Raw genomic sequence first — 57,671 nt, 5'->3', positions numbered from 1 at the left:
GCCAGTTCGAGAACATCATCGTCAAGACTGGCACCAGCGGCGACGTCACGCGGGTGCGCGACGTCGGCTGGGTCGAGCTCGGCGCGCAGACCTACAGCCAGATCTTCTCGCTCAACAAGCAGCCGGCCGTGGGCATCGGCGTATTCCAGTCGCCCGGCGCCAACGCGCTCCAGGTCGAGCAGGCCGTCGAGAAGAAGATGGCGGAGCTCGCCAAGCGATTCCCGGAAGGCATCAAGTACGATACCCCGTTCGACACCACCAAGTTCGTGGAGGCCTCGGTGCACGAGGTCTACATGACGCTGATCGAGGCCGGCCTGCTGGTGCTGGTCGTGATCCTCGTTTTCCTGCAGGACTGGCGCGCGATGCTGGTGCCGGCAACGACGGTGCCGGTGACGATCATCGGTGCGTTTGCCGCGATGGCGGCGCTCGGCTTCACCATCAACATGTCGACCCTGTTCGCGATCGTGCTCGCGATCGGCATCGTGGTCGACGACGCCATCGTCGTGGTGGAGGGCGCGGCACACAACATCGAGCAGGGCATGAGTGGCCACGACGCCGCCATCAAGGCGATGGACCAGCTGTTCGCGCCGATCGTCGGCATCACGCTGGTGCTGATCTCGGTGTTCCTGCCGGCCTCGTTCCTCGCCGGCCTCACCGGGCGCATCTATTCGCAATTTGCACTGGTGATCGCGGCGACCGCGCTTCTCTCCGCCATCAACGCGGCGACGTTGAAGCCGACGCAATGCGCGCTCTGGCTGCGGCCGACGGTGCCGCCAGAGCAGCGCAATTTCTTCTATAGAGGCTTCAACGCCGTCTACAACCGCGTCGAGCGCGGCTACACGCGGCTGATCACCTTCCTGGTGAAGCACGCCACGATCTCCGTCGCTTTCGCGCTGCTGGTCATTGCGGGCAGCGGCTATGGCCTGTCGCGGGTGCCGACCGGCTTCCTGCCGATCGAGGACCAGGGCTATCTGATCGCCGCCGTGCAACTGCCCGACGGCGCGGCGCTGGAGCGGACGCAAGCCGTGCTCGACAGAGCGAGCGGGATCATCAAGGACACGCCCGGCGTGGCACAGGTCATCACCATCGCCGGCATCTCCGCGCTCGACAACAGCGCCAGCCTCGCCAATGCCGGCGTCGCCTATATCATCCTGAAAGACTGGGACGCACGCAAAGGACCCGGCGAGGATCTGCGCTCGCTGGTCTTCGGCCTGAACGACAAGCTCGCGACCATCATGGAGGCACGCACGCTGGTGCTGCCGCCGCCGCCGATCCAGGGCATCGGCAACGCCGCCGGGTTCTCGATGCAGGTCGAGCTGCGCGACGGCAACAGCGATTTCGCCAAGCTGCAGGCGATCACCGGCGCGATGGTCAGCAACGCCCAGAGCCAGAGCGCGCTGCAGCGCGTGCAGTCCTCGTTCCGCTCGTCGGTGCCGCAATTCAACATCGAGATCGACCGCGTCAAGACCCAGACGCTGCACGTGACCACCGATCAGGTGTTCTCGGCGCTGTCGACCTATCTCGGCTCGTCCTATGTCAACCAGTTCAACAAGTTCGGCCGCGTATTCCAGGTCTACACCCAGGCCGATCCGGCCTTCCGCGTCACGGAACGCGACATCGCCAACATGCAGGTGCGCAACTCGAACGGCGACATGATCCCGATCGGCACCATCGCCAAGATCACGCCGGCCACCGGCCCGTCGCTGATCAGCCTCTACAACCTCTATCCGTCCTCGACCGTCATCGGCCTGCCGGCGCAGGGCTACTCCTCCGGTCAGTCGCTGAAGCTGATGGAGGAGATCGCGGACAAGACGCTGCCGCCGGGCACCGGCTATGAATGGACCGCGATGTCGTACCAGGAGAAGGCGGTCAGCAACCAGATCTACTGGGTGTTCGGCCTTGCCATGCTGTTGGTCTATCTCGTGCTCGCCGGCCAGTACGAGAGCTGGTACGCGCCGATCTCGGTGATCCTTGCGGTGCCGCTGTCGCTGCTCGGGCCGATGCTGATCCTCAGCGCGCTCAAGATCGACAACAACCTCTACTGCCAGATCGGCCTGATTCTGCTGATCGCGCTGTCGGCCAAGAACGCGATCCTGATCGTCGAGGTCGGGCTCGAGCTGCATGGCCGCGACGGCAAGCCGGTGCTGGAGGCCGCGATCGAAGCTGCCCGCGCCCGCTTCCGCCCGATCCTGATGACCTCGTTCGCTTTCATCCTCGGCGTGGTGCCCCTGGTGCTCGCCACCGGCGCCGGCGCCAGCGCGCGCAAGTCGATCGGCATCACCGTGTTCTCGGGCATGCTGGCCTCGACCTGCCTCGCGGTGCTGTTCGTGCCGGCGTTTTTCGTAGTGGTGCAGAGGTTCGAGAACTGGCGGGCGAGCAAGAAGGCGGTCAAGGTGGCGGAGGTGAAGCCCTAAGCCTGCTCCCCCGCGACCTGACGCGCCTCGCCGCTCGACACCAGCAGCACCGACACCTTCGACTGCCACAGCACGGCGTCGGCGACGCCGCCGAAGGAGAGATGGTCGGCCTGGATGCGGTCGACGCCCATGACGATGAGGTCGACGTCGGTGGTTTCGATCTCACGCAGGATCGCGGCCTCCGGCGCACGGTTCACGCGCAGCGTCGTGGTGATGTCGACGTCGTAGCGGGCAGCGAGATCGCTGGTGTCCTTGAGGATGCCCGTCTCCTGGCTCAGTCTGCGCGAGGTGCCGCGCTGCGCGCCCTTGTCGCGCGTCGTCGCCACATAGATCACCCGGAGCGTGCCTGATCCGGCCTGCGCCAGCGCCACCGCGACCTCGGCGCCCCGCTTGGAGATGGCGCTGCCGGAGACCGGAACGAGGATGTTGAGTCCTTCGGGCATCGGCTGCTTCAGGTGCTTGCCCTTGGCCGCGACGATCGCGAGCGGTCCTTCGAACGTCGCTGCGATATCCTCGATCTTGCGGCTGAAGCGATCCTTGCTCGCAGCAACCTTGTCGACGCCGACGACGAGCAGGTCAAAACCCTTGCGTGCCTCCTCGGTGATCGTCTCGCCGAGCTCCGCGCGCCGTGCGCGGGTGATGACATCGACGCTGCCGGCGTCGCCCTCGCTGCTGGCGGACGCCGCCTCGGCCGCCTTCTTCACCACGGCTTCGTGGCTTTCTTCCCCGTCGCGGCCCTTCTCCTGCTCCTCAGGCCGCTTGCCGATGTGCAGCACGGTGATCGGCCGGCCGCGCATGCCTGCGATCAGACCGGCGATGTGGGCGGCAAAGGTGGCGTTGACGCTCTCGTCCACCGCCAGCAACGGACGCTCGAGATTGGCCAGGAAGCCGCGCTTCTCGAATTCCTCGCGCTCCAGGCGCTCCCTCTCCTCTTCGTTGATCGGCAGCCTTGCCAGCGCCGCGCGCAGCATCGGCGGCATCGCCATCGTGGTCACGATCGCCATCGTCACGATCATCGTGAACAGGTTCTGGCTGAGCACGCCGATGGAGAGGCCGATGGTCGCGATGATGACCTCGGTCGAGCCGCGGGCATTCATGCCGCTGGCGAGCGCCAGCGACTCCCGATTGTTCAGGCCACCCAATGCGCCCCCGACGAAGGCGCCTCCGAACTTCCCGACGCTGGCGATCACGACGAGGAGGCCGGTCAGCATCAGAAGATGCGGATCGCGCAGCACCGAAAGATCGGCGGCAAGGCCTGCAAGGCCGAAGAACACCGGCATGAAGAAGCTGGAGATCAACGCGCGCAGGCGCTCGTCGATCTGCCGCGTCAGGATCGGCGATTCGCCGACGAGGATGCCGGCGACAAAGGCACCGAGCACGGTGTGGACGCCGATCAGATGCGTGATCATCGCCATTACGCTCATCAACAGCAAAATCACCGTGATGACCGCTGCGGCGCTGCGGAGATTGTCGTTGGCCCAGCGGATCAGCTGGAACACCAGGCGGCGGCCGATCGTGAAACTCACGGCGAGGAAGACGAGCGTGCCCAGCACCGACTTCGCCACCGAGGCGATGTCCAGCGTGCCGTGCGAAGCCAGGCTGAAGATGACGGCGATGATGATCCAGCCGATGGTGTCGTCGATGACGGCGGTCGCGACGATGATCTGCCCGACATTGCGCCGCATGAAGTTCATCTCGCGCACCACCACCGCGACGATCTTCACCGAAGAGATCGACAGCGCCGTGCCCATGAACAGCGAGGCCACCAGGCGCTGTTGCGGATTGGGCAGCAACGCGTCGGGCAGGAACGCGCCGAGCGCGAAGCCGCAGGCAAAGGGCACGACGATGCCGGCGATCGAAATCGCAATCGCGGCCCTGCCGACCTTCCGGACCAGCTTGAGATCGGTCTCCATGCCGGTGAGCAGCAGCAGCAGCAGGATGCCCACTTGCGCGATGCCGTCGATCATCGCCTTCTGCTCGGGCGTCCTGGGGAAGATCGCGGCCTGCGCCTCCGGCCAGATCCAGCCGAACAATGACGGCCCCAGGATGATGCCGGCGAGCAATTCGCCGATGACCGAGGGCTGGCCGATCCGCATCATGATCTCGCCGAGGCCGCGGCCGACCGCGATCAGCAGCACGATCTGCGCCACCAGGAGGAATTCGGACGGGCCGGCGGCTTTACCCGCTTCAGCACTGACCGCAATGGTGGTGAGGACAAGCGCCCCGGGGACAAGGCCGACCGGTCGGAGCAGGCTCCATCGCATGCAGGTGTCTTTTCCCCTTCACCCCGGCGTCGGGGCCATGGAGATAGAACCCGCGGGAGGTGGAGCGGGTTCCAGACATGTGAGATTGGCCGCGACGATAAAAGTGCGAAAACAACCCCATGCACAGTAGGGATGGAGTTGAAAAGGCTCAAGAAATTTCGGCGTTACCGAAGCGATTTGCTTCGTCGGGCAAAACAGGGGTAGAGCGGGATGATGGACGTACGTTGGGCGACCGCGGCCGCTGCTCCATCGACCGTCATTGCGAGCGCAGCGAAGCAATCCAAATTCCCTCCGCAGAGGCGAGCCTGGATTGCTTCGTCGCAAGGGCTCCTCGCAATGACGGGCGCCTGCGCCCTTTCCGTCATTCCGGGGCGGCGCGCGGCGACGAGGCCGGAATCCATTGATCCGCAAATTCTGCCGCCAGATGGATTCCGGGCTCGCGCTTTCGCTCGCCCCGGAATGACGATGTGGATGCGGTTGCCTGCCTCACGGCAATCCTACACCGCCTGCGGCGTCCTGATCTCGCGGGGCAGGATGATTGCGGCGGCGATCGCGAGCAGGCAGAGCGCGGCGAAGGCGTGCAGCATGGTGACGAAGCCGCCCTGCTCGTAGAGCCAGGCGACCAGGCCGACCGAGGCGCCGGCCGCGGTGAAGCCGATGAAATAGCGCACGGCATAGGCGCGCGAGCGCCATTCCTCGCTGGTGTATTTGCCGACCATGGCGTCGTTCACCGTGACCTGCCCGAACGCGCCCATGACGATGCCGATCGAGACCAGGATCAGCGGCAGATTGTTCAGGGTCGCGGCCAGATACAGGAACGGCGCCAGCATGAAGGACAGCGGCAGCGCCACCGCCTTCAGTGAGTAGCGGTCGAGTAGCCGGCCGATCGTGTACTGGGTCATGGCGCCGAACACGTAGACGCAGGCCGCGATGACGCCCAGCAGCGCCGGACTTTTGGTGAGATCGGCCAGCCGCTCCGCGAACAGCTTTGGCAGTGCCACCGTGACGGCATTGAACGTGGTCGAGATCGCGATCACCACGATCAGCAGCGACAGCACCACGCGCCACATGTCTTGTTTTGCCACCCGCGCCTGCGCCGCCGCCTGTTTCGAGCCTTTGCGGTCCTCGTGCACGACCATCAGCGTAAAGGCGATGCCGATCAGGATGGTGACCACGCCGGGAACGATGAAGGCAAACCGCCAGCCGAGATATTGGCCGATCACGCCGGTGACCAGCGCCGAGGAGGCAACCCCGAGATTGCCCCAGACGCCGTTGATCCCCATTTCGCGGCCGAGCCGGTCGGCATAGGACACGATCATCGCGGTGCCGACGGGGTGATAGATCGAAGCGAAGATGCCGATCGCCAGCAGCGCGGCACCGAGCTGCGCCGGGGTCTGCACGAAGCCGACCGAGACCATCGACAGACCGATGCCGACGAAGAAGATCAGCATCATGTGGCGGCGGCTCCAGCGGTCGCCCAGCCAGCCGGTGAGCAGCGAGCCCGCGCCGAAGGCAACGAAGCCCGGTGTCGCGTAAGGCAGAAGTTCCGAATAGGCCATGCCGAGCGCCGGCCCCATGATGATGACGGCGGCGGCGAAGATCAGCATCGAATAATGGTCGATGAAATGGCCTGCGTTGACGAAACCGATCACCCGGCTAGGGCTGTTCATTTCCAGAATCCTCTCCTGCTTCGAAATGAGTTATATGTCCTCCCCATGACGGGATGCTGCCAATGACTGTCTTGGAAAGGCCAAACTTGGAAACGCCTCTCCTCCGGGAGGTCCGGAGCAACCACCGCTCGCCCGCCGGCGTGCACCTGGTCGCGCGCGATTATCCCAAGGGTTTGCGGATCGATCCGCATTTGCACCGTGAGGCGCAGCTGATCTACGCGGCCAAGGGCACGATGCAGGTGACGACGCCCGCGGGGCGCTGGCTGGTGCCGCCGGACCGGGCCGTGTGGGTCCCGGCCGGGCTCGAGCACGCCATCGACCTGCTCGCCGACATCGAGATGCGGACGCTGTATTTCGACCTGTCCTGGCTGAAACGCGAACAGCGCCATGAGGGACTGACCAGGGAATTCGTGGTGCGAGTCTCGCCGTTGCTCAACCAGGCGATCCTTGCGCTGTTCGACGCGCGCAACACGGAGGAGCGCACCGAGCTGCTGGTTCGCCTCGTGATGCTGGAACTGCACCAGGCCGAGGATTCCGCCACCTTCGTGCCGCTGCCGCGCGAGGTGCGCTGCCGCCGAGCCGCGATGATCGTGCTCGACGACCCCACCGGCCTGCACGACATCGACACGCTGGCGCGCGAGGTCGGAACCTCCGCGCGGACGCTGTCGCGGCTGTTCTCGACGGAGACGCAATTGAGCTTCAAGAGCTGGTGCCAGCGCGCGCGGATCGCAGCGGCGATCCAGCGGCTGTCGACGGATGCCAGCGTATCGGTGAAACAGCTCGCGACATCGCTCGGCTATGCCAGCGTGCCCGCGTTCTCGGCAGCATTCCGCCAGGTGACGGGGCGGACGCCGACGGAATTCGCAACACACACCGTGTCGTCGCCCGGCTTGACCGGGCGACCCAGTACGCCGAGGCGGCGCGGCTAGCAACGAGACGCCGCGGCGTACTGAATGCCCCAGTCAGGCCGGGGCATGACAGCGCGTTGTGTCCCCGGCAGACCTGCATTCTCCAAACGCACGGCCCGACTAAAGTTGCCGCATTCCTCCGCTTGATTGTGATCGGCTTCCACCCAAATCCCGTGTAAGCTCCCGCAACGCACAAACCTGATACGAAAGCCCAGATGGCCAACGCCTTCTTCTCCGACCTGCTCGCCACCATCTCCGAGCGCGGCCGCACGCTGCTTCGTCGTGGCGATTCCGCTGACACCAGACGGGATGCCGATGGGCTGATCGAACTGTGCGATGCACTGCTGTCGGGCCGCGGCGAAGCTTCCGGCACTGCGATGGCGCGTGAGGTGCTCGACATCTACCGGGAGCTGGATGCGGCGGGGCGCCGGGCCTTCTTCGACGGACTGGTGCGCGATTTCGGTCCCAATCGGGAGCGGCTGTCCAAGGCGATCGAAAAATGGCGCGCCGCGCCGAGCGACGAGGACGCAAGCTCCCTGCACTTCGCCTCGGAGCCGCGGCGGCAGGAGCTGATCCGCCGGCTCAACCGCGCACCCGGCGGCACCGGCGATCTCGTCAACATGCGCGCCGACCTGCTCGGCATGATGAACGGACACACCGATCTCGCCGCGCTCGATCGCGACGTCTCGCACCTTCTCTCTTCGTGGTTCAACAGGGGGTTTCTCGTGCTGCGCAGGATCGACTGGTCGACCCCGGCCAACATCCTCGAAAAGATCATTCGTTACGAGGCCGTGCACGAAATCAGCGATTGGGACGATCTGCGCCGCCGCATCGATCCGGTCGACCGCCGCTGCTACGCCTTCTTCCATCCTGCCATGGTCGACGAGCCCCTGATCTTCGTCGAGGTGGCGCTGACCGAGACCATCCCCGACGCGATCGCGCCGCTGCTCGCGGTCGACCGCCAGCACCTGCCGATCGAGCGCGCGCGCACCGCCGTGTTCTATTCGATCTCCAACACCCAGCGCGGCCTTGGCGGCATCTCCTTCGGCAGCTTCCTGATCAAGCAAGTGGTCGAGGAGCTGCGCCGCGAGACGCCCAAGCTCGACACCTTCGTGACGCTGTCGCCGGTGCCGGGCTTCATGGCCTGGGTGAAGCAGGACAAGGATTTGCCGCTGTCGGACGAGGACCGCGAGACGCTGAAGCGCCTCGACGATCCCAAATGGTTCGAGAGCCCCGAGACGACGGCACAGCTCCGCGCCGTGATCGAGCCGCTCGCGGCTCACTACTTCCTGAAGGCGCGCACGCCCAAGGGCAAGCTGATCGATTCCGTCGCCCGCTTCCATCTCGGCAACGGCGCGCGGCTGGAGCGCATCAACTGGCTCGGGGACCTCTCGCCGAAGGGATTGCGGGAATCCGCAAGCGTCATGGTCAACTACCTCTACCGCCTCGACGACATCGAGAAGAACCACGAAGCGTATGCGAATGACGGCGAGGTCGTGGCGTCCAGCGCGGTGAAGAAGCTGCTGAAGGGCGAAGGGCGGCGGCTCTTGGATATGCGGTTGTCGTAGGGGGCCGGTCGGCTCGCACCACATTCGTCATTGCGAGGAGCGTAGCGACGAAGCAATCCAGACTGCTTCCGCGGAACGATTCTGGATTGCTTCGCTGCGCTCGCAATTACGGAGTGTGTGGCGGAAGGCCGGGGTCAGAATCAGATCAGAGTCTCGTACAGATCCGTCCAGGCCGGATTCAGACTCTCGATTAACGCGATCTTCTTGGCACGGCTGCCTGCCTTGATCTGCTTCTCGCGCGTGATCGCGTCGGTCATGGACGGATGCAGTTCGTACCAGACAAGAAGCTTGCAGCCGTATTTTGAAGAGAAGCCCTTCACCAGGCCCTCGCGATGCTCGAACGCGCGGCGTGGCGGATTTGAAGTAACGCCGGTATAGATCGTCCCGTTGCGACGATTGGCGAACATGTAGACGCACGGCTGCTTCATGATCGCGCTCGGCTGAGGAGAGCCTCTACAATACAACAACAAGCGAATGATTGCGAGCACTCTACGCTGACATTGCGAGGAGCGTAGCGGCGAAGCAATCCAGGCTGCCGCCGCGGAAAGATTCTGGATTGCTTCGCTGCGCTCGCAATGACGGAGTGTGTGGCGACAGCCGGTCTACTCCGCCAGCGCTTTCATTTCCTTGTAGAGATCGGACTTGCCTTCGAAGCCGATGCCCGGCAGATCCGGCATGGTGATGTGGCCGTTCTCGACGCGCACACCGTCCGGGAAGCCGCCATAGGGCTGGAACAGGTCGGGATAGCTTTCGTTGCCGCCGAGTCCCAAGCCCGCTGCGATGTTGAGCGACATCTGGTGGCCGCCGTGCGGGATGCAGCGGCTGGGGGACCAGCCGTGGGTTTTCAGCACCTCCAGCGTGCGCTGGTATTCGCACAGGCCATAGGACAGCGCGCAGTCGAATTGCAGCCAGTCGCGATCGGGGCGCATGCCGCCGTAACGGATCAGATTGCGGGCATCCTGGTGGCTGAAGAGGTTTTCACCTGTTGCCATCGGCCCCGGATAGAACTCGGCGAGCGCGGCCTGCAGCGCGTAGTCGAGGGGATCGCCGACTTCCTCGTACCAGAACAAGGGATAATCGCGCAGCATCTTGGCGTAGGCGATGCCGGTCTCGAGATTGAAGCGGCCGTTGGCATCGACCGCGAGCTGCGCGTCCTTGCCGATCTCCTTCAGCACCGCCTCGATGCGAGTGCGGTCCTCCTCGATATCAGCGCCGCCGATCTTCATCTTCACGACGTTGTAGCCGCGGTCGAGATAGCCGCGCATCTCGCCGCGCAGCATCGAGAGATCCTTGCCGGGATAATAATAGCCGCCGGCGGCATAGACGAAGACGCGCGGATTGGCGGTGACGCCGTGACGCTCGGCGAGCAGGCGAAACAGCGGCTTGCCCGCGATCTTTGCGACAGCATCCCACACCGCCATGTCGATGGTGCCGACCGCGACCGAACGCTCGCCGTGGCCGCCCGGCTTCTCGTTGGTCATCATCGCGGCCCAGACTTTGTCGGGGTCGAGATTGTCGCCGGCGGCATTGAGCAGCGACTTCGGATCGGCTTCCGTGATGCGCGAGGCGAAGCGTTCGCGGATCAGGCCGCCCTGCCCGTAGCGGCCGTTGGAATTGAAGCCGTAGCCGACGACGCGCTTGCCGTCGCGCACGACGTCGGTGACGACGGCAACGAGGCTCGTCGTCATCTTCGTGAAGTCGATGTAGGCGTTGCGGATCGGCGATGAGATCGGCTTGGTGATCTCGCGGACGTCGACGATGCGGACGGACATGGGAGGGCCTTTCACTTTCGTCATTGCGAGGAGCGAAGCGACGAAGCAATCCAGACTGCCTCAACCGTGAGATTCTGGATTGCTTCGCTACGCTCGCAATGACATGGAGAGAGCGCGGCGCGGGCTCAGAAACTATTTCTTATCCCTGAAATACGGCTCGACCGGGCCGTGCACCTTGATGGTCAGCGGGTTGCCGCGGCGGTCTTTGGCGTTGCCGGCGGTGACGCGGACCCAGCCTTCGCTGATGCAGTATTCCTCGACATTGGTTTTCTCGACGCCCTTGAAGCGGATGCCGACGTCGCGCGACAGGATGTCCGCGTTGTAATACGGGCTGTTCGGATCGACCGACAGGCGGTCCGGAAATTCGTCGCTCATGATTGTCTCGCTTACAACAGTGTTTCGATTTGATTGCGCAATCCCTCGGGCCGGGCGGTCGGTGCGTAGCGCGCGATCACCTTGCCGGCGCGGTCCACCAGGAATTTGGTGAAATTCCATTTGATGGAGGCGCCGAGCAGGCCCGATTGCTGGTGTTTCAGGTACTCGTACAGAGGATGCGCATTGGCGCCGTTGACATCGATCTTCTCGAACAGGGGAAAGGTGACGTCGTAATGGGTCGAGCAGAATTCCTGGATCTCGTCCGCCTGCCCCGGCTCCTGCGCGCCGAACTGGTTGCAGGGAAAGCCGAGCACGGAGAAGCCGCGCGGCGACAGATTGCGATGCAGATCCTCCAGCCCGCGATATTGCGGCGTGAAGCCGCATTTGCTCGCGGTGTTGACGATCAGCAGCACCTGGCCTTCGAAACGGCGCATGGCGACCTCCTCGCCGGCAAGCGAGTTGGCCTTGAAGTCGTAGATCACCGACATCACTAGCCCACGGGATCGATCGGCGACGGCGGCACGCCGCCCGCCTCGATCGCCTCGCCCGCGAGCAGGCACAGATCCTCGCGATAGCGGCCGGAGACGATATGCACGCCAACGGGCGCCTTGCCGACCAGACCGGTGGACACCACGAGGCCGGGCAATCCCATGAAGGGAATTGCGATCTGCGGCAGCTGCGCTTCCCAGACCCGCTTGAACGACTCGTCGTCCTTGCGGTCGAGATGATCCGGGAACGGCAGCTCGCCGGAGACCGGCGTCAGCAGCACCGCATATCGTTCGAAGAACAGCATCCACTCGCGCGTCAGCGTGGCGCGCCGGGTCAACGCCTTCGCGTAGTTCGCCTGGTCCATCGGCGTAACCCTGCCGCGGTTGCCGCGCAGGCACGCGAGCGCGCCGGGATCGCCCTCGCGCTCGGCCATCTCGAGCTGCGCCTCATAGCCGTCGCCGAGCCAGAGCTTGATCTGCCACTCCACCGCTTCGCGCATCGGCGGCGTGTCCTCGATGACATCGACGGTCCAGCCGGCACGCTCCAGCCGCTTGCCGGCATCACTCACCGCCGCCTTTACCTCCGGCGTGGTGGCAAGCCCGCCCGGATTGAGGCAGAGCGCGGCGCGCTTGTCCCGTGCGGGGCCTTGCAGCGGCACCGGCACGAACCAGGGGTCGCGGATGTCGCGGGCCGACATGGCTTCGAGCGAAATCCTGATGTCGTTGACCGTGCGCGCCAGCGGCCCCGAGACCGCCATGATCTGCGGCCCGATCGGGCGCTCCGGCAGCGCCGGATTGAAGGCCGGGATGCGGCCGAGAGTCGGGCGCAGACCATGCACGCCGCAGGCATAGGCGGGATAGCGGATCGAGCCGGCGATGTCGGTGCCGTGGGCGATGTGGCCGATGCCGGCCGCGACCGCTGAGCCCGCGCCGCCGGAGGAACCGCCCGGCGTCAGCGAGGCGTCGCGCGGGTTCTTGGTGTCGCCATGGACCAGATTGGTGGTGAACCAGCGATAGGAGAAGGCCGGGCAATTGGTGCGGCCGAGCAGGATGGCCCCGGCTTTGCGGAAGTTGGCGACCACCGGGTTGTCTTCGCGCGCGATCAGGTCGCGCTGGAGCTTCAGGCCGTTGGTGGTGGCAAAGCCCTCCTGGTCGACATTGGCCTTGATGGTGACGGGCACGCCGGCGAGCACGCCGGGGTCCTCACCCCTGGCGATGGCGGCATCGACGGCGTCGGCCTGCTTGAGCACGTCGTCCGGGCGGTGGTCGATCACCGCATTGAGCTGAGGATTGACGGCGTCCAGGCGGGCGAGACCGGCTTGGGCGGCCTCCCTGGCGGAGACCTTTCTGGACTTGACGAGGGTGGCGAGGTCGGCGGCCGACAGGCGCCAGAGATCTTGCATGGCTTGCTCCGTATGACCGGCGTCTTTTAGCGCCGGGAACGCGGCAAAGCCATGCGGATTTCGCAGGGGCGAAGGGACGTTCACCTCTCCCGGAGGAAGAGGCGGGCGCCGGGGCGAGCCTTGCTCCTAGTGCCGCGTTGCGGACGGGTCGGGGATGTCCAACAGGGCCTCGGTGAAGGGGAACTCCAGCACGATCTCGCCTTCGACGTCGGTGACCTCGATCACGGCGTCCAGCAAGGCCCGCTGGGCGCCCTCGGACTTCACTACCTCCAGGATCATCTGGCGGGCAACCTCCCAGGCGCGATCGGGGTTGCGCAGGTCCTCCCCTTCGGGATCCACGATCAGTTCGTCGCCGATGCGGGTGTTGAAAAAATATTTGGGCATCACGAGGATCCAGTTTGGGGCGCCTGTACCGGATTGAAAGCTGCACTGCACTCACAACTGCTTTATCAGGACAGGGTTCGCGACCGAATGCGCCGGACGCAAGGCAGCGCACCAGAAGTGACGTTCCAAGGGATCTTTTTCGCGGCGCAGCATGGCCGTTCTCGGGAAAATTTCACTGGCGAAGTTCTCCGCGCGCACTAACTTAACGGCTGGGCGGATACGTCCGAATTCGCGAAAATGGAGTGCCAAAATGGCCTGGAAAGCCCCGAAGATCGTCGAAGTGCCCTGCGGCATGGAGATCAACATGTATGTGAGCGCCACCCGCAAGTAAGCGGCTGGTGAGTTTGCGTTCTGCGCAGGTGGATCTTTCGGCCCACGTACTTTCGGTCACGATCAGTTTCCGGAAGACTAGAATCGTGTCGTCCTGAGATCCACCTGGCGACGTTGCCTCCAGGAGACGGATCATGCTTCGCGTCGTCGTCCTGGGCGCCGCAGCCGGCGGCGGAGTGCCGCAATGGAATTGCGGCTGCGAGGGCTGCCGGGCGGCCCGTGAAAACGGCCCAGAGCTTCAGAGAACCCAGGCCTCGGTCGCCTTCAGCGGCGACGGCGAGCATTGGTTCCTGATCAACGCGTCCCCCGATCTGCGCCAGCAACTGAATGCCACGCCGCAACTGCACCCCAAGGCCGGGGCGCTACGCCATACGCCGATTGCGGGCGTGATCCTGACCAACAGCGAAGTGGATGCGGTGGCAGGCCTGCTGTCGATGCGCGAGAGCTCGCCATTCACGATCTATGCGCATGAGAAGGTGCTGGCGATCCTTGCCAGCAACAGCATCTTCAACGTGCTGAACGAGAAGCACGTGCGGCGTGAGCCGATGGCTATCGGCGAGCCGTTCGAGCCGCGCCTGCCCGATGGTGCGCGCTCCGGGCTGGAAGTGCTGCCCTTCGCCGTCTCAGGCAAGTCGGCCTGGTATCTGGAAGGCAAGACGCATCCCGGCGGCGAGAGCGGCGACGGCGATACGCTGGGGCTGAAGATCACCGACAAGGCGACCGGCAAGTGCTTCTACTTCATCGCGGCCTGCGCCGAGGTGACCGACGCGCTCAAGGCCGAGATCGACGGCGCTTCCCTGGTGTTCTTCGACGGCACGGTGTGGCAGGACGACGAGATGATCAGGGCCGGGCTCGGCCACAAGACCGGCAAGAGCATGGGCCATGTCGCCATGTCCGGTGAGGACGGCGCCATTGCCCGGCTGGCCGACCTCACACTCGACAGGAAGATCTTTCTGCATATCAATAACTCGAACCCGGCGCTGCTGCCCGGCTCAAGCGAGCGGAAAGCCGCTGAACAGGCGGGTTGGCAGATACCGGCGGACGGAACGGAGATTGTGCTGTGAATGCGGCTTCAATGACGGGAATGACAGCGCTCTCGATCGGCAAGGACATCCGGCTCGCCAGCGCCGAGGAGCTCGAGGCGACGCTGCGCCATATCGGGGCGACGCGGTATCACAGCCTGCATCCGTTCCATAAGCTCCTGCACGGCGGCAAGCTGAACAAGGGCCAGGTGCAGGCCTGGGCGCTCAACCGCTATTATTACCAGAGCACGATTCCGATCAAGGACGCGGTGGTGATCTCGCGCTTCCGCGACCGCGCCACGCGCGTGGAATGGCGCCATCGCATCGAGGACCACGACGGCGATGTCGGCAGCGAGGGCGGGATCGAGCGCTGGCTGAAACTGACCGAGGGCCTCGGCCTCGACACGGCCTATGTGGAATCGACGGAAGGCATCTTGCCGGCAACGCGCTTCGCGGTGGAAGCGTACGTGCACTATTGCCGCGAGAAGAGTCCGCTGGAGGCGATCGCCTCCTCGCTCACCGAATTGTTCGCGCCGAATTTGCATGAAGAGCGCATCGCCGGCATGCTGGAGCACTACGATTTCGTCAACCCCGACATCATGAGCTATTTCAAGCGCCGCCTGACCCAGGCGCCGCGCGACGCCAATTTCGCGCTCGATTATGTCAAGGCGCATGCCACGACGCCGGAGCAGCGCGCGCAGGTCTGCAACGCGCTGATCTTCAAGACCAACGTCTTGTGGGTGCAGCTCGACGCGCTCCAGCACGCCTATGTCGAGGGCCACATTCCGCCGGGCGCGTTCGTGCCCAAAGCGGGTTGAGGGAACAGCGATGGCCGGGCCGCGGAACATCAGCGTCAGCGAGGCAAGCCGCCCCGTGCTGCCGCGGCATGCCAAGCTGAAATATGACGAGACCCGGAAAGTCTGGGTGATCCTGGCGCCGGAGCGGGTGCTGGCGCCGGACGAGATCGCGGTCGAGGTCTTGCAACTCTGCGACGGCAAGCGCAGTGTCGGCGACGTGTCCGATCACTTGGCTGCGAAATACGCAGCGCCACGCGAGGCGATCCTGGCCGACGTCATCGTCATGCTGCAGGATCTCGCCGACAAGGGCTTTCTCACCGAGATCAGGGAGAAGACGTCATGAGCGACGTGACCATCCCACCCAGCGACAGCCTCGCGGTGCTGGAGAAGCAGCGCTCGACAGCGGAGACCTTCGGCATTCCGCTCGCGGTGCTGCTCGAGATCACCCACCGCTGCCCGCTGCAATGCCCCTATTGCTCCAATCCCGTCGAGCTCGACCGCTCCGGCAAGGAGCTGACGACGGACGAGTGGAAGAAGGTCCTGAGCGAGCTCGCCGAGATCGGCGTGCTCCAGGTGCATTTCTCCGGCGGCGAGCCGACGGCGCGCAAGGACCTGGTCGAGCTGGTCAAGCATGCCAGCGACGTCGGGCTCTACACCAACCTCATCACCTCGGCCGTGCTGCTGACGCGCGAGCGGCTGGGCGATCTTGCGGATGCCGGGCTGTGCCATGTGCAGATCTCTTTCCAGGGCATCGAGGAAGGTCTCGCCGACCGTGTCGCCGGCTACAAAGGCGGCCATCGCAAGAAGCTTGAAGTCGCGAAGTGGACGCGCGAGCTCGACTTGCCGCTCACCGTGAATGCGGTGATGCACCGGCAGAATTTGCACCAGCTTCCTGACATCATTCAGATGTCGGTCGATCTCGACGCCGACCGGCTCGAGGTCGCCAATGTGCAATATTACGGCTGGGCGCTGAAGAACCGCGCCGCGCTGATGCCGACGGTGGCGCAACTGGATGAGTGCACCGAAATCGTCGAGGAGGCGCGCGAGCGGCTCAAGGGCCGGCTGACGATCGACTACGTCGTTCCCGATTACTATGCGTTGCGGCCGAAGAAATGCATGGGCGGCTGGGGCCGGCAGTTCTTCAACATCTCGCCCGCCGGCAAGGTGCTGCCCTGCCACGCCGCCGAGAGCATCACCGGGCTCGAATTCGAATCGGTGCGCTCCAACCATTCGATCGCCTGGATCTGGCAGAACTCCGAGGCCTTCAACCGCTATCGCGGCACAGGCTGGATGAAGGAGCCGTGCAAGTCCTGCGAATTCCGCGAGATCGATTTCGGCGGCTGCCGCTGCCAGGCCTTTGCGCTGACGGGCGACGCGGCCAACACGGATCCGGCCTGCGCGCTGTCGCCGCTGCACGAGACCATCTTCAAGCAGGCGGAGCGCGAAGCCGAGGGCGAGACCAGCCGCTTTCTCTATCGCAACTTCGCCGGCGGCACCCTGGAATCCGAGAATGGCGCCTGACGCCGACGCAGGTACAGCCGCCAAAGAAGCGGCGAGGCGTGCCGATCCCTTTGCGCCGCTGACCTCCGACATGCTCGACGTCGGCGACGGTCATGAGCTCTACGTCGAGAGCGTCGGCCGCAGCGACGGCATCCCCGCGATCTATCTGCACGGCGGCCCCGGCAGCGGCTGCCAGCCCGACCATCGCCGGCTTTTTGATCCCGAGCGTATGCATGCGGTGCTGTTCGACCAGCGCGGCTGCGGCCGCAGCCGGCCCAAGGGTTCGCGCGAGCACAACACCACGGCGCATCTGATCGCGGACATGGAGACAATCCGCGAGAAGTTCGGCATCTCACGCTGGATGGTGGTCGGCGGCTCCTGGGGCGCGACGCTGGCGCTGGCGTACGCAGAAGCGCATCCCGAGCGCGTCTCCGGCATTGCGCTCCGCGCGACGTTCCTGGGCACGCGAGCCGAGGTGGAAACGGGCTTCACGGTGCGCCTGCCGCAATTCTATCCCGCGCTCTACGAGGACTTTCTGACGGTGCTGCCAAGGGAGGAGCAAGCGCGACCCGTGGAGGCCTATTGGCGCCGCATCCTCGATGCCGATCCGGCCGTGCACGGTCCCGCGGCGCGCGCCTGGCATGACACCGAGCGCGCCTTGTCCGAGCACAAGCCCGCCAAGACGCGGCTGGACCTCACCTCGCTGAACGTCTGGCGCACGCTGCCCGCGACGCCGTTCATGGAGGCGCATTACTTCATCAACAACTCCTTCATGAGCGAAGACCAGTTGTTGCGGAACGCGGGCCGGCTCGAAGGGATTCCCGGCATCATCATCCAGGGCCGCTACGATCTGTTGTGTCCTCCCGAGACATCGCAGGCCCTAACGAAAGTATGGCCCGGTTCCGAGCTTCGCATCGTGGAAGGAGCCGGACATTCGCTCTATGATGCCGGCGTGAGGGACGCGGTGATGAAGTCGATCGCCGACCTCGCATCGAAAGCCGTGCGATAGACTCTGTCCCTTCATCCTGAGGAACGCGCGACAAGCGCGTCTCCAAGGGTGAAGGGCCGAGATGTTGCGACGGGCCTTCATGGTTCGAGATGGCGCTGTCGCGCCTCCTCACCATGAGGGGATGGACTGGGAAGGACAAGAACAATGCCGCTCGCCGGGAAAGGCATGCTGCTGACGTCGATGAATGTCGACGCAGCCGACGAGGCCGATTTCAACCGCTGGTACGATCGTGAGCATCTGGAAGAGCGCGTCGCGATCGACGGATTCCTGGAAGCGCGGCGCTATGTCGCGCATGCCGCCAATCCCAAGTATCTCTCGCTGTACTCGACCGCGACGCTCGACGTGCTCGACAGTCCCGCATATCGGGCGCGGCTCGCCAACCAGACCGACTGGTCGCGGCGCAGCATGGCGCGCTTCAAGGACATGCTGCGCGTCGTCGCGCGCATCACCATCAGCAACGGCACCGGACGGGGTGCTGCGCTCGGCATGGTGCGGCTGCGGCCGACACCCGACAACGCGGCGTCCTTGCGTGATGCACTGCAAGACAGACTGAGACCCGAAACGCGCGACGGCATCATCTCGATGCATCTGCTGGAGAGCGAGCCCGAATTGTCGGGTGCGACGGCCGGCATTCCAGCGGTGCGCAATGAAGGCGCGCGCGACTGGTTCGTGCTGATCGACGGCACGCGGGTCGGCGCTGTCTCGGCCGTCATCGCCGAGCGCTTCACCGGTCCGGCGGCGGCGCCGCTGCCGCCTCCGATTTCCGTCGGCACGTACTGCCTGATGTGGGATCTGGCGAAGAGCGATATCGCGCGCGGCTAGCGTTCGGACGCATTGCAACATGCTGCATTGCACGCGAGATGACGCGCGGCGTTAATGCTGTGCGCGCGTGGCTCCTATGAAAGAGGGGACGCGCGCAAATTTGCCGTTGTACTTCGGAGCCGTTCTAATAAGCTAACCCAATGACGTCATTCAGAAACCAGATCGAAGCGCGCTAAGCGCTCGCCATGCTCACAAAAAAAGGCCGCGGGGTCTTTGAGCCTGCGCGGACAGGGTAGGAATGAAACCGACCGATATTGCGGCCCCCGACTACTTTCACAAAGTGGTCGATTGCCAATGGGCCTGTCCTGCGCACACCCCGGTTCCCGAATACATCCGACTGATCGCACAAGGCCGCTATAGCGACGCCAACATGATCAATTGGAAATCGAACGTGTTTCCCGGCATTCTGGGACGCACTTGCGATCGTCCCTGCGAGCCGGCGTGCCGCCGCGGACGCGTCGAGGAAACCCCCGTCGCGATCTGCCGGCTGAAGCGCGTCGCCGCCGATTTCAAGGACGACATCAAGCAACGCCTGCCGAAGCCCTTGCCGAAGAACGGCAAGCGCGTCGCCTTCGTCGGCGGTGGGCCGGCCTCGCTGACGGTGGCGCGCGATCTGGCGCCGCTCGGCTATCACTGCACCGTGTTCGACGGCGATCCCGAAGCCGGCGGCATGATGCGCACGCAGATCCCGAAATTCCGTCTGCCCAATTCGGTGATCGACGAGGAGACCGGCTACATCCTGGGTCTCGGCGTGGACTTCAAGGGCGGCCACCGCATCGAGAGCATGAAGGCGCTGCTCGCGGAGAAATACGACGCGATCTTCGTCGGCTCCGGCGCCCCGCGCGGCCGCGAGCTCGACATTCCCGGCCGGAAAGAGGCGGCCAGCAACATCCATATCGGCATCGAATGGCTGGCGTCGGTCTCGTTCGGCCATGTCGACAAGATCGGCAAGCGCGTGATCGTGCTCGGCGGCGGCAACACCGCGATGGATTGCTGCCGCACCGCGCGTCGTCTCGGCGGCGAAGAGGTGAAGGTCGTCGTCCGCTCGGGCTTCGAGGAGATGAAGGCCTCGCCCTGGGAGAAGGAGGATGCGCTCCACGAGGATATTCCGATCCTCAATTTCATGGTCCCTGTCGCCTTCGTCCACGACAACGGCAAGCTCACCGGCATCACCTTCCAGAAGGTGAAGGCCGAATACGATGCCAAGGGGCGCCGCAACCTCGTTCCCTCGGGTGAGCCGGACCAGACCATCGAATGCGACGACGTGCTGGTCGCGGTCGGCCAGGAGAACGCCTTCCCCTGGATCGAGCAGGATTGCGGCATCGAATTCGACAAATGGCACATGCCCAAGGTCGATCCCAAGACATTCGTCTCGACCAATCCAAAAGTGTTCTTCGGCGGCGACGCCGCGTTCGGCCCGAAGAACATCATCTGGGCAGTGGCGCACGGCCACGACGCCGCGCTGTCGATCCACAAGATGCTGTCGGGCGATGACATCACCGAGCGTCCGCTGCCTGAGGTGCAGATCTCATCGCAGAAGATGGGCATTCATGAATGGAGCTATGACAACGACATCTCCATCGACAAGCGTTACAAGGTTCCGCATCGCGATAAGGTCGTCGCGCTGAAGGACATCCGCACCGAGGTCGAGCTCGGCTACGACGTCAAGCTCGCGCTCGGCGAGGCGCATCGCTGCCTGAACTGCGACGTGCAGACCGTGTTCTCCACCTCGCTCTGCATCGAGTGCGATGCTTGCGTCGATATCTGCCCGATGGATTGCATCACCTTCACGGCCAATGGCGAGGAAAGCGACCTGCGCCAACGCCTGAAGGCGCCCTCGCCGCATCCGGACCAGGACCTCTACGTCTCCTCCGATCTGAAGACCGGGCGCGTCATGGTCAAGGACGAGGACGTCTGCCTGCATTGCGGGCTGTGCGCCGAGCGTTGTCCCACCGGCGCCTGGGACATGCAGAAATATTTCATCGAGATGACTCACGCAGGCTCAGCATGTCCGACAAAAAGCCGATCAGCAGCGTAAACGACTTCGTCGTCCGTTTCGCCAACGTCAACGGCTCGGGCTCGGCCAGCGCCAACGAGATGTTCGCACGCGCGATCCTGCGTCACGGCGTGCCCGTGTCCCCGCGCAACATCTTCCCCTCCAACATCCAGGGCCTGCCGACCTGGTACGAGGTGCGGGTCACCGAAGACGGTCATCTCGGCGCCCGCGGCGGGGTCGACATGATGGTCGCGATGAACCCGCAGACCTGGGACAAGGACGTCGCCGGCATCGAGCCCGGCGGCTACCTGTTCTACGATTCCACCAAGCCGATGCCGTCGACGAAATTCCGCGACGACATCACCGTGATCGGCGTCCCCTTAACCGCCATCACCAATTCGACCTACACCGATCCGCGCCAGCGCCAGCTGTTCAAGAACATCATCTATCTGGGCGCGCTCAGTGCGCTGCTCGACATGGACCCGAAGCTGATCGAGCAGCTGATCGGCGAGCAGTACAAGGGCAAGGAGAAGCTGCTCTCCTCCAATGTCCATGCGCTGCATCTCGGCCGCGACTGGGCGCTGCAGAACTTGAAGTGCCCGATCGGGTTGCGGGTGAAGAAGTCCGACAAGGTCGGCGACCGCATCTTCATCGAGGGCAACAGCGCCGCCGCGCTCGGCGCAGTTTATGGCGGCGCCACCGTCTGCGCCTGGTATCCGATCACGCCGTCCTCGTCGGTGGCCGAAGCCTTCACGGCGCATTGCAAGAAGTACCGGCACGATCCTGAGACAGGCAAAGCCAAATACGCCATCGTGCAGGGCGAGGATGAACTGGCCTCGATCGGCATCGTCATCGGTGCGTCCTGGAACGGTGCCCGCGCCTTCACCGCGACCTCCGGTCCCGGCATCTCCCTGATGACCGAGTTCATCGGCCTCTCATACTTCGCCGAGATCCCGGCCGTGATCATGAACATCCAGCGCGCCGGCCCCTCGACGGGCATGCCGACCCGCACCCAGCAATGCGACATCATCGCCTGCGCCTATGCCTCGCACGGCGACACCAAGCATGTGCTGCTGTTCCCCGAAGATCCCGCCGAGGCCTTCGAGTTCGCGGCCGCCGCCTTCGATCTCGCCGAGCGGCTGCAGACCACGATATTCCTGATGCTCGACCTCGACATCGGCATGAACCACCGGCTCTGTCGCCCGCTCAAGTGGGACGATGCCAAGCAGTATGACCGCGGCAAGGTGATGACCGCGGAGATGCTGGACGAGGGCCGCGACTTCGGCCGCTATCTCGACGTCGACGGCGACGGCATTCCCTACCGCACCTACCCCGGCACGCACCCGACCAAGGGCTCCTATTTTACCCGCGGCACGTCGCGCGACCGCTATGCGCGCTACTCCGAGGAAGGCTCGGTCTACGCCGACAACATGCAGCGCCTGATGCGCAAGTTCGAGACCGCGCAGGACATGGTGCCGCGACCGCTGCAGGCCAATGCCGAACGGCCGACCAAATATGGCGTGATCTATTTCGGCTCGACCTCGCCGGCGATGGACGAGGCAATTGGCTTGTTGGAAGCGCGCGGACATCAGCTCGACCGCCTGCGCATCCGCGCCTTCCCGTTTCATTCGAGCGTGGCGAGCTTCCTTGCCGAGCACGACTTCGTCTACGTGGTCGAGCAGAACCGCGACAGCCAGCTCCGCCAGCTCATCGTCAACGAGAACGGTATCGACCCGGTGCGGCTCGTGCCGATCGTGCATTATGACGGCTCGCCGATCACCGCCCGGTTCATCGCAAAAGCCATTGGTGACCACCAGGATCACCTCAAGGTGACCCCGCTCCGCAAGGCCATGTCATGACCTACATCGCAAAGCCCAAATTTCACCATCCCGGTCTGAAGAAGAACGAGCTCGGCTACACCCATCGCGACTACGAGGGCAAGATCTCGACCTTGTGCGCCGGCTGCGGCCATGATTCGATCACGGCCTCGATCATCGAGGCCTGCTACGAGCTCTCGATCGAGCCGCACCGGGTGGCGAAGATTTCCGGCATCGGCTGCTCGTCGAAGACGCCGGACTATTTTCTCGGCAATTCGCACGGCTTCAACTCCGTGCACGGCCGAATGCCCAGCGTGCTGACAGGCGCCAATCTCGCCAATCGCGATCTGATCTATCTCGGCGTCTCAGGCGACGGCGATTCCGCCTCGATCGGCTTCGGCCAGTTCGCGCATTCGATCCGGCGCGGCGTCAACATGACCTATATCGTAGAGAACAACGGCGTCTACGGCCTGACCAAGGGCCAGTTCTCCGCGACAGCCGACCGCGGCTCGAAGAGCAAGAAGGGCGTCACCAATACCGACAACGCCATCGACCTCGTCGCCATCGCGCTGCAACTCGGCGCTACCTTCGTCGCGCGCTCGTTCTCCGGCGACAAGACCCAGCTGGTGCCGCTGATCGCGGCCGCGATCCGACACAAGGGCGCGTCCTTCATCGACGTCATCAGCCCCTGCATCGCCTTCAACAACCACGCCGGCTCGACCAAGAGTTTTGATTATGTCCGCGAGCACAACGACGCCGTGAACCGGCTCGATGTGCTGGTCGGTCGCGACCCGATCGCGGTGGACTACGCGCCGGGCACGGTGCAGATGGTCGAGCAGCACGACGGCAGCAAGATCGCGCTGCGCAAGATCGACGCCGATTACGATCCGCATGACCGGCTGGGCGCGATGACCTTCCTGCAGAGGCACGCCGCCAAAGGCCAGATCGTCACCGGACTGCTCTATGTCGATCCCGACGCGGAAGATATGCACGAGCACCTCAACACGGTGGAAACCCCGCTCAATTCGCTGGAAGCGGACACGCTTTGCCCGGGCTCGGCGGTGCTGGACAAGATCAACGCCAGCCTGCGGTGATCATCTTCCCGCCGACGCCGGCGGCCTGACGCGGATCGTGATCTTCTCCGACACGATGGGTGGTTCGAACGGATAGTGCTTGGCGTCGCCAAGCACTAGTTGCAGCGTGTGCGCACCGGGCGGAAGCTCGAGGAACGTTTCGGTCTGTCCTGCTCCGAAATGCAGATGGGACTTGTCCTGCGGAATCGGCTCCTTGGCATCGATGGGATCTTTCACATCGATCAACAGATGATGATGGCCCGCATTGTGGTAGTCATCACCAGCATGCGTCACGCCCATGTTGCGCAGGCCGAACCGGACCCAAAATCCACCACGGACCTTCTGGCCGTCATACGGCGTAATGAAATAGAGCTTGGCGTCCTTGGGGGCGGATTTGCCTTGCGAGTAGGCCGCGTCCGGAAGCAATGCAAGTGCGGCCGCCAGCGCGATCCAGAAAATGACCTTCATCAAATTGACTCCAGTATTACGGACTAAGCGCAATGCGGAATCCGTGCGTGGGGTAACGGACATTGGTGTCGTATCCACCGCGGTTTGACGGCCGCACATATCTCGAATCGTTCTTCCAGGAGCCCGACCGCAGGACATGAGCGCTGCAGTCAGCGCTGCGCCACGCCGAGCCGTCGCTCGGCGCCCCCTGATAGGTCCTATGCCAGCAGTCCTCGACCCACTGGTCGATGCCGCCGCCCATGTCATAGAGTCCGAATGGATTAGGCTTGAAGCTGCCGACCTTGGCCGGCTGCTCGGCCGCGAGATCACCGCAATCCTTGCATCCGGCCATGCCCGGTTGGAGCTTGTCGCCCCACCAGTACTTGCTCTGCGTTCCGCCGCGCGCTGCATATTCCCATTCGGCTTCGGTCGGAAGACGGTAAGGCTTCTTGGCCGCCTGCGCGAGCCAGACGACATATTGCTGCGCGTCGGCCCAGCTCACATTGCTGACGGGGGCATCGTCCTTGCCGGTTGCCGTGAATCCGCACCCCTTTGCAGCGGCACATTCGTTCCATTCCCGCACGATGACCGGATATTTTCCGATCGAGAACGGCTTGATCGTGACCTGATGGACAGGTCGCTCGGTCGGATCGTCATTGCTTCCCATCGCGAAACTGCCGCCGCGAATGGCGATCATCTCGGGTTCGCGAAGTGGCACCGCCGATGGGCTGGGCGCCGGCGAAGGCGACGAAGCCAATGACGGAGACGGTTGCGGGGTCTGCGTCGCCGCCTCGCTTGGCAGCGGTTGCGGGCTTGGTGAAGCGGCAGGAGAAGTGGCAGGAGGGGGGGCCGGCACGGCTGCCTGCTCTCCGATCCTGCCGGGCTGCGCCAGCAAATACCAGAGCACGCCTGCGGCCATCATCATCACTGTAATGGCCAGCAGAAAGATCAGCGTGTTCTCACGCCGGCCCCTGGTATTGCCAACGGCATCCGCGTCCGGCAGCACGCGATAGACGCGAACAGGATCAGTGATGTTCTTGACTTTGCGGTCGCCGAGCGACTCATAGCCGCATACCACCTTGTGCTTGATCTGCTCGTAGATCGCGCCTGAGATATAGACTTGGCCCGGCTCGGCAATTCCCTCAATACGTGTCGCGATGTTGACGCCGTCGCCGTAGACATCGTCCGGCTCCACGATCACGTCGCCGAGATTGACGCCAATCCGGTATTCGAGCCGCGAATGCTTCGGAAGCGAGGCGTTGCGGCCGATCAGGTTCTGCTGGATGACGATGCTGCACCGAACGGCCTCGACCGGACTATCGAAAATGGCAATGAAACCATCACCCGTTGTCTTCACCAGAGCACCATGGTGCTCGACGATGCTGGGCTGAATGAGATCCCGCTCGATCCGCTTGACGCGGGCATGCGTCCCCTCCTCATCTGCCTGCATCATGCGGCTGTAGGAAGCGATGTCACCGACAATGATCGCAGCGAGACGACGAGGCATAGGACCGTGTGGAGGCGGCCCATCCTGATTGCCGGATTTGAAGTTGCGAATTTCGCCCATTGCGGGGGACTCCACATACTGACAAGGCAGCCCCAGCCTACGACTGCCAAAGGCTGTCGTCTGTGAAGGCTACCACATTGACGAACCGAGACAATGTCAGAGCAACGGGCGGCATCGGGTTCCGAGGAATGAAGGCGCTCCACCGCTTGAACCTTCTTGATCCCGCCTGTGACTAAGGCTGGACCTGAAAACTGCTCCGAGTCGGCATCGCGATGGCGGCAGGAGCGATCTGGGACAATTGAACGAGGGGCACCGCGCCTGCGTCTAACAGACAGCAACTCTGTCCTGCTGCGATCGAAATTGCCGCGCGCTCGAGGCCGTCATGAAGCTCTCCATCTTCGCCTTCATTTTCGCTGCGCTGACCAGCGCCGCCGCGGCCGAGGAAGGCGACGACATCCGCGAGGCCAGCAAGGCCGAAACCGAGACCTTCAACACGCGCATGTATGCGGGCGCGCCCGACAACAAGGCCTATGCCTGCTTCGTCCGCCGCTACGATGCCGAGCATCTGGCGCGGCATCCGAAGCAGAAGGTTGCCGCGATGAAGCTGCTGATCTCCGCGGAATTCGACAAGGAGGACAAGGAGCTGCACCATTCCTTCCGCCTCGGCTTCCGATATCGTCATCGCTCCGGCGATTTCGATTCCAGCGGCTCGTGTAACCACGCCGTGTTCACCAAGGGCGGTAGCGAAGTGCGCCTCGGCTGCGGCGTCGACTGCGACGGCGGCGGCATCGGCGTTGCACTGTCGAAGGACGACAAGTCGGCGATCGTGCGGCTCGAACGCGTCAGGGTCTGGCAGAACAACAAGCCGGACGACGAGGCCGAGCATTCGCTGACGGCCGGCGCCGACGACAAGATCTTCCGGCTCGACCGCGCCGACAACAGCGAGTGCGCCTCGCTGGTGACGGACCGCAAGGAACTCGCCGCGCTGCGCTCGAAGTGATATCTGTTCGGCGTCCAGTCGAAAGGAGATCGCCATGAACCGCCGAAACATCCTGTGGAGTGCCGTCTCGGCTTTGGGCGCGGCCTTTGGCGTCTCGCGTGCGCAAGCGGCCACGGAAGCCGGCGCGGGCAACAAGCTCAAGGTGGTCTACCATCTCAGCGACGCCGAGAAGGTCAATTTCGTGCTCGGCAACATCCAGAACCACTTCGACGGGGTCGGCGGCCCCGAGCATGTCACGATCGCGCTTGTCATCCACGGGCCGGCGCTGAAGGCATTTCACTGGGCGCAGGCCAACCCCGATGTCACCAGGCGCATCGGCGACTTTTCCAAAGGCGGCGTCGAGCTCGCCGCTTGCGGCAACACGATGAAGGTGCAGAACGTCACGCTGACTGATCTGTTGCCCGGCTTCGTGAGCGCGGAGCAAGGCGGCGTGGTCCGCATCGCGGAGTTGCAGTCCCAAGGGTATTTGTACTTGCGACCGTAGCAGTGTGCTCGGGGCACCCGTATCTCCCCGTCATGCGAGCGCGGCAAAGCGATCCAAGATCCCACCGCCGAGCCAGTCCGGATTGCTTCGCCGCAAGGGCTCCTCGCCCATGGCGGCGGGGCGAGCTGCGCGCGGTATGATCCTTTCCCTCGTTCGGACTTGACTCACCCATAACTCCACAGTTATGAATTTATCCATAACTTCCTGGTTATGGATCTCCATGTCTCCCGCCCCCGATCTCCTGTTCAGAACGCTCGCCGACCCCACGAGGCGGGCGATCTTCGAGCGGCTTTGTCGCGAGGGCGAGCAGACGGTCGGGGCACTGACGGCGCGATCGGGCGTTTCCCAGCCCGCGGTCTCCAAGCATCTCGGCGCGCTGAAGCAGGCCGGCCTCGTACGTGACCGCCATGAAGGACGGCAGACCCATTACAGCGCGCTGCCCGGCGCGCTCGATCCGCTGAACGACTGGACCAGCCAGATGGCCGGCTTCTGGCAAAGGCGGCTCGACGCACTCGACGATCTCCTGAAGAGGATGGACCAATGACTGAACCCTCAAACGAGACGCGCTCCGTGGTCGTCGAGCGAGAATTTGCCTTTCCGCCCGAGCGGCTCTGGCGCGCGCTGACGCAGCCGCATCTGATCGAGGAATGGCTGATGAAGAACGACTTCAAGCCGTCAGTCGGTCATCGTTTCAACCTGCACGGCGAATGGGGCGGCGTGCTGGACTGCGAGGTACTCACCATCGAGCCGCAGAAGAGCCTCGCCTATACATGGAATTTCTCGCATGAGGATTCCGCCTTCGACCTCAAAAGCGTCGTGACCTTCACGCTGACACCGACGAGCGCAGGCACGCATTTGCGCGTGGAGCAGGCGGGCTTCGGCCCGACGCAGAAGCAGGCCTATGGCGGCGCGCACGCCGGCTGGAAGCAGTTCTTCAACAAGCTGGACGAACTGCTCGCGCGGGCCGACTAGCTCCATCCGCTTCCATTCCGATCAATATCAACGGAGGTCCCTAGTGAGCACGCATATGTGGGTTCGGCAGATTCATCGCTGGCTGTCGATGGCTTTCACGATCGCGGTCATCGCCAACATCGTGGCGATGACCGTGCAGGTCCAGGCCGTGTGGATCGGCTTCCTGGCACTCGTCCCGCTCATTCCGTTGCTCGCGACGGGGCTCTATCTGTTCGCGCTGCCTTATCTCGGCCGGCGTGGCGGCGCGCACGGTGAGGCAGGCTCGTGAAGAAGGCGGCGGCGAAGAAGAGCAGCGCGAAGGAAACAGGCGCAGCGTCAGCCTCGAAACTGATCGACGGCAGGATCAGGGAGCTCGGCGATTGGCGCGGCGAGATGCTGGGGCGGATCCGCGACCTGATCAAGCAGGCCGATCCCGACGTGGTCGAGGCGTGGAAATGGCGCGGCGTTCCCGTATGGGAGCATGACGGCATCATCTGCACCGGCGAGACCTACAAGGAAGTGGTGAAGATGACCTTTGCCAAGGGCGCGGCCCTGGAGGATCCGGCGCGCCTGTTCAACTCCAGCCTCGACGGAAACGTGCGCCGTGCGATCGATATTCGCGAAGGCGACAAGATCGACGCGAAGGCGTTGAAGGCGCTGATCCGTGCGGCGGTGGAGCTGAATGCGAGCAAGAAGCCGGCGAAGAAGCGGCCGGCGTAGAACAGCCGTCGCGCCACGAGCGCCTTCCTTTTCCCCTTGTGGGAGACGTTGGCGCGAAGCGCCGGATGGGGGGTATCTATCGGCACTGAGGGTGCGGAGAGATACCCCTCACCCAAGTGAGCTTGTATCTGCCGGCGCCGCTGCCCTCTCCCACAAGGGGCGAGGGCACGTCAATGCGCATCTCTCCGCGTGGCCGGCCGCCTCAAGCCACCGCCGCCGCAATCGGGCGCGGGCTCACGACGTATTCGCGCAGGACCTTGTCGTTGGCGTCGACCTCGATCAGCGCGACGTCGTAGGTCCAGAGGTCGGCGAGATGCTGCAGCACCCGCTTGGCGTCGGTCTCGTTGAGCTGCGAGCCCTTGATGACGTGGTGGTGCAGGATCAACCGGCGATCGCCGGAGAGATCGACGTCGACCACCTCGATGTTGGCGTCGATGTAGCCGACATCATGCTGCCGCGCCAGCTCGCGGCGAACGCGGCGGAAGCCGCGCTCGTCATGAATGGCATCGACCCGGATACCGGCGCGCTCTTCGGGATCGTCATGCAGGTGGAACATGCGGAAGTGCCGCATCAGCTTCGGGCTCAGGAACTGCGCGATGAAGCTTTCATCGCGGTAGTTGGCCCAGACGTCGCGCAGCACGCCCATGACGTCGTTCTTGCCGGCGATATCAGGAAACCATTCGCGATCCTCGTCCTCCGGACGGGTAACGATGCGCTCGATGTCCTGCATCACGGCAAAACCGAGCGCATAGGGATTGAAGCCGGAGAAGCGCGGGTCGTCGAATTCGGGCTGGAACACAACGTTGGTGTGCGATCCCAGGAACTCCAGGAAGTTTCCGTCGGTGATGCGGCCCTGCTGGTGCAGCTTGGTCATGATGCGATAGTGGACGTAGGTCGCCGTCCCCTCGTTCATCACCTTGGTCTGGCTCTGCGGGTAAAAATATTGCGCAATGTGGCGGACGATGCGGAGCAGCTCACGCTGCCACGGCGCCAGACGCGGCGCGCTCTTCTCCAGGAAGTAGAGCAAATTCTCCTGCGGCAGGCCGAGCAGCTTGCGGCGGCGCTCGATGCTGAGCGCAGAGCGGGTCTTGCTCTTGCCGGCCGGCACGGTGCGCCAGAGATCGTTGAAGACCTCTTCCTCATGCTGACGGCGGCGCCCTGCCCGCTTTTCCTCGGCGCGCAGATCGAGCTTCTTCTTGCCGGGATAGCGGTCGATGCCGTGCGACATCAGCGCATGCGCGGCATCCAGCGTGCGCTCGACCTCGACGCGGCCGTAACGCTCCTCGCATTGCATGACGTAGTTCTTGGCGAAATCGAGATAATCCAGGATGCCGTCGGCATCGGTCCACTGCTTGAACAGATAATTGTTCTTGAAGAAGTGGTTATGGCCGAAGGCGGCGTGGGCGATCACCAGCGTCTGCATCGTCGCCGTGTTCTCCTCCATCAGGTAGGAGATGCAGGGCGAGGAGTTGATGACGATCTCGTAGGCGAGCCCCATCAGGCCCTTGCGATAGGACGCCTCGTGGTACGCAAAATGCTTGCCGAACGACCAGTGCTTGTAGAACAGCGGCATGCCGACCGACGAATAGGCGTCCAGCATCTGCTCGGCGGTGATGACCTCGATCTGGTTCGGATAGACGTCGAGCCCGAGATCCTTCAGCGCCACCTCCTCGCAGGCATCGGTGATGCGCTGCAAGGTGTGGAAATCCCAATCCGCGCCTTCGAACAATCGTTCCGTCATGGAGCGGCTTTCTCCTGGGCAGTCTCGCGACGCTGAAACAAATCGTGGAACACCGGAAAGATCTCGCTGCGTTCCGAGACCTTGCGCATCGAGAGCGGTGCGCCGCTGTTGCGCAGACGCTCATAGAGAGTCCAGAGCGAGGAATCGGAGAGATCGAACGCGCTGCCGCCGGATTCCCCGACCTCGAGATAGGCGAAGAACTGGCAGACCGGCAGGATCTTGTCGGTCAACAGCATGCCGGTGAGCTCGCCGTCGGAATAGGAATTGTCGCCGTCGGAGGCCTGCGCGGCATAGATGTTCCAGTCCGACGGGTTGAAGCGCTCGCGCACGATCTCGTGCATCGCCTGCAGCGCGCTGGAGACGAGCGTGCCGCCCGAGGCCGGCCCGTAGAAGAAGGTCTGCTCGTCGACCTCCTCGGCGCGGTCGGTGTGGCGGATGAAGACGATCTCGACATGCTTGTAGCGGCGCTTCAGGAACACGTAGAGCAGCATGTAGAATCGTTTGGCGAGATCCTTCATGTGCTCGGACATCGAGCCCGAGACGTCCATCAGGCAGAACATCACCGCCTGCGCCACCGGCCGAGGCACCGTCTCGAAGCGGCGGTAGCGGATGTCGAGCGGATCGATGAAGGGAATGCGCTTGGTCTTCGCCTTCAGCTTTTCGAGCTGGTCGAGCAGCTCCAAACGCTCGTCCTCGTCGGTGCATGCGGCGATCGCGGCCTCCAGCTCTTCAACCTCCTCCTTGCGGGGACGCTTGAGCGCGATGCGGCGGGCCAGCGCCAGCTTCACCGTCCGGCTCACCGAGATGTTGGCGGGCGAGCCCGAGGTCGTGTAGCCGGCGCGCTGGATGCCCTCGCTCTCGGTCTGCGCGATCTTGCGCTTGGCGAGATCCGGCAGCTCGAGATCGTCGAGGAAGAGATCGACGAACTCGTCACGGCTGAGCACGAAACGGAAAGCGTCCTCGCTGTCGCCTTCGCCCGGGCCTGAATCCTTGGCGCTGCCCTGGCCGGAGCGCTGGAGGTAGTCGCCCTCGATGAACTTCTTGTTGCCGGGCAACACCATGTCGCGCGTTCCGCCCTCGCGGCGGAAGCGCGGCTCGTGCATGCCGTCGAGGGGGATCGTGACTTCGCCCCCCTCCAGGACGTCCTTGATGTCGCGTTCCTGCGAGGTCTTCTTGACGGCGCCCTGCACCAGGGACTTGGCCCGACGCAAGAACCGCTGGCGGTTCTCAAGACTCTTGCCGCCTGGATTCAGGCGCCTGTCAATAATGTGAATGGGCACTTGACCATTCGCCTCCCATTCCGCCTCAACCGGCCTGCTTCACACGCATGTACCATTCGACGAGCCGGCGAACCTGACGCTCGGTGTAGCCGCGCTCCACCATGCGTGCGACGAACTCGCCATGCTTCTTCTCCGTCTCGCCGTCCTTCTTCGACCCGAAGGAGATGACCGGAAGCAGATCCTCGACCTGGGAGAATATCCTCTTTTCGATCACGTCGCGAATCTTCTCGTAGGAGGTCCAGGTCGGATTCTTGCCGCCGTTCTGGGCCCGCGACCGTAACGAGAATTTGACAACCTCGTTGCGGAAGTCCTTGGGGTTGGCGATGCCCGCCGGCTTCTCGATTTTCGTCAGCTCCTGGTTCAAAAGCTCGCGATCCAGCAGCTGGCCGGTGTCGGGATCCTTGAAATCCTGGTCCTCGATCCAGGCGTCGGCATAGTCGACGTAGCGATCGAACAGATTCTGGCCGTAATCGGAGTAGGATTCCAGATAGGCCTTCTGGATCTCGTTACCGATGAACTCGGCATAACGCGGCGCGAGATCCGCCTTGATGAATTCGAGATAGCGCTTCTCGACTTCCTCCGGCAGCTGCTCGCGGCGGATCGACTGCTCCAGCGCGTACATCAGATGCACGGCGTCGGCGGCGACCTCCTGCGGGTCGTGGTTGAAGGTCGCAGCCAGGATCTTGAAGGCGAAGCGGGTGGAGACGCCGTCCATGCCCTCGTCGACGCCGGCGGCGTCGCGATATTCCTGGACGCTGCGCGCCTTCGGATCGGATTCCTTCAGGCTCTCGCCGTCGTAAACCCGCATCTTGGCAAACACCGTGGAATTCTCGTGCTTGCGCAGGCGAGACATCACCGAGAACCGCGCCAGCGTCTCCAGCGTCGAGGGCGCGCAAGGCGCCGACGCGAGCTCGGAGCCCTGGATCAGCTTCTCGTAGATCTTCTGCTCCTCCGTGATCCTCAGGCAGTACGGCACCTTGATCACGCAGATGCGGTCGATGAAGGCTTCGTTGTTCTTGTTGGCCTTGAAGCTCGCCCACTCGGCCTCGTTGGAGTGCGCCAGGATCACGCCGGTGAACGGAATCGCGCCGATGTTCTCGGTGCCGATATAGTTGCCTTCCTGCGTCGCGGTGAGCAGCGGGTGCAGCATCTTGATCGGCGCCTTGAACATCTCGACGAACTCGAGCACGCCCTGGTTGGCGCGGTTGAGGCCGCCGGAATAGCTGTAGGCGTCGGGATCGTTCTGCGCGTAGGTCTCGAGCTTGCGGATATCGACCTTGCCCACCAGCGAGGAGATGTCCTGGTTGTTTTCGTCACCGGGCTCGGTCTTGGCGATGCCGATCTGCCGCAGCCTCGACGGCTGGATCTTTGCGACGCGGAACTGGGAAATGTCGCCGCCGAAGGCTTCCAGCCGCTTGTAGCACCACGGGCTCATCAGTCCGGTGAGACGGCGGCGCGGGATGCCGTATTTCTCTTCCAGCATCGGCCCGAGCTGATCGGGGTCGAACAGGCTGAGCGGGCTCTCGAACACGGGCGAGAGTTCATCGCCGGCCTTGAGCACGTAGATCGGATGCACTTCCATCAGCGACTTCAGCCGCTCGGCAAGCGAGGATTTGCCACCGCCGACCGGCCCGAGCAGATAGAGGATCTGCTTGCGCTCTTCGAGACCTTGCGCGGCATGGCGGAAGAAACCGACGATGCGCTCGATGGTTTCTTCCATGCCGTAGAAGCCGGCGAAGGCCGGATAGGTGCGGATCGTGCGGTTCAAAAAAATACGGCCAAGGCGTGGATCCTTGGCCGTGTCGATCGTCTGGGGTTCGCCGATGGCAGCTAGCAGTCGTTCGGCCGCGTTCGCGTATTTCATGGGATCGCTTCGACACGATTCCAGATATTCCGCCATCGACATGTCGTGCTGGCTTCTCGCCTCGAACGACCGAGCGAAAGCGTTGAATAGAGAATCGTTGTACATGATCCCTCTCCGCGTGAGTTCCGCTACAAGCTGAAACGAAAGCAGTTACCGGACCGTTCCTCAGGCCGTTTCGAATCAGCGTGAGCACATGACGATCATTGGACACCCGGGTGCCGACACGACGCAACGCACAACGTAGGCACTCGATGAGTTACGAACAGGCACCTGCCTGTAATTTGTGCGAATCTCTGTCTATATTGGCTCATTTCCAGAAATTGTCACTTGGTCGCAACATCCGGGCGATACCGGGGATGAGGCCATCCGGCGCTGCAACATAGATATCGACGAGCGGCGATCTTATGACGCTTGTACGGCGAAGCCTTGGGTGTCTTTGAAGCCCTGGGCGCCTTGGGTGCCGCGTTCATCTTCCTGCTGCAATGCGGTGCGCGGACTGCCGACGGCATTGTGACAGTCGCGACAAGCGCGCAGCAATGTATCAAAATCGGTCGCCAGGCCGTCCGACCGGATGACGATTCGATTGTTCTGCGCAAGGCGCGCCAGATTGCGGATGCTGCAGAGCTGCCGCTGCAAGCCCTGCGTCGGCGTCAGCACGACCATGTTGTGACCGTCGCGTTGTTCAGCCGAAATCTCCGCGATCGAATCCCACGGCAGAAATTCATTGCCGATGCGGAGATCGCGGATGCCGTAGGGCGTGACCACCACCACCGGTCCCCGCTCGGCGGGGAGCATCCAGATCAGCCGGATTGTGATCAGGGCGAACACCACGACGCCGACAAATCCGGCCATCACGTCGTACTCGCCAAGACCATCCCACCAGTTGAAGGCGAGGCTGGCACTGAGCAGGGTCATGGCAAAGCCCGCCGCGACCAGCAGTCGCAGCGAGGTCGTACAGGAGCCGATTTCGAGGTCGGGCGATGCGTCGACGCATCCGGCCGGCGGCGGACTGTGGGCGACGGCGAACGCGACACCGTCATTTTGAGCCTGCATGCTTTTCCCCAGCGTGGCCATTCGCGGCCAGCCACGTACCAGACGGATCGGAATCCACCGATGGCCCTCAACGCAGCCACCGGTTGATAACCAAGCGGCCGACGTTACGCAACAAGACCGGCCGAAACCTCGGCCAACGACTTTTTACGCAACAACGGCAGCTACCGCCCGGATCGCCATGATCGCGACGGAGTTACACCGGAGGGTATGACGCCTGTACCCTTGATTGGTTCCCTCCCGGGAGCATGTAAGTTAGAGGATAGCGCGTCAGGACCGGCGCGGAAACCCCTCGCCCGCAGGCTTGGAGATAAATAGGCATCATGAATCCCGTCAAAGAATTGGAAAAGCACGGCCAGGCCGTCTGGCTGGACTTCCTCGCCCGCGGCTTCATCGCCAAGGGCGACCTGAAGCGGCTGATCGACACCGACGGCGTCAAGGGCGTCACCTCCAATCCCTCGATCTTCGAGAAGGCGATCGGCAGCTCGGACGAATACGACGCCCCGATCGGCAGGGCGCTGAAGCGCGGCGACCGGAGCGTGGCCGATTTGTTCGAGGCGGTCGCGGTCGAGGACATTCAGAACGCCGCCGACGTACTGCGCCCGGTCTATGACCGCCTCAAGGGCGGCGACGGCTATGTCAGCCTGGAAGTCTCGCCCTATCTCGCCATGGACACCGCCGGAACCGTTGCCGAGGCGCGGCGGCTCTGGAAGGACGTGGCCCGCAAGAACCTGATGGTGAAGGTGCCGGCGACGCCCGAGGGCCTGCCGGCGATCGAGACGCTGATCGGCGACGGGATCAGCATCAACATCACGCTGCTGTTCTCCAAGGCGGTCTACCTGGAGGTGGCCGAAGCCTACATCGCCGGTCTCGAAAAATACGTCGCCGGCGGCGGCGATCCCTCTCACGTCGCGAGCGTGGCGAGCTTTTTCGTCAGCCGCATCGACTCGGTGGTCGACAAGCAACTCGACGAGAAGATCGCCCGCGCCAACGATCCATCCGAGAAGGAGCGGCTCGCCGCGCTCAAGGGCAAGGTTGCGATCGCCAACGCCAAGGTCGCCTACCAGGATTACAAGCGCCTGTTCTCGGGTCCGCGCTGGGACAAGCTCGCCGCCAAGGGCGCCAAGCCACAGCGCATGTTGTGGGCCTCGACCGGCACGAAGAACAAGGAGTACAGCGACGTTCTCTATGTCGAGGAGCTGATCGGCCCCGACACCATCAACACAGTGCCGCCGGCAACGCTGGACGCCTTCCGCGACCATGGCAAGCCGCGCGACAGCCTGGAAGAGAATGTCGACGACGCCAGGCGCGTGCTGGAAGGGCTGGAGCGCTCCGGCATCTCGCTCGATGAGATCACCGAGGAGCTGGTCAAGGACGGCGTGAAGCAATTTGCCGATGCCGCCGACAAGCTCTACGGCGCCGTCGCCCACAAGCGCGCGACCGTGCTGGGGCCCGCGCTCGACCGCCAGTCTCTCTCGCTCGGCGAGGGACTCGGCAAGACGGTCGCCAAGAGTACCGAGGAATGGCGCGCATCGGCAAAGATCCGCAGGCTCTGGCAGCGCGACAAGTCGGTGTGGACCGGCGCGGACGAGGACAAATGGCTCGGCTGGCTCGACAGCGCAGCCAAGGCCGACATTGCCGACTACGAGGACTATGCGGGCCGGGTGAAGGGCCAGAAATTCTCCGACGCCGTCGTGCTCGGCATGGGCGGATCGAGCCTCGGGCCGGAGGTGCTGGCCGAGACGTTTGGCAAGAAGCCGGGCTTTCCGAAGCTGCACGTGCTGGATTCCACCGATCCGGCGCAGGTGCGGGCGATGGAAGCGAAGATCGACATCGCCAACACGGTGTTCATCGTCTCCAGCAAGTCCGGCGGCACCACCGAGCCGAACGCGATGAAGGACTATTTTCATGAGCAGGTCGCCAAGGCGGTCGGGCCGAAGTCGAAGACCGGCCACCGCTTCATCGCGGTGACCGATCCGGGCTCGACGCTGGAGAAGGCGGCCAAGAAGCTGAACTACGCCCGCATCTTCCATGGCGAGCCATCGATCGGCGGACGCTACTCCGTGCTCTCGCCGTTCGGCCTGGTGCCGGCCGCAACGGCCGGCATCGACGTCAAGACCTTCGTCAAGCACGCGCTGGCGATGGCCCGCTCCTGCGGCCCGGACGTGCCACCGAGTGAGAACCCCGGCGTGCAGCTCGGCCTCGCCATGGGCCTCGCCGGCCTCGAAGGGCGCGACAAGGTGACGATCCTGGCCTCGAAGAAGATCGCCGATTTCGGCGCCTGGGCCGAGCAGCTGATCGCGGAATCGACCGGCAAGGAAGGCAAGGGCCTGATCCCGATCGAGGGCGAGCCCCTGGGCGATCCCTCAGTGTACGGCAACGACCGATTCTTCATCGATATCCGCATCGACGGCGAGGCGGACGCCGCCCACGACTCCCAGCTTGCCGCGATCGAAGCGGCCGGCCATCCCGTGGTGCGCATCGTCATGAAGTCGATCGAGCATCTCGGCCAGGAGTTCTTTCGCTTCGAGATGGCAACGGCGGTGGCTGGCTCGATCCTCGGCATCAACCCGTTCGACCAGCCTGACGTGGAAGCGGCCAAGATCAAGACCCGCGAGCTCACCGCGTCGTTCGAGAAGACCGGCGCGCTGCCGAAAGAAGAGCCGGTGGTCAGCACCGACGAAGCCGATCTCTATACCGACGAGGCGAACGCCACGGCGCTCCGCGCCGCCGGCGCCAACGGCGATCTCACCTCCTGGCTGAAGGCGCATCTGTCGCGATCGGGCGACGGCGACTATGTCGCCCTGCTCGGCTACATCGCGCGCGACAAGGCGACGATCGACGCACTCCGGGCCATGCGACTGGAGGTGCGTGAGAAGCGTCGGGTCGCGACCTGCGCCGAGTTCGGACCACGCTTCCTGCACTCGACCGGGCAGGCCTACAAGGGCGGGCCGGACAGCGGCGTGTTTCTTCAGATCACGGCAGACGATGGCAAGGACTTGCCCGTGCCTGGCCAGAAGGCGAGCTTCGGCGTGATCAAGGCGGCGCAGGCGCGCGGCGATTTCGACGTGCTCACCGAGCGCGGCCGGCGCGCGCTTCGGGTGCACCTCAAGGGCGGCCTCAAGAAGGGTCTTGCGGCGCTCAATGCCGCGCTCAACGACGCGCTGAATTAAGGGAATATTGCAAATGCAACTCGGCATGATCGGCCTCGGCCGAATGGGCGGCAACATCGTTCGCCGCCTGATGCGCCAGGGACATTCGACCGTGGTCTATGACAAGGACGCCAAGGCCGTCGCGGGCCTTGCCGCCGACGGCGCGGTCGGCTCGACGACGCTCGAAGAGTTCATCTCGAAACTCGAGCGGCCGCGCACGGCCTGGGTGATGCTTCCTGCGGGGCGCATCACCGAGACGACGATCGAGACGATCGCAGCCGTGATGCAGGCAGGCGACGTCATCATCGACGGCGGCAACACCTTCTGGCAGGACGACGTCCGCCGCGGCAAGGCACTGAAGGCGCGCGGCATCCATTATGTCGACGTCGGCACCTCCGGCGGGGTCTGGGGGCTCGACCGCGGCTATTGCATGATGATCGGCGGCGAGAAGCAGGTGGTCGACCGGCTCGACCCGATCTTCGCCGCGCTAGCGCCCGGCGCCGGCGACATTCCGCGCACGGAGGGACGCGAGGGCCGCGATCCCCGCATCGAGCAGGGCTACATCCATGCCGGTCCCGTCGGGGCCGGCCATTTCGTCAAGATGATCCACAATGGCATCGAATACGGCCTGATGCAGGCCTATGCCGAAGGCTTCGACATTCTCAAGAACGCCAACATCGACGCCTTGCCCGCGGATCATCGCTATGATTTCGATCTCGCCGACATCGCGGAGGTCTGGCGGCGCGGCAGCGTGATCCCGTCCTGGCTGCTCGACCTCACCTCGACCGCGCTCGCCGACAGCCCGCAGCTCACAGAATATTCCGGCTTCGTCGAGGATTCCGGCGAAGGACGCTGGACCGTGAACGCGGCGATCGACGAGGCCGTGCCGGCCGAGGTCCTCACCGCGGCGCTCTACACACGTTTCCGTTCCCGTCGGGAACACACCTTCGCCGAAAAAATTCTCTCCGCGATGCGCGCAGGGTTCGGCGGGCACAGGGAGCCGAAGCAACCGGGTGCTTCGAAACCCAAATAAGCGTAACAAGCCAAGGCCAATCATTCGTGACAAAAGACCCGCAAGCCAAGCGCAAGCCGGAAAATTGCGCCTTCGTCATCTTTGGCGTGACCGGAGACCTCACCCATCGGCTGGTGATGCCGTCGCTCTACAATCTTGCCGCCGACAACCTGCTGCCGGAAAAATTCTGCGTCGTCGGTGTCGGCCGCAAGGCGCAGTCGGATGACGAGCTGCGCGACAGCCTGATGAAGGGCCTGCGCGAGTTCGCCACCCGCCCCGTCGACGACGTCGTCGCGAAACAGCTCCTGCAATGCGTGACCTTCGTCGAGGCCGATCCGAAGGATCCGCCGTCGTTCGATCGCCTGCGCGAGCACCTGGATTCACTGGAATGTTCCGAAGGGACCGGCGGCAACAGGCTGTTCTATCTCGCCACCCCGCCCGCCGCATTCGCGCCGACCGCGCGCGAGCTTGGCCGCACCGGCCTGACCAGGGAGAACGGCGCCTGGCGACGCCTCGTGATCGAGAAGCCGTTCGGCACCGACCTCGCCTCGGCGCGCGCGCTCAACGCCGAACTGCTGAAGATCATGGACGAGCACCAGATCTACCGGATCGATCACTATCTCGGCAAGGAGACGGTGCAGAACATCCTGGTGCTGCGCTTCGCCAACGGCATGTTCGAGCCGATCTGGAATCGCAACCACATCGACCACGTCCAGATCACGGTCGAGGAGAAGCTCGGCGTCGGCCATCGCGGCGGCTTCTACGATGCCACCGGCGCGCTCCGCGACATGGTGCCGAACCATCTGTTTCAGCTCATGTCGCTGGTCGCGATGGAGCCGCCTGCGCGGTTCGACGCGCATTCCGTGCGCTCCGAGAAGGCGGAAGTGCTCACGTCGATCCAGCAGCCGAGCCGCGACGAAGCGCTGAAGAACTCGGTCCGTGCGCAATATCTCGCAGGGCGCATCGGCGACGAGGAGATCCCGGACTATCGCGAGACCGAGGACGTCAAGCCCGGCAGCACCACCGAGACCTTTGTCGCGCTGAAGCTGATGATCGACAATTGGCGCTGGGCCGGCGTTCCCTTCTATTTGCGCACCGGCAAGGCGCTCGGCCACAAGCGCACCGAAGTCGCGATCAAGTTCAAGCAGGCGCCGCTGTCGATGTTCTCAGGCACGACGGTCGACCGCTTGTCGCAGAATTTCCTGACCATCGGCATCGCGCCGACCGAAACCATCGAGCTGCAGTTCAACGCCAAGATCCCAGGGCCGAGCGTCACCATCGACGGTGTCGAGATGAAGTTCCGCTACGGCGACTATTTCCGCGCCGATCCCTCGACCGGCTACGAGACGCTCATCTACGACTGCATGACCGGCGACAACATCCTGTTCCAGCGCGCCGATGGCATCGAGGCGGGATGGCAGGCGGTGCAGCCGTTCCTGGACGCCTGGAAAAGCGCGGGCACCAACGGCATCGAGACCTATGAGGCCGGCAGCGACGGCCCTGCCTGCGCCGACGAACTGCTCAGGCGTGACGGGCGAAGCTGGCGGAAGTTTTCGTGATGGCAGCGGCGGACCAGCCGAAGCTGATCGTCACGTCCGACGCACAAGCGCTGGCGCAGGCCGCGGCGGAACGGGTGATGGCGCGTATCGCCGCCAATCCTGGCCGCATTGCGATTTGCCTCACCGGCGGCTCCAGCCCGAAGAAGCTGTATCAATTGCTCGGCAGCGATGCCTGGCGCGACAGGATCCCGTGGGAGCGCGTGCATTGGTTCATCGGTGACGAGCGCTTCGTCGACGAGGGCGATCCACTCAACAACATGTCGGTCGCGCGCGCGACGTTTCTCGACCGCGATGCGCCTCCCGGCCATGTCCATCCGATCCCGACGATGGTTGAAACTCCCGATCGCAGCGCGGAGGCTTATGCGCACGAGCTGCAAGCCTTTTACGGCGCCGAGAACCTCGATCCGGCACGGCCGCTGTTCGACCTCGTTCTGATGGGCGTCGGCCCCGACGGCCACACTGCCTCGCTGTTTCCCGGCTTCCCCGAAATCGAGGAGGCTGAACGCTGGGTCATCGGAGTGCCCAAGGCCAATGTCGCGCCCTTCGTGCCCCGGGTTTCGCTCACCCTGCCCGCCCTGGCCTCCTGCCGCGAAATGCTGTTCGAGATTGCCGGGCACGACAAGCAGCCGATCTTGACGCGCCTGCTCAATGGCGAGACTCTGCCGGCGTTACGCGCGCGCTCGAATGGTGAGACCGTCTGGCTGGTCGATAGGGCCGCGCTTCCGGAGGGCATTCGTGGCGGGCGTTGAAGCACCTTGTGCATTGATCGTGATGGGCGTGTCGGGCTCGGGCAAGAGCACGGTTGCGAAGGCGCTGGGCGAGCGGCTCGGCTGGCGCTTCGAGGACGGCGACAGCTTCCATCCCGCGAGCAATGTCGAGAAGATGCGGGCGGGCCATCCTCTCACCGACGAGGACCGCTGGCCCTGGCTCAACGCCATCGCCGACGAGATCGGGCGGGTCTGCGGAGATGGCGGACACATCATCATCGCCTGCTCGGCGCTGAAGCACACCTATCGTGACGTGCTGCTGCGCGGACGCGACGACGTGCGCTTCGTTTTCCTGAAGGGCACGAAAGAGCTGATCGCCGAACGGCTCGCGCAACGCAAAGGCCATTTCATGCCGCCGGAGCTGTTGAAGAGCCAGTTCGACACGCTGGAGCCTCCGGAGGCTGGGGAGCACGTCATCACTGTTTCGATCGATGAAACCGTGGAGGCGATCGTGGATGGCATCGTGCGGCAACTGAAACTGGGCCGCGCGAAACGCTGAAACAAGAATAGTTAGGTCCTGCCATGACGCAAATCTCACTGGTCATCTCCGACGTCGACGGCACGCTGCTGACCAAGGACAAGACGCTGACGGAGCGCGCGAGGGGTGCGGTGCAGCGGCTGCACCAGGCCGGCATCGGCTTCACCATCACCTCCAGCCGTCCCGCCATCGGCATGCGCTTTTTGATCGAGCCGCTGGCGCTGTGGCTTCCGGTCGGTCCGTTCAACGGCTCCTCGATCGTCGATCCCGAGATGAGGCCGGTCGAGCAGCATCTGATTCCGCCGGGTGCGGCGGAGCGGTCCTTGCAGATCCTGCGCGAATTCGGCGCCGACATCTGGCTGTTCACCACCGACAAATGGCTGATCGACAACCCGGACGGCAAGTACGTCGCGCATGAGCAGCACACGATCCGCTCCGATCCGACCATCGTGGCTGACTTCGCGCCTTACCTTGCCAGTGCCTGCAAGATCGTCGGCGCCAGCGCCGATGCAGCCGGCCTTGCGGCGTGCGAGAAGGCGATGCAGGAAGCGCTCGGCGCTGAGGCCACCGCCGTGCGCTCGCAGACCTATTATCTCGACATCACCCCGCCCGGCTTCAACAAGGGTACCTTCGTCAAGGCGATGGCCAAGCGCTTAGGGATTGCCACCGACGCCGTCGCCACCATCGGCGACATGCAGAACGACCTTGCTATGTTCGCCGTCAGCGGCACCTCGATCGCCATGGGCAACGCCGCCGACAACGTCAAGGACCAGGCCACCCACGTCACCGCGACCAACGAGCAGGACGGTTTTGCGGAAGCGATGGAGATGATCCTGAAGCGGAATGGGGTGGGCTAGCTGAAGTGTCACGCGGCTCGTCCAAGTCGCTACTTCGACCGCTGCATCGCAGGCTTCTCGCTCTTTTGCCTTGCCGCCGACAGATTATGAGCGGTGTTGATCAGCGCGATGTGGGTCAGCGCCTGCGGGAAATTTCCGGTCTGGCGGCGAGCGACTGAATCGTATTCCTCGGCCAGGAGGCCGACATCGTTGGCAATGCCGGCCACACGGTCGAGCAAGCCTTGCGCCTTGTCGAGATCGCCCGACAGCACATGGGCATCGGCCAGCCACAATGTGCAGGCCAGGAACGCGCCTTCGAGCGGCGGCTGCCCCGCGGGCAATTCGCGCGGATCGTGCCGCAGCACGAAGCCGTCGCGCATCAAGCGTGTCTCCACCGCCGCGATGGTGCCGCGGATGCGAGGATCGTCCGCCGGCAGGAAGCCGACAGAGGGCAGCAGCAACACGCTGGCATCGAGCAGTTTCGAGCCGTAGGATTCGACGAAGGCGTTTTCCTCCGCGTCAAATCCCCTGTTGCAGACGTCACGATGAATGGCCTCTCGCAAGGCGCGCCAGTGCAGCAGCGGCGCCTTGAAGCCGAAGGTCTCCGCGCTCTTGATGCCGCGGTCGAAGGCAACCCAGGTCATCACCTTGGAGAAGACGTAGTGCTTCGGCTGCCCGCGCCGCTCCCAGATGCCGTGATCGGGCTGGTCCCACACTTCGGCGAGATGATCGAGCACGGCGCATTCCAGCGCCCAGGTCTCCTCGTCGAGCTGGAGCTTGGCCATGCGCGACTGGTGGAAGGCGTCGATCAACTCGCCGTAGACGTCGAGCTGAAGCTGCGCGTGCGCGGCATTGCCGACGCGCACCGGACGGGCGCCCTCATAGCCATCGAGCCAGCCTGCCTCCCATTCCAGGAGCCGCCGCTGGCCCCAGATGCCGTACATGATCTGCATGTTCGCCGGCGAGCCGGCGGCCGCGCGCAACAGCCAATTGTGCCAGGCCGACGCTTCCTCGGTGTAGCCCGAGTTCATCAGCGCCAGCAGCGTGAAGGTGGCATCGCGCAGCCAGCAGAAGCGATAATCCCAATTCCTGCTGCCCCCGAGCTTCTCCGGCAATGAGGTGGTGGGGGCTGCGACGATGCCGCCGGTCGGGTTGAAAGTCAGCGCCTTCAGCGTGATCAGCGAGCGCAGGATCAGGTCGCGATAGTCGCCGTCGCGGGTGCAATGGCCGCACCAGTCCTTCCAGAACTCCTCGGTGTCCCCAAGCGCGGTCTCCGGATCGATCGGCGCGGGCGGGTCGAGATGCGAGGGGCCGTAAGTCAGCACGAACGGCACGGTCTCGCCGGCCTTCACCTCGAAGTCGGAGACCGTGGTCAGGTCCTCGCCGCGGGTTTTCACCGGCGTGCGCAGCACGGTCATGTCCTGGCCGGCAATCGCCATCAGGGAATGATCGATCCGCCGCACCCAGGGAATGTCCGCGCCGAAACCGAAGCGGATGACGAGCTCCATCCGCATCTTCACCGTGCCCTCGAGGCCGCGCACCAGCCGCACGATATCGGACGCCTTGCCGCGCGGCGGCATGAAGTCGATCAGCGCAATGGTGCCGCTCTTCGTTTCAAAGCGCGTCTCGAGGATGAGGGTGTCGCCGAGATAGCGACGCGAAATCCTCACGATTTCGTCGCTCGGTGCGATCAGCCAGCGGCCGTTCTTGTGGTTGCCGAGGATGGCAGCGAAGCAGGCGTCGGAATCAAAGGCCGGCCAGCACAGCCAGTCGATCGAGCCGTTGCGCCCGACCAGCGCCGCGGTCTCGCAATCACCGATCAGCGCATAGTCCTCGATTCTCTGAGACAATGTCGTGCGAGCCTGAGAAGTCCCCTTCCGATCAACTACCGCCGTTCAATGAACGTTCCCGGGTTGCCGCTCGCAAGGCCGTGAGGTCGACCTTGGAGGCGATCTTGTCGAGCGCGACGGGAAGGCGCTGGCGCCAGTTCGGATGTTCGTCGATCGTGCCGGGAATGTTGGGCTGGTCGATCACGCCGAGCAGATCCTCCATCGACACCGCGAGCAGCCGCGACGGAGTGCGCGACAGGAGCGCCAGCACCGAATAGAGGTCATTGGCCTTGATGCCGTTCTGGCGCAGGATCTCGTCGAGCCTGCCGAGCGCGTCCCAGCGCGCCTGATCGTTCTCGCCGGGATCGAGCCCGAGCGAGCGCTTCATCTTGAGATCGCTGAAGGAGCGCCAGCCGGCATAGGTCGACAGGTCATGTGTGTTCAGCGTGACCAGCGCATTGGGCCGGTAATGGTCGACGTTGCGGAAATGGCCGGCATCGTCGCGCTCGAACATCATGACGAGATAGGACCAGATGCCGAAATCCTGCATCATCTCGCGAAAACCTTCCGGCACGGTGCCGAGGTCCTCGCCGATCACGATGCATTTGTGGGTCGCGCTCTCGCGCGCCACGGCTCCGAGCAGCGCCTCGAACGGCATCTGCACATAGGCGCCGTTATCAGGCTTGAAGCCGCGCGGCACCAGATAAAGCCGTTTCAGGCCGAGTACGTGGTCGAGCCTGATGGCGCCGGCATGGCGCATCGAAGCCGCGAGCATGTCGGCGAACGGCACGAAGGATTGCGCTTCGAGGCCTCCCGCGTTGAAGCCGGCAAGGCCCCAGTCCTGGCCGACGGTGTTGAGCACGTCGGGCGGCGCGCCGACGGCGAGATGACGCGAGATCGCCATCTGCTCGTTCCAGGCATCGAATCCGTTGGACTGCACGCCGACGGCGACGTCGAGATAGAGCCCGACGCGCATGCCGAGCTGGCTGGCCAGCTCCTTGGCGGCATGCAACTGGCTGTCGGCCGTCCATTGCACGAACTCGACGAATTCGACCTCGCGCTTGTCAGGGCCGTTGCGCAGCCCTGCGCATTTGGCTTCGTCCGGCTGCTGCCATTCCACCGGCCATTCCCACCACGGCGCGGCGAAGCGATGGCGCAGCACCTCGAAGCAGGCAAAGCGCGACAACAGCGGTGCGCGGGCAGCACGGAAGGCGTCGAACGCCTTGCGGCGCGCTTCGCTCGCGCTCGTCACAAAGCTGCTAAAGGCGGCGCGCAGGGCCAGCCATTTCAGCGCCGCCATGTCGGCATAGGGCACGCGATCGCCTTCACGCAGACGGGCGGCGGTTGCGGCCGCGTCGGGCACGAGGTCCGCGGAGAATTCGGGGATGGCCTCGACATCGATATAGAGCGGATTGAGGAACAGCCGGCTGTTCGGCGAATAGGGGCTGCAATCGGCCGGCTGGTCGTCGAACAGGACGTGCAGCGGATTGAGCCCGACGCCGTCGGCCCCGAGCTGCTTGGCGAGCCGCACCAGATCGGCAAGGTCGGTGAAATCGCCGATGCCCCAATTGCGGTCCGAGCGGACGCTGTAGAGTTGCACGGCGAGCAGCCAGCCCCGGTCGAAATCGCCGCCGAAGGCCCGCTCGGGCGCCACGATCATCGGCACCTCTTCCGTCACACCTTCGGCATCGGTCAGTGTCAATCGATGATAGCCGAGCGGAAGGCCGGCGGGCCAGGCGATCACGGGCTCGCGGGTCTCGCCTTGAGCGATCGATTTGCCGTTGGCGGCCAATGTCCATTTCAGGGGCGGCGCGCCAATGGCCGCCAATTCGGTGCGCGGATGTCCGAGCGCGCGAACCACGACCGGCCCGCTGACGAAACGGTAAACCCGCTTCTCCGGCAGAGCATCGAGGATCGATTTGAGGGCCACGGGGTCTGTGACCCGCAGCTTCCCCAAGGCATCGACGAATTCGGATTGAACGCCCTTGATCCGGGCTTGAGCTAAAAGATCCATTCGGCACGCAGCTTGCAGGCCACCCGGTTGCCGGGGGCATCCATTTTAACGAGGCAGCGGAAGACGTTAGTCTGGGGCAACTCACAGACCCTGCCTGCCGTTCCCAGGGGGAACTAATGACACACAAGCGGCTTTCTATATAGGTATCAAGCGTAGGTTCCCGACAAGGGAAACGGGCTCCTGCTTTCTTGTCAATGGCATCACCGTGAACAAGACAATTCAAACTGTCGAAAGTGCCGCAGCCGGCAGCGCTTTCCTCATCGAAGACGTCTATCCCGCGATCGATGGCGGCCGCTTCGCCGTGAAGCGGATCGCGGGCGAACGGGTCGAGGTGTGGGCCGATGTTTACCGCGATGGCGAGGCCGTGGTCAGCGCCGCGCTGCTCTGGCGTCCTGAGCAGGACCGGGACTGGCGGCGCGAGCCGATGATCCATCATGGCAATGACCGCTGGTCCGGTGCGTTCACGCCAGCCGAGCCCGGCCACTACGTCTATGCGGTCGAGGCCTGGACCGACGAGTTCGCCACCTGGTCCCATGGGGTCGTGCGCAAGCAGCGAACCGGCGCCGATGTCAGCCTCGATGCCATCGAGGGTGCCGGGCTCCTGACCAAGGCGCACGGCGCGCCGCAGGCCGCAGCAGAGATCATCGTCAGGCAATGCGAGGATTATCTTCAAACCGGCGACGTCACCTCGCTGCTTGCGACCGAGCTCGGCGATGCCATGGCCGAGAGCCAGTCCCGGCCCGACCTCACCCGCTCACAGCCCTTCCCGCTGAGCGTCGACCGCGACAGGGCGCGGCTTGGCGCCTGGTATCAGATGATGCCGCGCAGCCAGAGCCGGATCCCCGGCCGGCACGGCACGCTCCGCGACTGCATCGCCCGCGTGCCCGATATCGCGGCGATGGGTTTTGACGTGCTCTATTTCACGCCGATCCACCCGATCGGCCGTCACCGCCGCAAGGGTCGCAACAATGCGCCGGTGGCGACCGAAGGCGAACCCGGCTCGCCCTATGCCATCGGAGCCGCCGAGGGCGGCCACGATGCATTGCATCCCGAGCTCGGCACCATCGAGGATTTTCGCGCGCTGGTCGCAACCTGCCTGGAATACGGCGTTGAGCTGGCGCTCGATTTCGCCGTGCAATGCTCGCCGGACCATCCTTGGCTGACGCAGCATCCGGAATGGTTCAAATGGCGGCCGGACCGCTCGGTGCGGACGGCGGATGGACCCTATTCCGACATCGTGATCCCGGATTTCGCCTCGGTCGACCGCGTCGGCCTGTGGAACGCCTTTCGCGATGCCATGCTGTTCTGGATCGACCATGGCGTCACCATCTTCGCCATCGACAACCACGACACTGCGCCGATTGCGTTCTGGGACTGGCTGATCCGCGACATCCGCCGCCGGCATCCCGAGGTGATCCTGTTCTCCAAGACCTTTGCGCGGCCGAAGCTGATGAAGGGCCTCGCCAAGCTCGGCTTTGCGCAGTCCTTTACCTATTTCCCCTGGCGCACCTCGCGCTGGGAGCTGGAGCAATATCTCGGCGAGCTGACGCGCTATCCCGAACGCGACTTCTACCGCCCAAACTTGTTCGTCAACACGCCCGATTTGCTGCCCTATCATCTCCAGGGCGGAGAAGCCTGGGCGTTCAAGTCACGCGTCGCGCTGGCGGCGAGCTTGTCGGGCAGCTACGGCGTTTACAGCGGGTTCGAGCTGCTCGAACACGAGGCGATCCCCGGCCGCGAGGAATATCTCGATTCCGAGAAATACCAGATCAAGCAGCGCGACTGGGACAAGCCAGGCAACATCAAGGACTACATTGCAGCACTCAATCGCATCCGCAACGACAACGCCGCGCTTCAGCAGACCGCGAACTTGCGCTTTCTCGGCATCGACGACGGCGAGACGATCGCCTTCGTCAAGGAGGCGGCCGAGCCCGCCAACACGGTCGTGATCGTGATCGCGCTCTCAGGCCACGCGCGCGAATGCTGGCTGCCGCTCGGCGACGTCACGGTTGACGCCGGCGGGCAGCGACACCATGTGACGACACTCGAAAACCTCCTCACCGGCGAACGGTCCCGCATCGAGTGGGGCGGGATCAGGTTGCACATCGATCCCGACCGCGATCCGGCGCATCTGTTCCGCTGCCTGGCGTAAGGGGCCACGCCATGAATGTTCTATCTTCCGTCGACACCAAGAAGGCCGAGTCTGCCGAGGTCGTGGATGAGCTCTGGTACAAGGACGCCATCATCTACCAGCTCCACGTCAAGGCCTTCGCCGACAGCAACAATGACGGCATCGGCGACTTCGCAGGATTGACCGAGAAGCTGCCCTATCTGCAGGAGCTCGGCGTCACCGCGCTGTGGCTGTTGCCGTTCTACCCCTCGCCCGGCCGCGACGACGGCTACGACATCGCCGATTACGGCTCGGTCAATCCCGATTTCGGGACGATGAAGGACTTCAAGCGCTTCATCCAGGAAGCGCAGAAGCGCGGCTTGCGCGTCATCACAGAGCTCGTCGTCAACCACACCTCGGACCAACACAAATGGTTCAAGCGCGCGCGGCGCAGCCATCCCGGCTCGAGCGCCCGCAACTGGTATGTCTGGAGCGACACCGACCAGAAATACCAGGGCACGCGCATCATCTTCACCGACACCGAGAAGTCGAACTGGACCTGGGATCACGAGGCCGGGGCGTTCTACTGGCACCGGTTCTTCTCGCACCAGCCGGACCTCAATTTCGACAATCCGCGCGTGGTCTCCGCGCTGATCCAGGTGATGAAGCGCTGGCTGGATGCCGGCGTGGACGGCTTCCGCCTGGACGCGATTCCCTATCTGTGCGAACGCGACGGCACCAACAACGAGAACCTCCCCGAGACGCACGCCATCATCAAACGCCTGCGCCACGAGCTGGACTCCTACTCCAAGGGCAAGCTGCTGCTCGCCGAGGCCAATCAATGGCCGGAGGACGTGCAGGAATATTTCGGCCGCGGCGACGAATGCCACATGGCCTATCATTTCCCGCTGATGCCGCGCATCTACATGGCGATCGCCCAGGAGGACCGCTTTCCGATCACGGACATCCTGCGCCAGACGCCGGACATTCCGGCCAGCTGCCAGTGGGCGCTGTTCCTGCGCAATCATGACGAGCTGACGCTGGAGATGGTCACCGACGTCGAGCGCGACTATCTCTGGACCACCTACGCCAACGACCCGCGCGCGCGCATCAATGTCGGCATCCGCCGACGCCTCGCGCCACTGATGGACAACGACCGGCGCAAGATCGAGTTGATGAACTCGCTCCTGCTGTCCTTCCCCGGCACGCCGATCATCTATTACGGCGACGAGATCGGGATGGGCGACAACATCTATCTCGGCGACCGCAACGGCGTGCGCACGCCGATGCAGTGGAGCCCGGACCGCAATGGCGGCTTCTCCCGCTGCGACCCGGCCCGCCTCTACGCGCCGCTGATCATGGACCCGGTCTACGGCTACGAGTCGGTGAACGTGGAGGCGCAGTCGCGCAGCCTGTCCTCGCTGCTCAGCGCCACCAAGCGGCTGATCTCGGTGCGCAAGTCGACGCTCGCCTTCGGCCGCGGCACCATGACCTTCATCCGCCCGGCCAACCGCGCCGTGCTGGCCTATGTCCGCCAGTATCACGACGAGGTGATCCTGTGCGTCGCCAATCTGTCGCGTGCCGCGCAGGCGACCGAGCTCGACCTGTCGCCGTGGAAGGACCGCATCCCGCAGGAGATGCTCGGCCGCACCCGCTTCCCCGCGATCGGCGAGCTGCCCTACATGATCACGCTGGGGCCCTACGGCTTCTACTGGTTCCAGCTCCAGGAGCGCGACAAGTCCGAGCCGGTGACGCCGCGCGCGGTGCCGGAGTTCGAGACGCTGGTGGTGCCGGTGAATTCCAACTGGGTATCGCTCGCCCGCGAGCGCGGCGTGTTCGAGCGCGACGTGCTGCCGGGCTTTTTGTCACGGACACGGTGGTATCCCGAGCACAATCCCAAGCAGATCAAGACCACGCTGACCTCGGCCGTGCCGTTCTGCGACATCGGCGACAACAGGCCCTGGATCGCGTTCTTTGAGAGGACGGACCAGGACGTCGCACGTCGTTACGTGCTCCCGATGCAGATCGAGTGGGTGCGCTTCGATCGGGAGCGCTTCAACCCCAAGGCGCTCGCTGCCGTGCGCCAGGGTGCACGCGAAGGCACGTTGCTTGACGTCGCGACCGACCAGATCTTCATCGGCCTGTTCCTGCGCAACCTGTCGCAGAACTTGGTGGTTGAGGAGAACAATCTGCGGCTCGAGTTCAAGGCCACCAGCCGGTTCGCCGACTACACCATCAAGGAGCCCGAACGTATCCGTGCGATCGAGCAGTCGAACAGCACCGCGCTGGTCGACAACCAGTACGTCGCCAAGCTCTATCGTCAGCTCGAGAGCGGCATCAATCCCGAGATCGAGATCGGCCATTATCTGACGGAGGTCGCGCGCTTTGCCAATACGCCGGCGCTGCTCGGCAGCGTCGAGCTGGTCGAGGGCGATCAGCGCAGCGCGCTGGGCGTGCTGCATGCCTATGTCGAGAACCAGGGGGACGGCTGGACCGTGACTACGGGTTATCTCGATCGCTATATCGACGAGCAGCGCGTGTTGTCGGCGGGCGAAGCACCCCGCGAGACGCAGGAGCAGGCGCCCTATCTGCATTTCATCGCGCAGATCGGCAGGCGGCTCGCCGAGATGCACGTCGCCCTGGCCGCGGCGAAGACGAAGGATCTCGCTCCGGAGCCGGTCGGCCCTGCGCACGTCAAACGTTGTGTGTCCGACCTCAAGGCGCGGGCCGAACGGGTTTTCGAGCGGCTGGCGGACATCCGCGACGGCCTGCGGGAGGCGGACCGGCCGCTGATCGACCGGCTCGCCGCAGTGCGCGCGACCCTGCCCGACCATCTCGATGCGCTATTGCCTTCCGGGATCGGCGGGCTGAACATCCGTCATCATGGCGACTTCCGCCTCGGGCAAACTCTGATCGTGAAGGACGATATCTTCATCATCGACTTCGACGGCGACCCGCGCCAGCCGCTGGCCGATAAGCGGCGCAAGCTGCCCGCCGCGCGCGATGTTGCTGGCCTGATCCGTTCGATCGATGTTTCGGTCAACGCAGCGCTGAGCCGCGCGCTTACGGGAGCCTCCGACGAGCAAGGCCGGCTCACGGCCGCGCTCGACGAATGGCGCGAGCGCGCCGCCGCAACCTTCCTGTCCGCTTATCGCGACGCCATGACCGACCGGCGGCTTTGGCCGGAAGATCCGCAATCCGCGGAAGGCCTGTTGAGGTTTTTTTTGCTTGATCATGCGTTCAATGAAGTAGAGTACGAGCTGTCCCACCGGCCTGAGGGGCTCCATGCGCCGCTGACCGGACTGCTTCGCATTCTGTCCAGCACCGAGAGCGAAGCCCATGCCTAAACTGCCTGCCGAGGCCTACGCGATCATCGAGGGCCGCCACTCCGACCCCTTCCACTATCTCGGGCTGCACCCCGAAGGCGGCAAGAGCGTGGTCCGCGCGTTTCTGCCCGATGCCTCCAATGTCGAGGCGGTCGGTGAACATGGTGAAGTCGCCTCGCTCGACCGCGTGCACGATGCCGGGCTGTTCGTCGGCGCCCTGCCCAACGGCTCCAAGCACTATCAGCTCCGCGCAAAATTCGGCGGCAGCGTCGTCGAGTTCGAGGACGCCTATCGCTTTCCGCCGATCCTGACCGATTTCGACCTTTACCTGCTCGGCGAAGGCACCCACCAGCGCCTCTATGACAAGCTCGGCGCTCACCCGATGCGGCACGAAGGCGTCGATGGCATCGGCTTCGTCGTGCTGGCGCCGAATGCGCGGCGCGTGTCCGTGGTCGGCGATTTCAATTTCTGGGACGGGCGGCGCCATCCCATGCGGGTGCGCGGCGCCGGCTATTGGGAATTGTTCATCCCGCATGCCAAGGCCGGCGATCACTACAAGTTCGAGATCATCGGGCCGCATGGCCATCTGCTGCCGTTGAAGTCAGACCCCATGGCGTTCGCCAGCGAAATGCGGCCGAAGACGGCCTCCATCGTGTTCGACGAGGCGCATCTGCCGCGGCCGCGCCCGGCACCCGACGGCATCAACGCGCTGTCGGCGCCGATGTCGATCTACGAGGTTCATCTCGGCTCATGGCGCCGCAAGAACGGCGAGGAATGGCTGACCTATCGCGAGCTGGCCGAGCAGCTGCCGGCCTATGCGCGCGACATGGGTTTTACCCATCTCGAATTCCTGCCCGTGAGCGAGCATCCGTTCGACGGCTCCTGGGGCTATCAGCCGACCGGCCTCTATGCGCCGACCAGCCGCTTCGGCACGCCGGAAGATTTTGCCGCCCTGGTCGATGCCTGCCACCGCGAAGGCGTCGGCGTGTTGCTCGACTGGGTACCCGGGCACTTCCCGGACGATCCGCACGGGCTCGGCAGTTTCGACGGCACCGCGCTGTATGAGCACGCCAACCCGCTGCAGGGCCGTCACCTCGACTGGGGCACGCTGATCTACAATTACGGCCGCACCGAAGTGACGAACTTCCTGGTGTCGAACGCCCTGTTCTGGCTTGAGCGCTACGCCATCGACGGGCTGCGCGTCGATGCGGTGGCATCCATGCTCTATCTCGACTACAGCCGCCCGCCGGGCGCCTGGGTTCCAAACCAGTATGGCGGCCGCGAGAACATCGAGGCCATCAACTTCCTGCGGCGCTTCAACACCGAACTGTTCGCGCGCTTCCCGCAGGCCACCACGGCTGCGGAAGAATCCACCGCCTGGCCGCAGGTCTCGCGCCCCGTCGAATTTGGCGGGCTCGGCTTCGGCTACAAGTGGAACATGGGCTGGATGCACGATACGCTGAACTACATCAGCAAGGATCCGATCCACCGCAAGCACCATCACGGCGACATCCTGTTCGGCCTGCACTACGCCTTCTCGGAAAACTTCATCCTGCCGCTCTCGCACGACGAAGTCGTGCACGGCAAGCGCTCGATCCTCGGCCGCATGCCCGGCGACGAATGGCAGCGCTTTGCGAACTTGCGCGCCTATTACAGCTTCATGTTCGGCCATCCCGGCAAGAAGCTGTTGTTCATGGGCGCCGAAATCGCACAGAGCCGCGAATGGAATCACGACCAGTCGCTCGACTGGCACTTGCTCGAGTACAAATACCATTCCGGCATCCAGGCACTGATCCGCGACCTCAACCGGCTCTACCGCGCGGTGCCGGCGCTGCATCAGATGGACTGCGACCAGGCCGGTTTCGAATGGCTGATCACGGACGATGCCAATCGCAACGTATTCGCCTGGCTGCGCAAGGGATTTGACGAGCACGCGCGATGCATGATGATCGTCAACTTCTCGCCGAACGTCTACCAGAACTATCGGGTCCGCGTTCCCTTTGGCGGCAAGTGGAAGGAAGTGCTCAACTCGGATTCCGCCCATTATGGCGGCAGCAATGTCGGGAACATCGGCGAAGTCCATGCCGAGGGCGGCGAAATCCGCCTCACCATTCCACCGCTCGCCGCGATCTTCCTCGTTCCGGAAAGCTGACACATGCGCCTGACTGCTGGATCGCCCGCACGCCTCGGCGCAAGCTGGGACGGACGCGGCACCAATTTCGCGCTGTTCTCCGCCAACGCACAGAAGGTCGAGCTCTGCCTGTTCGACACCCAGGGCCGCCGCGAGCTCGAGCGCATCGAACTGCCGGAAAAAACCGAGGACGTCTGGCATGGCTATCTCAACGACGTCTCGCCCGGTCAGCTCTACGGCTATCGCGTTCACGGCCCCTATGAGCCCGAGCACGGCCATCGCTTCAACGCCAACAAGCTGCTGCTCGACCCCTATGCCAAGCGGCTCTCGGGACGGCTGGTCTGGAGCGATGCGCATTTTGCGTACCGCACCGGGAGCCCGCGAGAGGATCTCTCCTTCGACCGCCGCGACAACGCGCGCGGCATGCCCAAGGCCGTCGTGGTCGACGAGACCTTCAACTGGGGCCGCCGCGAGATCCGTCCCAACATTCCCTGGGAAGACACCGTCATCTACGAGGCTCACGTCAAGGGTCTGACGCAGAAGCGCGACGACGTGCCGCCGAACCTGCGGGGCACCTATGGCGGCCTGTCCTCGCCGGCGATGATCGAGCACCTGAAGAAGCTCGGCGTCACCACGGTCGAGTTGCTGCCGGTGCACAGCTTCGTCGACGACCGCATTCTGGTGGAGAAGAAGCTCGTCAATTACTGGGGCTACAACACGCTGTCTTTTTTCGCCCCCGAGCCGCGCTATGCCCAGGACAACGCGCTCGACTCCTTCCGCACCACGGTGGCGCGCCTGCACGATGCCGGCATCGAGGTGATGCTCGACGTCGTCTACAATCACACAGCCGAGGGCAATCACCTCGGCCCGACGCTATGCTACCGCGGCATCGACAACGCCTCCTATTACTGGCTGAACCGCCAGAACCCGCGCTATTACGACGACTTCACCGGCTGCGGCTCGTCGGTGAACCTCACCCATCCGCGCGTGCTGCAGATGGTGATGGACTCGCTGCGATACTGGGTCGAGGTCTGCCATGTCGACGGCTTCCGCTTCGACCTCGCCACCACGCTCGCGCGGGGCCCGAACGGCTTTGATCGCGGCATCTCATTCCTGACCGCGATCCGGCAGGATCCGGTGCTGGCGACCGTCAAGCTCGTCGCCGAGCCCTGGGACCTCGGCCTCGGCGGTTACCAGGTCGGCGCATTTCCCTCGCAATGGTCGGAATGGAACGATCGCTATCGCAGCGCCATGCGCCGCTACTGGAGCGGCGAAGGCAGCCTGATCGGCGACATTTCCAGCCGCATGACAGCGTCCTCCGACTTGTTCAACCATGACGGACGGCGGCCGCGCGCAAGCATCAACCACATCACCGTGCACGACGGCTTCACGCTCGCCGACCTCTTCAGCTACAACGAGAAGCACAACGCGGCCAACGGCGAGGACAATCGCGACGGCTCCAACGACAACCACAGCAACAATTGCGGTGTCGAGGGCCCGACCGACGATCCTGAAATCATCGGCCTGCGCCGCCAGCTTCGCAAGAACGTACTCGCCTGTCTGATGCTTGCGCAGGGCGTTCCACTGATCCTCGCCGGCGACGAGGTCGGCAACTCGCAATCCGGCAACAACAACGCCTATTGCCAGGACAACGAGATCGGCTGGGTCGGCTGGGACAATCTCGGCAAGGAGGGCGACGACATGGTCGATTTCGTCGCTCATCTTGCCCAGATCCGCCGCCGGTTCTCGCAGCTTCGCAGCCATCGCTGGCTCGACGGGCGGCCGGCGGACGGCCTCTCCTACGGCGCGCTGTGGTTGACGCCCGCTGGCGACGAGATGACGGAGAACGACTGGAAATTCCCGGAAGGCAGGTTTCTCTCCTATGTGATGGGACCGATGGAACCCGGTAGCGCCGCGATCTTTATCGTACTGAACGCCGCCCCCGAAGAGATCACATTCAAATTGCCCAAAATGACCGAATACAAGAGCTGGCAGCAGATCCTGAACACGACCGATGCCAAGCTGAACACGATCGACTTCCCGCCCGGAAGCGACAGCAAGGCGCCGCCACGCTCCGTGCTCGCCTTCGCGGGGGCGCTATGAGACCATCCTTCGGGGCGAAGCCGACGAAGGACGGCGTGTCGTTCCGGCTGTGGGCGCCCGCCGCGCGCCGCGTCGACCTTCTGCTCGACCGAAGGCACGCGATGCAGCGCCGCCAGGATGGCTGGTATGTCGCCGATATTGCCGGCCTTCCCGTGGGCAGTCGTTACGCGTTCAGGATCAACGACGAACTCGACGTGCCCGATCCGGCTTCGGCTTTTCAGCCCGAGGATGTGTTCGGCCCGAGCGAGGTGATCGATCACGATGCCTTTTCATGGCGTGCGCGGGACTGGCGCGGTCGCCCTTGGGAAGAAACGGTGCTGATCGAGACCCATGTCGGCACCTTTACGCCTGCAGGTTCTTACCGCGCCATGATCGACAAGCTCGATCATCTCGCGGCAACCGGCATCACCGCGCTGGAGCTGATGCCGCTGGCCGATTTCGCAGGACGCCGCGGCTGGGGCTATGACGGCGTGCTGTGGTATGCGCCCGACAGTGCCTATGGCCGCCCCGAAGACCTGAAGACGCTGATCGACGAGGCGCATCTGCGCGGGCTGATGGTGTTCCTCGACGTCGTCTACAATCATTTCGGCCCCGAAGGGAATTATCTCGGCCGCTATGCGCCGGCCTTCTTCACCGACGCGCACACGCCGTGGGGCAGCGCGATCGACTATCGCGTGCCGCAGGTGCGCGCGTTCGCGGTCGAGAACGCGCTGTCCTGGCTCGGCGACTACCGTTTCGACGGCCTGAGGCTGGATGCCGCAAACCACATCATGGCGATCCCCGGCGAGCAGTCGATGCTGCAGGACCTCAGCGTCGCCGCCGGCGAGCTCGCCAAGGCGACGGGGCGGCAGATCCATCTCGTGCTGGAGAACGGCGACAATCGCGCCAGCCTGCTCGACGCCGCGCAGAATCCACCAAACGGCAAATATCGCGCGCAGTGGAACGACGACTATCACCACGTCTGGCACGTGATGCTGACGGGCGAGCTCGCCGGCTACTACGCGGATTATCAAACGCCGCGCCTCGATCTGGCGCGCGCGCTGGCGTCCGGCTTCGTCTATCAGGGCGAGGTCTCGGAGTTCTGGGGCAAGAAGCCGCGCGGTGAGCCGAGCGGCGAGCTGCCGCCGGCGACCTTCGTCAACTTCCTGCAGAACCACGATCAGATCGGCAACCGTCCGCTCGGCGATCGGCTCGAAAGCCTGGCATCGCCCCAGCAGATCGAAGCCGCGCTCGCGGTGACCTTGCTCGCGCCGATGGTGCCGATGCTGTTTCAGGGCGAGGAATGGGGCTCGACGGTGCCCTTCCCGTTCTTCTGCGATTTCCAGGGCGCACTGGCCGATGCCGTCCGCAAAGGGCGCAAGCAGGAATATGCCTGGGCCTACGAGAAATACGGCGAGGAGGTGCCCGACCCGCTCGATCCGGCCACGCTGCAATCCGCCATGCTCGACTGGACCGGCCGCACTGCGGGGCAGGACGCACGGCTCACCCTGGTGCGGCAACTGCTCGCGGTTCGCCGCAAGGAGATCATGCCGCGACTGAAGGGAGCGGCTTTCGGCGAGGCCAATGCTGCCGACAACGGCCTGCTCACCGCACACTGGCGCATGGGGGACGGCTTGACTTTGGGCCTGACCGCCAATCTGTCGCACCAGGAGATCACGTCCGATGTCAGCGCCGGCACGCCGATCTGGGGCGGTGAAG

The 57,671-nt window shown here is 64.1% G+C and carries 46 protein-coding genes (2 of these 46 only partly in view); 30 read left to right on the top strand and 16 right to left on the bottom strand.

Going from position 1 to position 57,671, the window contains the following annotated elements; all coding sequences use genetic code 11:
* On the top strand, positions 1-2,414 hold the 3' portion of the coding sequence (locus tag ACFDR6_RS23470; RefSeq protein ID WP_375859647.1) for an efflux RND transporter permease subunit. 736 nt of this gene lie to the left of the window's left edge; the window shows 2,414 of its 3,150 coding nt (coding positions 737-3,150); its start codon lies beyond the left edge, outside the window; the stop codon is at positions 2,412-2,414.
* Here the strand turns inward: ACFDR6_RS23470 and ACFDR6_RS23465 are convergent.
* Both ACFDR6_RS23465 and ACFDR6_RS23460 read right to left on the bottom strand, forming a co-directional pair.
* A complete protein-coding gene (locus ACFDR6_RS23465; RefSeq protein ID WP_375859646.1) occupies positions 2,411-4,678 on the bottom strand; it encodes a cation:proton antiporter domain-containing protein in 2,268 nt (755 codons plus the stop codon). The two genes, ACFDR6_RS23470 and ACFDR6_RS23465, sit on opposite strands and share 4 nt — an antisense overlap.
* 497 nt (positions 4,679-5,175) lie before the next feature.
* The gene (locus ACFDR6_RS23460) at positions 5,176-6,348 is read right to left on the bottom strand and encodes an MFS transporter (RefSeq protein WP_375859645.1); all 1,173 of its coding nucleotides are present in this window, start codon (positions 6,346-6,348) and stop codon (positions 5,176-5,178) included.
* Positions 6,349-6,401: 53 nt separating this feature from the next.
* Between ACFDR6_RS23460 and ACFDR6_RS23455 the strand changes: the two genes are divergently transcribed.
* Both ACFDR6_RS23455 and ACFDR6_RS23450 read left to right on the top strand, forming a co-directional pair.
* Positions 6,402-7,277 (top strand): AraC family transcriptional regulator, encoded by an 876-nt coding sequence (locus ACFDR6_RS23455; RefSeq protein ID WP_375848470.1) that lies wholly within the window; start codon positions 6,402-6,404, stop codon positions 7,275-7,277.
* 194 nt (positions 7,278-7,471) lie between these two features.
* On the top strand, positions 7,472-8,824 hold the full coding sequence (locus ACFDR6_RS23450) for a malonyl-CoA decarboxylase (protein ID WP_375859644.1): 1,353 nt from the start codon (positions 7,472-7,474) through the stop codon (positions 8,822-8,824).
* 140 nt (positions 8,825-8,964) lie between these two features.
* On the opposite strand, the gene ACFDR6_RS23445 is transcribed toward ACFDR6_RS23450, so the two are convergent.
* The 6 genes from ACFDR6_RS23445 to ACFDR6_RS23420 form a co-directional block, all read right to left on the bottom strand.
* Positions 8,965-9,252: a GIY-YIG nuclease family protein gene (locus tag ACFDR6_RS23445; RefSeq protein WP_317240898.1), complete on the bottom strand. Its 288-nt coding sequence runs from the start codon at positions 9,250-9,252 to the stop codon at positions 8,965-8,967.
* Between the two features lie 174 nt (positions 9,253-9,426).
* Positions 9,427-10,596, bottom strand: a complete 1,170-nt coding sequence (gene tarD / locus ACFDR6_RS23440; RefSeq protein WP_375859643.1) for a D(-)-tartrate dehydratase — start codon at positions 10,594-10,596, stop codon at positions 9,427-9,429.
* Positions 10,597-10,728: 132 nt separating this feature from the next.
* Positions 10,729-10,971 (bottom strand): DUF3297 family protein, encoded by a 243-nt coding sequence (locus ACFDR6_RS23435; RefSeq protein WP_212088777.1) that lies wholly within the window; start codon positions 10,969-10,971, stop codon positions 10,729-10,731.
* Between the two features lie 11 nt (positions 10,972-10,982).
* Positions 10,983-11,459: a glutathione peroxidase gene (locus ACFDR6_RS23430; RefSeq protein WP_212088775.1), complete on the bottom strand. Its 477-nt coding sequence runs from the start codon at positions 11,457-11,459 to the stop codon at positions 10,983-10,985.
* A gap of 2 nt (positions 11,460-11,461) precedes the next feature.
* Positions 11,462-12,862, bottom strand: a complete 1,401-nt coding sequence (locus ACFDR6_RS23425) for an amidase family protein (RefSeq protein ID WP_375859642.1) — start codon at positions 12,860-12,862, stop codon at positions 11,462-11,464.
* A 126-nt stretch (positions 12,863-12,988) separates the two neighbouring features.
* A complete protein-coding gene (locus tag ACFDR6_RS23420; RefSeq protein ID WP_212088771.1) occupies positions 12,989-13,246 on the bottom strand; it encodes a DUF6894 family protein in 258 nt (85 codons plus the stop codon).
* Between the two features lie 250 nt (positions 13,247-13,496).
* Between ACFDR6_RS23420 and pqqA the strand changes: the two genes are divergently transcribed.
* The 10 genes from pqqA (at position 13,497) to ACFDR6_RS23370 (ending at position 23,633) form a co-directional block, all read left to right on the top strand.
* Positions 13,497-13,577, top strand: a complete 81-nt coding sequence (pqqA, locus tag ACFDR6_RS23415) for a pyrroloquinoline quinone precursor peptide PqqA (RefSeq protein ID WP_007595659.1) — start codon at positions 13,497-13,499, stop codon at positions 13,575-13,577.
* A 133-nt stretch (positions 13,578-13,710) separates the two neighbouring features.
* Positions 13,711-14,640, top strand: a complete 930-nt coding sequence (pqqB, locus tag ACFDR6_RS23410; protein ID WP_212088769.1) for a pyrroloquinoline quinone biosynthesis protein PqqB — start codon at positions 13,711-13,713, stop codon at positions 14,638-14,640.
* Between the two features lie 20 nt (positions 14,641-14,660).
* Positions 14,661-15,416 carry a pyrroloquinoline-quinone synthase PqqC gene (gene pqqC / locus ACFDR6_RS23405; RefSeq protein WP_375859815.1) on the top strand — a complete coding sequence of 252 codons (756 nt, stop codon included), beginning with the start codon at positions 14,661-14,663 and terminating at the stop codon, positions 15,414-15,416.
* Positions 15,417-15,426: 10 nt separating this feature from the next.
* Entirely contained in the window at positions 15,427-15,738 is a 312-nt protein-coding gene (gene pqqD, locus ACFDR6_RS23400) for a pyrroloquinoline quinone biosynthesis peptide chaperone PqqD (RefSeq protein WP_212088765.1), read from the top strand.
* Positions 15,735-16,916 carry a pyrroloquinoline quinone biosynthesis protein PqqE gene (gene pqqE, locus ACFDR6_RS23395; RefSeq protein ID WP_212088763.1) on the top strand — a complete coding sequence of 394 codons (1,182 nt, stop codon included), beginning with the start codon at positions 15,735-15,737 and terminating at the stop codon, positions 16,914-16,916. Before pqqD ends, pqqE begins: the two co-directional genes overlap by 4 nt.
* Complete coding sequence (gene pip, locus ACFDR6_RS23390; RefSeq protein WP_212088761.1) at positions 16,906-17,904, top strand: prolyl aminopeptidase; 999 nt, start codon at positions 16,906-16,908, stop codon at positions 17,902-17,904. Before pqqE ends, pip begins: the two co-directional genes overlap by 11 nt.
* 144 nt (positions 17,905-18,048) lie before the next feature.
* Positions 18,049-18,726 (top strand): DUF4286 family protein, encoded by a 678-nt coding sequence (locus ACFDR6_RS23385; RefSeq protein WP_212088759.1) that lies wholly within the window; start codon positions 18,049-18,051, stop codon positions 18,724-18,726.
* Positions 18,727-18,964: 238 nt separating this feature from the next.
* Positions 18,965-20,764 (top strand): FAD-dependent oxidoreductase, encoded by a 1,800-nt coding sequence (locus ACFDR6_RS23380; RefSeq protein ID WP_375859641.1) that lies wholly within the window; start codon positions 18,965-18,967, stop codon positions 20,762-20,764.
* Positions 20,734-22,581, top strand: coding sequence for a 2-oxoacid:acceptor oxidoreductase subunit alpha (locus ACFDR6_RS23375; RefSeq protein ID WP_375859640.1), 1,848 nt, complete (start codon positions 20,734-20,736; stop codon positions 22,579-22,581). The genes ACFDR6_RS23380 and ACFDR6_RS23375 overlap by 31 nt, the downstream gene beginning before the upstream one ends.
* Positions 22,578-23,633 (top strand): 2-oxoacid:ferredoxin oxidoreductase subunit beta, encoded by a 1,056-nt coding sequence (locus ACFDR6_RS23370; protein ID WP_212088748.1) that lies wholly within the window; start codon positions 22,578-22,580, stop codon positions 23,631-23,633. The genes ACFDR6_RS23375 and ACFDR6_RS23370 overlap by 4 nt, the downstream gene beginning before the upstream one ends.
* Here the strand turns inward: ACFDR6_RS23370 and ACFDR6_RS23365 are convergent, their stop codons facing one another.
* Together ACFDR6_RS23365 and ACFDR6_RS23360 are read right to left on the bottom strand one after the other, a co-directional pair.
* Positions 23,634-24,080: a DUF4399 domain-containing protein gene (locus tag ACFDR6_RS23365; RefSeq protein WP_375859814.1), complete on the bottom strand. Its 447-nt coding sequence runs from the start codon at positions 24,078-24,080 to the stop codon at positions 23,634-23,636.
* A gap of 16 nt (positions 24,081-24,096) precedes the next feature.
* Positions 24,097-25,626: an SUMF1/EgtB/PvdO family nonheme iron enzyme gene (locus tag ACFDR6_RS23360; protein ID WP_317240909.1), complete on the bottom strand. Its 1,530-nt coding sequence runs from the start codon at positions 25,624-25,626 to the stop codon at positions 24,097-24,099.
* A gap of 322 nt (positions 25,627-25,948) precedes the next feature.
* Between ACFDR6_RS23360 and ACFDR6_RS23355 the strand changes: the two genes are divergently transcribed.
* The 6 genes from ACFDR6_RS23355 to ACFDR6_RS23330 all read left to right on the top strand — a co-directional run bounded on the left by ACFDR6_RS23355 (position 25,949) and on the right by ACFDR6_RS23330 (position 28,721).
* A complete protein-coding gene (locus tag ACFDR6_RS23355; RefSeq protein ID WP_375859639.1) occupies positions 25,949-26,566 on the top strand; it encodes a hypothetical protein in 618 nt (205 codons plus the stop codon).
* Between the two features lie 34 nt (positions 26,567-26,600).
* Positions 26,601-27,050: a DsrE family protein gene (locus ACFDR6_RS23350; RefSeq protein ID WP_212088739.1), complete on the top strand. Its 450-nt coding sequence runs from the start codon at positions 26,601-26,603 to the stop codon at positions 27,048-27,050.
* Positions 27,051-27,270: 220 nt separating this feature from the next.
* The gene (locus tag ACFDR6_RS23345) at positions 27,271-27,594 is read left to right on the top strand and encodes an ArsR/SmtB family transcription factor (RefSeq protein WP_375859638.1); all 324 of its coding nucleotides are present in this window, start codon (positions 27,271-27,273) and stop codon (positions 27,592-27,594) included.
* Complete coding sequence (locus ACFDR6_RS23340; RefSeq protein ID WP_375859637.1) at positions 27,591-28,022, top strand: SRPBCC family protein; 432 nt, start codon at positions 27,591-27,593, stop codon at positions 28,020-28,022. Before ACFDR6_RS23345 ends, ACFDR6_RS23340 begins: the two co-directional genes overlap by 4 nt.
* Before the next feature lie 43 nt (positions 28,023-28,065).
* Positions 28,066-28,290, top strand: a complete 225-nt coding sequence (locus ACFDR6_RS23335; protein ID WP_375859636.1) for a hypothetical protein — start codon at positions 28,066-28,068, stop codon at positions 28,288-28,290.
* Positions 28,287-28,721: a DUF1801 domain-containing protein gene (locus ACFDR6_RS23330; protein WP_375859635.1), complete on the top strand. Its 435-nt coding sequence runs from the start codon at positions 28,287-28,289 to the stop codon at positions 28,719-28,721. The genes ACFDR6_RS23335 and ACFDR6_RS23330 overlap by 4 nt, the downstream gene beginning before the upstream one ends.
* A gap of 202 nt (positions 28,722-28,923) precedes the next feature.
* Here the strand turns inward: ACFDR6_RS23330 and ACFDR6_RS23325 are convergent, their stop codons facing one another.
* The 4 genes from ACFDR6_RS23325 to ACFDR6_RS23310 all read right to left on the bottom strand — a co-directional run bounded on the left by ACFDR6_RS23325 (position 28,924) and on the right by ACFDR6_RS23310 (position 34,680).
* The gene (locus ACFDR6_RS23325) at positions 28,924-30,462 is read right to left on the bottom strand and encodes a SpoVR family protein (RefSeq protein ID WP_212088730.1); all 1,539 of its coding nucleotides are present in this window, start codon (positions 30,460-30,462) and stop codon (positions 28,924-28,926) included.
* Positions 30,459-31,736 (bottom strand): YeaH/YhbH family protein, encoded by a 1,278-nt coding sequence (locus tag ACFDR6_RS23320; protein ID WP_212089112.1) that lies wholly within the window; start codon positions 31,734-31,736, stop codon positions 30,459-30,461. Before ACFDR6_RS23320 ends, ACFDR6_RS23325 begins: the two co-directional genes overlap by 4 nt.
* A gap of 31 nt (positions 31,737-31,767) precedes the next feature.
* Positions 31,768-33,711: a PrkA family serine protein kinase gene (locus ACFDR6_RS23315; RefSeq protein WP_212088728.1), complete on the bottom strand. Its 1,944-nt coding sequence runs from the start codon at positions 33,709-33,711 to the stop codon at positions 31,768-31,770.
* Positions 33,712-34,008: 297 nt separating this feature from the next.
* Complete coding sequence (locus ACFDR6_RS23310) at positions 34,009-34,680, bottom strand: STM3941 family protein (RefSeq protein ID WP_375859634.1); 672 nt, start codon at positions 34,678-34,680, stop codon at positions 34,009-34,011.
* Between the two features lie 299 nt (positions 34,681-34,979).
* On the opposite strand from ACFDR6_RS23310, the gene ACFDR6_RS23305 reads away from it, so the two are divergent.
* The 6 genes from ACFDR6_RS23305 to ACFDR6_RS23280 are packed head-to-tail and all read left to right on the top strand — an operon-like array spanning position 34,980 to position 42,481.
* Positions 34,980-37,829 carry a bifunctional transaldolase/phosoglucose isomerase gene (locus ACFDR6_RS23305; protein WP_375859633.1) on the top strand — a complete coding sequence of 950 codons (2,850 nt, stop codon included), beginning with the start codon at positions 34,980-34,982 and terminating at the stop codon, positions 37,827-37,829.
* Between the two features lie 13 nt (positions 37,830-37,842).
* Complete coding sequence (gene gnd, locus ACFDR6_RS23300; protein ID WP_375859632.1) at positions 37,843-38,841, top strand: phosphogluconate dehydrogenase (NAD(+)-dependent, decarboxylating); 999 nt, start codon at positions 37,843-37,845, stop codon at positions 38,839-38,841.
* A 26-nt stretch (positions 38,842-38,867) separates the two neighbouring features.
* A complete protein-coding gene (gene zwf, locus ACFDR6_RS23295; protein ID WP_375859631.1) occupies positions 38,868-40,379 on the top strand; it encodes a glucose-6-phosphate dehydrogenase in 1,512 nt (503 codons plus the stop codon).
* Positions 40,379-41,128 carry a 6-phosphogluconolactonase gene (gene pgl / locus ACFDR6_RS23290; RefSeq protein ID WP_212089110.1) on the top strand — a complete coding sequence of 250 codons (750 nt, stop codon included), beginning with the start codon at positions 40,379-40,381 and terminating at the stop codon, positions 41,126-41,128. The genes zwf and pgl overlap by 1 nt, the downstream gene beginning before the upstream one ends.
* Positions 41,115-41,645, top strand: a complete 531-nt coding sequence (locus tag ACFDR6_RS23285; RefSeq protein ID WP_212088718.1) for a gluconokinase — start codon at positions 41,115-41,117, stop codon at positions 41,643-41,645. The genes pgl and ACFDR6_RS23285 overlap by 14 nt, the downstream gene beginning before the upstream one ends.
* Before the next feature lie 23 nt (positions 41,646-41,668).
* Positions 41,669-42,481, top strand: a complete 813-nt coding sequence (locus ACFDR6_RS23280) for an HAD family hydrolase (RefSeq protein ID WP_375859630.1) — start codon at positions 41,669-41,671, stop codon at positions 42,479-42,481.
* A gap of 29 nt (positions 42,482-42,510) precedes the next feature.
* Here ACFDR6_RS23280 and ACFDR6_RS23275 read toward each other — a convergent pair whose 3' ends face one another.
* A complete protein-coding gene (locus ACFDR6_RS23275; RefSeq protein ID WP_375859629.1) occupies positions 42,511-44,310 on the bottom strand; it encodes a glycoside hydrolase family 15 protein in 1,800 nt (599 codons plus the stop codon).
* A 31-nt stretch (positions 44,311-44,341) separates the two neighbouring features.
* A complete protein-coding gene (gene malQ / locus ACFDR6_RS23270; RefSeq protein ID WP_375859628.1) occupies positions 44,342-46,303 on the bottom strand; it encodes a 4-alpha-glucanotransferase in 1,962 nt (653 codons plus the stop codon).
* A 205-nt stretch (positions 46,304-46,508) separates the two neighbouring features.
* On the opposite strand from malQ, the gene ACFDR6_RS23265 reads away from it, so the two are divergent.
* The 5 genes in view from ACFDR6_RS23265 to treZ are tightly spaced (at most 11 nt apart) and all read left to right on the top strand, a layout consistent with a single transcriptional unit that may run on beyond the window.
* Positions 46,509-48,455: a maltotransferase domain-containing protein gene (locus ACFDR6_RS23265; protein ID WP_375859627.1), complete on the top strand. Its 1,947-nt coding sequence runs from the start codon at positions 46,509-46,511 to the stop codon at positions 48,453-48,455.
* An 11-nt stretch (positions 48,456-48,466) separates the two neighbouring features.
* Positions 48,467-51,760, top strand: a complete 3,294-nt coding sequence (treS, locus tag ACFDR6_RS23260) for a maltose alpha-D-glucosyltransferase (RefSeq protein WP_375859626.1) — start codon at positions 48,467-48,469, stop codon at positions 51,758-51,760.
* A complete protein-coding gene (gene glgB / locus ACFDR6_RS23255; RefSeq protein WP_375859625.1) occupies positions 51,753-53,891 on the top strand; it encodes a 1,4-alpha-glucan branching protein GlgB in 2,139 nt (712 codons plus the stop codon). The genes treS and glgB overlap by 8 nt, the downstream gene beginning before the upstream one ends.
* Before the next feature lie 3 nt (positions 53,892-53,894).
* Entirely contained in the window at positions 53,895-55,973 is a 2,079-nt protein-coding gene (gene glgX, locus ACFDR6_RS23250; protein ID WP_317240923.1) for a glycogen debranching protein GlgX, read from the top strand.
* Positions 55,970-57,671, top strand: the 5' portion of a protein-coding gene (gene treZ, locus ACFDR6_RS23245) for a malto-oligosyltrehalose trehalohydrolase (protein WP_375859624.1). 50 nt of this gene lie beyond the right edge of the window; only the first 1,702 of its 1,752 coding nucleotides appear in the window; its start codon is at positions 55,970-55,972; its stop codon lies beyond the right edge, outside the window. The genes glgX and treZ overlap by 4 nt, the downstream gene beginning before the upstream one ends.

Origin of the sequence: Bradyrhizobium tunisiense (assembly GCF_042263385.1) — a bacterium.
Taxonomy (GTDB): Bacteria; Pseudomonadota; Alphaproteobacteria; order Rhizobiales; family Xanthobacteraceae; genus Bradyrhizobium; species Bradyrhizobium tunisiense.
This window is presented reverse-complemented; position numbering and strand designations above follow the sequence as displayed.

Excerpts from the sequence above, each read along its gene's own strand:
- ACFDR6_RS23465 (WP_375859646.1), bottom strand. The coding sequence starts at position 4,678 with ATGCGATGGAGCCTGCTCCGACCGGTCGGCCTTGTCCCCGGGGCGCTT.
- ACFDR6_RS23460 (WP_375859645.1), bottom strand. The coding sequence starts at position 6,348 with ATGAACAGCCCTAGCCGGGTGATCGGTTTCGTCAACGCAGGCCATTTC.
- ACFDR6_RS23455 (WP_375848470.1), top strand. The coding sequence starts at position 6,402 with ATGCTGCCAATGACTGTCTTGGAAAGGCCAAACTTGGAAACGCCTCTC.
- ACFDR6_RS23450 (WP_375859644.1), top strand. The coding sequence starts at position 7,472 with ATGGCCAACGCCTTCTTCTCCGACCTGCTCGCCACCATCTCCGAGCGC.
- ACFDR6_RS23445 (WP_317240898.1), bottom strand. The coding sequence starts at position 9,252 with ATGAAGCAGCCGTGCGTCTACATGTTCGCCAATCGTCGCAACGGGACG.
- tarD (WP_375859643.1), bottom strand. The coding sequence starts at position 10,596 with ATGTCCGTCCGCATCGTCGACGTCCGCGAGATCACCAAGCCGATCTCA.
- ACFDR6_RS23435 (WP_212088777.1), bottom strand. The coding sequence starts at position 10,971 with ATGAGCGACGAATTTCCGGACCGCCTGTCGGTCGATCCGAACAGCCCG.
- ACFDR6_RS23430 (WP_212088775.1), bottom strand. The coding sequence starts at position 11,459 with ATGTCGGTGATCTACGACTTCAAGGCCAACTCGCTTGCCGGCGAGGAG.
- ACFDR6_RS23425 (WP_375859642.1), bottom strand. The coding sequence starts at position 12,862 with ATGCAAGATCTCTGGCGCCTGTCGGCCGCCGACCTCGCCACCCTCGTC.
- ACFDR6_RS23420 (WP_212088771.1), bottom strand. The coding sequence starts at position 13,246 with ATGCCCAAATATTTTTTCAACACCCGCATCGGCGACGAACTGATCGTG.
- pqqA (WP_007595659.1), top strand. The coding sequence starts at position 13,497 with ATGGCCTGGAAAGCCCCGAAGATCGTCGAAGTGCCCTGCGGCATGGAG.
- pqqB (WP_212088769.1), top strand. The coding sequence starts at position 13,711 with ATGCTTCGCGTCGTCGTCCTGGGCGCCGCAGCCGGCGGCGGAGTGCCG.
- pqqC (WP_375859815.1), top strand. The coding sequence starts at position 14,661 with ATGACAGCGCTCTCGATCGGCAAGGACATCCGGCTCGCCAGCGCCGAG.
- pqqD (WP_212088765.1), top strand. The coding sequence starts at position 15,427 with ATGGCCGGGCCGCGGAACATCAGCGTCAGCGAGGCAAGCCGCCCCGTG.
- pqqE (WP_212088763.1), top strand. The coding sequence starts at position 15,735 with ATGAGCGACGTGACCATCCCACCCAGCGACAGCCTCGCGGTGCTGGAG.
- pip (WP_212088761.1), top strand. The coding sequence starts at position 16,906 with ATGGCGCCTGACGCCGACGCAGGTACAGCCGCCAAAGAAGCGGCGAGG.
- ACFDR6_RS23385 (WP_212088759.1), top strand. The coding sequence starts at position 18,049 with ATGCCGCTCGCCGGGAAAGGCATGCTGCTGACGTCGATGAATGTCGAC.
- ACFDR6_RS23380 (WP_375859641.1), top strand. The coding sequence starts at position 18,965 with ATGAAACCGACCGATATTGCGGCCCCCGACTACTTTCACAAAGTGGTC.
- ACFDR6_RS23375 (WP_375859640.1), top strand. The coding sequence starts at position 20,734 with ATGTCCGACAAAAAGCCGATCAGCAGCGTAAACGACTTCGTCGTCCGT.
- ACFDR6_RS23370 (WP_212088748.1), top strand. The coding sequence starts at position 22,578 with ATGACCTACATCGCAAAGCCCAAATTTCACCATCCCGGTCTGAAGAAG.
- ACFDR6_RS23365 (WP_375859814.1), bottom strand. The coding sequence starts at position 24,080 with ATGAAGGTCATTTTCTGGATCGCGCTGGCGGCCGCACTTGCATTGCTT.
- ACFDR6_RS23360 (WP_317240909.1), bottom strand. The coding sequence starts at position 25,626 with ATGGGCGAAATTCGCAACTTCAAATCCGGCAATCAGGATGGGCCGCCT.
- ACFDR6_RS23355 (WP_375859639.1), top strand. The coding sequence starts at position 25,949 with ATGAAGCTCTCCATCTTCGCCTTCATTTTCGCTGCGCTGACCAGCGCC.
- ACFDR6_RS23350 (WP_212088739.1), top strand. The coding sequence starts at position 26,601 with ATGAACCGCCGAAACATCCTGTGGAGTGCCGTCTCGGCTTTGGGCGCG.
- ACFDR6_RS23345 (WP_375859638.1), top strand. The coding sequence starts at position 27,271 with ATGTCTCCCGCCCCCGATCTCCTGTTCAGAACGCTCGCCGACCCCACG.
- ACFDR6_RS23340 (WP_375859637.1), top strand. The coding sequence starts at position 27,591 with ATGACTGAACCCTCAAACGAGACGCGCTCCGTGGTCGTCGAGCGAGAA.
- ACFDR6_RS23325 (WP_212088730.1), bottom strand. The coding sequence starts at position 30,462 with ATGACGGAACGATTGTTCGAAGGCGCGGATTGGGATTTCCACACCTTG.
- ACFDR6_RS23315 (WP_212088728.1), bottom strand. The coding sequence starts at position 33,711 with ATGTACAACGATTCTCTATTCAACGCTTTCGCTCGGTCGTTCGAGGCG.
- ACFDR6_RS23310 (WP_375859634.1), bottom strand. The coding sequence starts at position 34,680 with ATGGCCACGCTGGGGAAAAGCATGCAGGCTCAAAATGACGGTGTCGCG.
- ACFDR6_RS23305 (WP_375859633.1), top strand. The coding sequence starts at position 34,980 with ATGAATCCCGTCAAAGAATTGGAAAAGCACGGCCAGGCCGTCTGGCTG.
- gnd (WP_375859632.1), top strand. The coding sequence starts at position 37,843 with ATGCAACTCGGCATGATCGGCCTCGGCCGAATGGGCGGCAACATCGTT.
- pgl (WP_212089110.1), top strand. The coding sequence starts at position 40,379 with ATGGCAGCGGCGGACCAGCCGAAGCTGATCGTCACGTCCGACGCACAA.
- ACFDR6_RS23280 (WP_375859630.1), top strand. The coding sequence starts at position 41,669 with ATGACGCAAATCTCACTGGTCATCTCCGACGTCGACGGCACGCTGCTG.
- malQ (WP_375859628.1), bottom strand. The coding sequence starts at position 46,303 with ATGGATCTTTTAGCTCAAGCCCGGATCAAGGGCGTTCAATCCGAATTC.
- treS (WP_375859626.1), top strand. The coding sequence starts at position 48,467 with ATGAATGTTCTATCTTCCGTCGACACCAAGAAGGCCGAGTCTGCCGAG.
- glgB (WP_375859625.1), top strand. The coding sequence starts at position 51,753 with ATGCCTAAACTGCCTGCCGAGGCCTACGCGATCATCGAGGGCCGCCAC.
- glgX (WP_317240923.1), top strand. The coding sequence starts at position 53,895 with ATGCGCCTGACTGCTGGATCGCCCGCACGCCTCGGCGCAAGCTGGGAC.